This window comes from Peptoniphilus koenoeneniae (assembly GCF_030812875.1).
Lineage (GTDB): Bacteria > Bacillota > Clostridia > Tissierellales > Peptoniphilaceae > Peptoniphilus_B > Peptoniphilus_B koenoeneniae.
The window spans coordinates 115344-173014 of record NZ_JAUSTN010000004.1; the positions used below are offsets into that span (position 1 = coordinate 115344).

The window sequence follows — 57671 nt, forward strand, 5'->3', positions numbered from 1 at the left end:
CCTTGTAATAGGAGAATCAGGGCGAAAATCTTGTCCGGATTTTTCAACTAAAATACCCTTTTCAAAAGCAGCATTGATATACTTGTTGTACCAAGAACCTTCCTTAAGATCCGAGAAAATTCTTGAACTTGAATCACTTAAATCATAGCCTTCAAGACGACTTATAAGAGCCACTGCTTCTGCCCTTGTCATTTTGCCTTCTGGTAATACTCTTTGATCTAAATAGCCTGCTAAATATGCCTTATGACTTTCAATTTTCTTTTTAAATTCATCAGGGCTTTTTATAGTGAAAGTTCCCAAATAACCCTCATCTTTTACTTTCCTTTCAATCTTTTCCCATTGAGCGGCAAAAATGTAGTTGCCGTCAAGCTTAAATTTATTGCCTGGATTAAGAGTAACTTTATTTACACTTGCAGCATCTGAAGTTACTTTTGTACCCCTCCATCCAGTAAATTTAAAGCCTTCTCTCACAGGCCCTGCTGGAATAGTGATTTCATCATTTACCTTATGGGCTTCCTGCTTTTCTGTTTTTCCGTCTTCAAATTTTCCGCCGTTGGCATCATAAATTATTAAAAAGTCTCCCTTGTAATTTATGTCATAATTATTTAAAAGGCTTTTGCTCATGCCCTTCATATGAGGAATATCAGATGTATCACTAAATTTTAGTTTATCAAATCTATCATAATTTATTGGAGGTGCAAATAGACCTAATCTAGCCTCATTACCCTTAAACAATGTAGTTTTATCGATGCTTAAATTTTGATACTTAGTTTCATCTGCAGGATTTTTATAATCGCTTGATACATTATAGATAGCTCCTCCAAATCCAGCTTTGTTATCTATAAACTTGCTTGAATCGCTAATATTGACAGTAACACCCTCATCAATATAAATACCTCCGCCTGCAAGAGTTTTTTGATCTTGTTTAGAACCAGTATCGTTGCCATTAAATTCAGTTCCTTTTATATTGACAGTTCCTTTACTTTGTGAGCCACCTGTTCCAACAAAGATGCCAGCAGCTCCATTAGCTGTATTGTTTTTAATTATACACTTATTTAAATTAACGATAGTTTGAGCTACAGATACAATTCCGCCACCTAATAAATCTGAATTATTAGCTTCTATACTAGAGTTTTCAACAGTTAAAGTGCCAAGAATAGCTGTTATACCTCCACCTATATTTTTAGACTTGTTATTTTTTATTGTGCTATTTTTAATTGTATAATTTACTGTGGGATTGTTTTGTACACCTAATAACAAAGCTCCACCACGAGCTTTACTATCGTTCTTTTCAAAAGTACAGTTGTCAATGTCAATGTCTGCGTCAACACTATAAACAGCTCCACCGTCTGACACTGAACTATTTTCTGTAAAAGTAGAGTTTTTTATTTCAGCTCCGCCTTGTAAATACAAAGCACCACCAGCTGATGCAACTTTATTGTTTTTAAATGTAACATCATTTAGTGTTAATTTCTTTGATGAAAAAATTGCTCCAGCCCAATTAGCTGTATTATTTTCAAAAGTGGTATTTGAAACACTAAATTCTTTTGAGCTATATATTGCACCACCTGTGCTTGCTTTATTGCCTTTAAATGTAGCATTAGAAATACTTGCTGAATTATTTTTACCAATAAAAATAGCTCCACTAGTTTTCTTGGCTTCATTATTTTCAAAAGTTCCTCCAGTGATGTTTAGAACTCCAGAAGCCGCTATAGCTCCACCATCACTTGTGTTGGATTTGTTGTTTTTAAAAGTTCCGCCACTAATATTTACTGTAGAGTCTTTACGAGCTTGAATAACTCCACCTTGTGTATCTGAATTGTTATTTTGTATTATTGCTCCATCTTCAATATTAAGGACACAATTAGAAGAAACTAATATAGCTGGACCATCATACGAAGGAACGTCAATAAAGTTTTGTACAACCGTTCCTTTCCCTAATGTAAGTTGGCCATTTTCTGATAAAAATGTTAGTTCTCCGTCCTTATTACCATCTAAAATTATATTTTCAACTCGCATCTTGCAATTATGGGCAACATAAAAAATTAGTCGTGTTCCAAGCCTTTTTAAAGTGCAAGTTTTCCCATCAGCTGATTTTAGTAAAATGTTAACATCCTGCCTTGACCATACGTCCTCATTTGCAGGAATATCATAATCTTTATTAACTGTAATTACATATTCGTTTGACTGATCATTCTGTTCGCATGCACCGAAAGCATCAAAAAGAGTGTCAAACTCTCCAACAAGTGCCCCGTTTCCTGTACTTCCAAGAGATCTTTTTGTTACTGTGAAAGTCTTTTCCGTTCCTCCCACAGGATTTTGCATTAAAAGTTTTTTGCTTTTATCTTCTTTAAAATTTAAAACTTTTTCTTTATTTTCCACATCTTTAGAATCTTTATTCATAAGTTCCTCTTGAGGTAAATCATTTTTTACATGATTTAGAGGATCTGTGGAAGCTAAAGTCCTTGTAGGAAAGATAAAACTTCCTAAAAGAAGGGCTAAAATAAAAATTAAATTAAATTTTTTCATAAAATATTACCTCCAGTCTCTATTTATATTCATTATACATATTTTACCATAGATTTTATATATAAAATATAGAATTTAATTTAATTTAATTAAAATTTTAAAAAAGTTTTTATTTATATTCTGTATTGTAACCTGTATTTTCCTTTGGTCTATAGGCATTTGGAAAGGCTTGATCGGTGGTAACATCAAGGCTTACCTTTTTAAGAAGTTTATAAACGCCGTAGGGATCTTCGATTGAAATAAATCTATTGGCATCAGATGAAACTCTGTAATTAAAAGCTCCATTTACATTTGCATTATAAAACAAATTAAGGGTGCCTACTTTTCTTATATTTTCCAAAAAGTTTACATCAACTGAAAGGTTTGTGATTTCTCTATGTTCAAGAGTATTTATATCTCTTCCAAATATACCTCGACTAACGTAAACTCTCTTATCCGTAATGGCATATTCGACGGTTCTGTAATTTATAAGCCTGAATATTGGGCCTATTATGGCAAACCAAACGGGAAATAGATGAAAAAGAAAAAAAATAAAAATAAATCCATTTAGAAATTGAGCATCTTTTAAAAAATCGGAAATTAAAAATAAATCAAAAAGTCCCCAAAAAATTGCAACTAAATAAATTGCAGGATTTCCCACAATGTACAATACAATATCAGGCTTTCCTCTCCACAATATGCGTTCATTATCATCAACTATACTTTCAATCATTTCGCACCTCCATAATGAAATAATTATAGGTAAATTTTTTTGATAAGGTATTTTATCATTGTTAAACAAAGAAATTTTGAATTTTTCGTTATAAATTTGTAAAGTTTTCCATAATTTTATATTTAATTAGAATTGTTTTATTGTAAATAAAAAATAGCGATTTTAAGTCGCTATTTTTTTGCCATGTATAAAATTTTAAAACTATAAATGAAAAAGTTTAGCTTTAGTCCTTTTCTATATTTTTTAGTATAATTTACACATTATAATCAAAATCATCTATGGATTTTTTTTGGTCTAAATTTTCCTCCCTTAAAAAATCCATTTCCACCATACCCTTTAGCTTTGCCACCTGGGAGGTTGGAAAAGAAACTATTTCTTGATTAAAAATGCTTATATTATTATTCACTATTCTTTTTGCAGCTGCCAATTGTTCATTTTCATCATCTATCTCATCTTCCAATCTCAAAAATTCTTCAGAAGATTTAAGCTCCGGATAAGCCTCTGCCAAAACGTGAATCTTTTCTATTGCCTGGTCCTGATTTTTTATAACATTTTCAAAACCCCTAATTCCAGATTCCTGTCTTAGCTTTACCAAATCGGTAAAAGTGGATTTTTCATACTTAGCAAAAGACTTAGCCACCTTTATCATCTGACAAATGGTATCATACCTCTTAGCAAGAGCTATATCTAAATTTTTTTCCGATTCCTTTATTATTATCTTATATCTATTTAATTTATTTGAAGCCCTTATAAACCAAATTATAAGACAAAATAAAAACAAAAATGGAATGACCAAGAAAGAAGTCACTAAACTAATAAACTTTTCCATAATTTCTCCTTTAAAATTTCTCACCAATTATATCAATTAATTCATAAAAGTAAGATAATTTACCTCTGATTTTTTCATATTCCCCCGAAAGGGATAAATTTTCCACAGACTTTCCCCCACCTGGTACCGGGAATAAAAATTTATGAGACTCAAAAGAAATAGCAATATATTTTTCGTCCATATATAGGCAAACCCTCATTTTATCTGACCAATCATTTAAAACTTCAATAATCTTAGGATCTAAAATCAATCTTGTATAAAAATCATCCGTAGAAAATATTGAATAAGAATCATTAAACTTAATAGATTCAACCCTTACCTCTTTTTCATCTTTTCTCTTACTTCCATAGGCCCTATAAATTTTATCACCAAGGAAATTTTCTTTTACAACAGGCACAATCCTAATATGCCCCTTAATCTTTGTATCCATCTTAGCTGCCAAAACCTGGCCCTCAAAATCAACAACCTCTTCCTCGGTCTTATCCTTGTCCTTTATGTAGTGATATGCCCTCAAATTACAAAACTCAGTCTTATAATCATCACCAAAAATTATATGGCAATTGGAATAATATTTTTTAGAATTATAAATTAAATTTCCTAAAATTTCCAAATCTATACCCTCAAGATAATTTATCCTTGTATCCGGCAAGATTTCTTTTAAAACAGGTAATAAAAAATTATTTACATAGTCATCAGTCATATTATGTCTATTTTTTTCTAAATAATTAGACGCAATAATAATCATAATAAAAATAACTATTGCCCCATAAGCCTTAAAATATATAGCAGCATTACCTGCAATTATAAGACCAAGACAACCTAAAAATAAAGGCTTTGTTGCCCTATCTTTCATCTTAGCCTTAATAACTTTTAACTTCTCCATATTTTGAGGAGAATTTTCAAGCTCTTGAATTTTTTTAATAATATCAGGATCAGTAAATTTATCTCTAAATTTTTCCTTCATGATAAATCCTTTCATTTATGCTTTACTGTTAAATTTTATCATATTCCATTTAAGATATGAATAAAAAATTTTTTCTAAAAGCCAATAAAATTTCCATTAAAAAAAGGCCATTAAGCCTTTTTTATGTGTTTTATTTAAAAGTTATAATAAAATTTAATTTTTATTTTCAAAGATAAAAGATACTTCTAATCCGGGATGCTTATTTTTTATAATGAATTTTCCTTCATGCAATTCAGCTATTTGTTTAGAGATAAAAATACCCAGTCCATGTTTTGTAATATTGGTTAAATCTTCTTCATTGACTTTTTTTATAATGCTTTCAGATAATCCCATTCCTTCATCTAAAATGGTAATAGTTAAGCTATTTTTAGATTCTGAAATTATTAGTCTTATTTTCCCTTTTGTATAGATTATTGAATTTTTTAAAATATTTTCAAGCATTCTATAAAATAAATTGGGATCCATTTTAAGTTTTATATTTTGCTTTTTTATATTATTTTCAAAAATAATTTCCCTTTCTGGATTTTCATTTAGTTTATCTACTAGGAGTTTTCTAATTACTTTTAGGAGATTTTCTTCTTTAAAGTTTTCTTTTTCTATGTTTGAAAGGGATAGGGTCAGATTTAAGCTTTCTAAGATATTTGAAATTTTTAAGACCTGGTCTTTAATATTTTCTACATCAAGGTCTTTTTTATTTTCCTTACTTAGTTCCCATGAAATTTTTGCAAGGGGGGTTCTCACGTCATGGCTCACTCCTCTAATCCACTTGCCTTGAGCTTCTTTTAAGTTTTTATATTTTTCATTTGCCTTATTTATGGAAAATGAAAGGTCTTTTAATTCTCCATATTCATCTAATTTTTCATAGTCTTCTTCATAGAGATTGTCTATTGCTTTTTGAAAGGGTAAGATATTTTTAAAAATATTTTTAATATCAATTCTATAAATTATATAGACAAAGACTAAAAATAAAATTAAAAATATTATAACTAATTCCAAATTAAAAATAAGGTTTTTGTAATTATAATAATTAAATGGTAATTTATCTAAAGAATGTTTAGGATAGGCAAATATAAGCAAGCCATCACCTGTTTTATATGTGAATACTGGATAGTCTGCTAAATAAAATCTTGTAAAGCCTGCTACGTCAGTAAGATTAAATTTATCTTTTACTTCTTTAGGCTTATTAAAGCTTTCTATAACTTTTCCGTCTTTATCAAGTCTTATGGACCAAATATCTTTTTCTTTTAAAAATTCTTTATTTTTTTCGTTTAGATAAATCTTGCTTTTATTGTCTTCCACATAGGAAAAAATATCATTTGGCCTTGGATATTTATTATTTAATCTGTAGTTTAGGTAGAGAAATATCACAAGCAAAAACATTAGAAAAAACATTAAAGAGAGTATTCTTATAACAATTTTTTTAAATCTTTTTAAAATATAATTAAACATATTATTCTTCTTTAATTAATTTATAACCAAGACCTTTTATGGTAATTAAGATCTTAGGGTCTCTGGGATTATCTTCTAATTTTTCCCGCAGCCTATATATGTGGGTTATTAAGGTATTTTCATAGCCATAAGAATCTTCCCAAATGTTGTCTAAAATTCTGTCAATTGAAACTATTTTATTTATATTTTCAGATAAGTAAGCTAAGATTTTAAATTGTGTGGCTGTTAGGGCAATTTCTTCACCGTTTTTTATAAGTATTCCCTTAGATTTATGAAAAATTACATTTCCTAATTTTATTTTTTCTTGGCTATTAATTTTTTTACTTCTTCTTAAAATTGCATCAATTCTCCAAAGAAGTTCGTCTGGAAAAAAGGGCTTGACTAAATAGTCGTCTGCCCTGTTTTCAAAGCCTTCTCTCCTGTCATCTATTCCATCAAGGGCAGATAAAATTATTACAGCTATATCGGAAGTCTTTCTAACTTCTTTTAATAGGTCAAAGCCACTTCCATCGGGAAGCATTAAGTCTAAAACTATTAAATCAATTTTAAAATTTTTTAGCTTAAATCTCGACTCTTTTAAGTTTTTAGCAGTGTAAACTTTTTTAAAACCCTTATTTTTTAAAAAATTATATAAATTTTCCAATAAGTTTTTTTCGTCATCAACTATTAATATAGAAAAATTTCTTCTAAAATCCATCTAAGCCCCCTCGTTAATCTTATTATACAACACTTTTTCAATCTATTTATTTTTGTGATGTAAAAGTGATCTTGTTTAAACTTTATCTTTATCTGTGAGCTTTATTATATTTTTAGGAGGAATGATTATGAACAAAATCTTAGAAATAAAAAATTTAAAAAAATCATATAATAATAAAAAAGTTTTAGATATTGATTTTTTAGAAATAGAGGAAAAATCTATTTTTGGTTTAATAGGAAAAAATGGAGCTGGTAAATCTACCCTAATGAAACTTATTCTTGGTCTTGTGAAAAAAGACCAGGGTATGATTAAAGTTTTTGGGCAGGAATTAAATTCAAAAAATCAAAAAGATTTCAACAAATTTTTTGGGGCTTTAATTGAAAATCCTTCTTTTTATGACCACTTAACAGGCTATGAAAATTTAGAAATAATTTGTCAGCTAAAGGGAATAAAAAAAGATGAAATTTTAAAAACCCTGGACCTTGTAGGTCTTAACAATTTAGGCAAAAAGAAGGCAAGAGAATTTTCTCTTGGTATGAAACAAAGACTTGGTATAGCTATGGCCTTAATAGGAAATCCAAAGCTTTTAATTTTAGATGAACCTATAAATGGTTTAGACCCTCAGGGAATTGAGGAAATGAGAAATTTATTTAAAAATATTGTAAAAAATACTTCTACAAGTATCTTAATTTCTTCCCACATCCTTGATGAGATAGAAAAAATTTCCACCCATATAGGTATCCTTAAAGCTGGAAAGTTAACCTATAATGGAAGCTTGGAAGAATATAGGAGGCTCCATCCCCCATTTATATCTTTAGTTACATCTGACAATAAAAAAACTCTGAGCCTTTTAAATCTTGATGAAGATAGGCTAAGGGAGAAAAAAATAATCTTAGGTAAAAAGTCCAACCAAGATATTGCAGATATAGTGAACTTTTTACATGGCAAGGTAGATATTTATAGGTTAGAAGAAGAAAAAGAAAGCCTGGAAAAACTATTTATTGAAGAAAGCAGGTCTTAATATGAAAAACTTAGAAAGAAAAAAATATAAAAGACTGGGAATAAATTTTTTAATAATAATAGTTTTTTTTGTTCAGATGCTAATTGTCGCAGGAATTAGTCATTCAAGGTCTTTTTCAGAGGGCAAATATCCCCTTGCTTACATCTTGGATACTTATTTATTTATATCTCTACTGTCAAACCCTATATTAATATCATCTCTTATAAAAAAAGTAATGGAAATTGAAGAAAAAAATAAGATGTGGCAGATGGAAATAATCCTTGGAGAAAAGGTTAATTCTATTCTTCTTAATAAATTTAAAAATTTATCTTTTAAGTTAATTTTATTGCAAATAATTGAAGCCCTAGCTTTTCTTGCCCTAGCAATGAAGTCAGATCATTTCAATATTAATAGTGGAATAATTTTAAGATTTTCACTGGTAAATCTATCGGCTTTAATAATAAATTTATTCTTTTTGGCCTTATTTATGATAATAGAAATGAAAACAAAAAAAGTTTACACACTTTCATTTATTTCTATAATAGGGGGCCTTACAGGAGTGATTACCATGCTCACATCAGAGATTTTATCTTTTATAAATCCCTTTGCTTGGATGGCAAGTCTTTTAAATATTTCTTATGTAAAAGAGTCAGATAAATTTATCCAGGCCTTAAATCCCTTAAATTTTTATACACTAATTATTGCCCTTGGTCTTTTAATAATCAGCCTTATTTATTTAAAGACAATGAAATCTTATAACTTATACAAGGATTAGGAGGAAAAATGTTAAAATTAGAATTTAAAAAAATAAAATTTATAAATATTTTACTAATAAGTCTTATAATACCCCTTCTTGCCAATGCCTTTGGACTTATAAATTATATGGGAAATAAGGAAATTCTAACCCATGAATGGCAAAGTCTATGGACCCAAGTAAGTTTATTTTACTTTTCCTTTTTCTATATTCCCCTAATTGCTATTATAATAGCAAGTCTTTGGTCCCCCGAACACAAGGCAGGGCTTAAATTTATTAGGCTTAGTCCAAAGAAAAATATCTCATTTATAATGGCCAAGTTATTTCTATCTTTTATAATAATAGGCCTTTGTCAAATATATTTTTTGGCCCTATTTTATGCAGGCGGAAAATTTATAGGAAATTTTCAAAGGATAAATTTTAATATTTATGCTTATTATATATTTCTTAGCATATTTCTATCACTTCCTATTATAGGAATTTTTGGAGCTCTTGCTATAAAGATAAGGTCCTTTGGAATTATAGTTCTCCTTTCCAGTATGTTTACAATATTTGGATTTGCTACAGCCTATAAATCCTTAAAAATAATAGGTTTAAGCTTTCTTTCAATTGAAGCTAACAACTTTAGATTTATAAATGCACATGATTTAGGATTATTAACTATTTTTGCACTAGGAGAATTAATAATATCCTTATATTTTTCTAACAAATTTTTAAAATACGAAAATAAGTAAGTTTAAAAGGGGCTTTTAAAGAATTAAATCTTAAAAAGCCTCTTAAATTTTTTAAAAATATACTATAATCTAATATATAAGGAGAGGCTTATGGAAGAAAAAAGAAAACTCAAATTTATTTTTTTAGCTTTTGCACTTTTACTTATTACTGGTGTTATAGGTTATATGATTTTATTAAAGGTAGATTTTATCGATGCCTTATATATGACTGTTATAACCATATCTACTGTAGGTTTTGGTGAAGTTGGCACCACCAGCAATCTGTCTGAAATCTTTTCAATCTTTATGATTTTTTTAGGCGTTGGTATAGTTGGATATGCTTTTACAACGGTGGTTGCTATGTTTGTTGAAGGCAAGGTTTCAGATTTGTGGAAGGGAAGTAAAATGGATAAAAAAATTGCTGCTTTAAATAATCATTACATAATATGCGGATCTGGTGAGTTGGCAGAGGTAATTATAAAAAAATTTATTAATGAAAAACTCGATTTTGTTGTTATAAGTGATAGGCGTGAAGACCTTGAAGATTTTAGCCATCACGATATTTTAGTAGTTGAGGGTCAATCTACTGAGGAAAGTGTCTTGAAACATGCGGGAATTGAAAGGGCTAAGGGTCTTATTGCAACTTTAGATTCTGAAGTGGACAACATAGTAACTGTGCTTACTGCAAGAAATCTTAATAAAAATATTTATATTATTTCAAATGCCCTTACTAAATCAGGTAGCGAAAAGTTATTAAAGGTGGGAGCTGATAAAACTCTATCTGCTGTGGAAATAAGTGGCAAGAGAATGGCTTCTCTTATGATAAAGCCTAATATTATTTCATTTTTAGATGTGGTTACAAAAATCGGAGATGTTGAGCTTGATTTGGAAGAGGTTCTTGTCAAAAGGGGATCTTATTTAGAAAATAAAAATTTAATTGAAGCACAGATTCCTAAAAAAACTGGGCTTATTGTCCTTGCTATAAAGAAAATTGAAGATGGAAAAATGATTTTCAATCCCCCAATTGATTATACTTTTAAAATTGGTGATGTTCTTATTGCTTTAGGAAGAGATGACCAAGTTGATAGTTTGAAAAATTTAGGTGATGAAATAAAATAAGGCTATTTTAAAAATAGCCTTTTTTAGCCTTTATAGTTTTTATTTAATAAACCACAAAGATTTATAGTATTCCATTTTTATATGACTTATTCCGGTGCATTTAATTTGATATTTTCTTCAAAACCTGATGGATCACCATTTTTTGCCTTATCTAAAATTTTATCAAAATACTCTCTTGTAGCATCGTCACACTTTTCTTCTGACATGTAGGGCATCTTCTTTGCTTTCTCCAACTCTTCTAAAGCTTTCTCAGCTCTTCTAGGATCATTTTTATAGGTGTTTAACCACTCCTTTTCCCAAGCTGCTTCCCAATAAATGCTTGCTCTTGTGTTTCCAAAACCCTTTTGATAAACTGAACCATTTTCTTCTTCGTCTATCTCCTTTGGCACATTATAACCTTTTGGCCAATTAAGATTTTTACAAGTTTCAACAAATTCATTTTGAACACCTTTACGAGAAATCATTTCACTTGAATGATCACCTGCATTTGCCTTAACATAAGCGCCTATTCCTAAAGCTAAACAGCCTGCTAATAATATTGACCCTATTTTTCTTTTAATATTTCCTTTCATTTTTCTCTCCTTAATTTTTATTGGATTTATTATGTCATAATAATAGCAAATATTAATTACAAAACCTCTTAATAAAAATTACAAAATTATAAAATAATTTATACAAAGCTAACAGATTTTATAAATTTTTAGGGTCTATAATATGTGGAAATAAGTGGCAAGAGAATGGCTTCTCTTATGATAAAGCCTAATATTATTTCATTTTTAGATGTGGTTACAAAAATCGGAGATGTTGAGCTTGATTTGGAAGAGGTTCTTGTCAAAAGGGGATCCTATTTAGAAAATAAAAATTTAATTGAAGCACAGATTCCTAAAAAAACTGAGCTTATTGTTCTTGCTATAAAGAAAATTGAAGATGGAAAAATGATTTTCAATCCCCCAATTGATTATACTTTTAAAATTGGTGATGTTCTAATTGTTTTAGGAAGAGATGACCAAGTTGATAGTTTGAAAAATTTAGGTGATGAAATAAAATAAGGCTATTTTAAAAATAGCCTTTTTTATATTTTCATTGTAAAAGAAAAAAAGGATATTAATATCAATATCCTTTTTTTTCTTATATAATTTAGGGCTATTTATTTTCTTTAAATGTTTTTAAATTCATCAATACTCCCGTGTGAGGAAGATACTGAACATAAGCTGATACAAACTCATCGTCTGTCCACTTTTCTTTTTCCAGGTCATAAGTTTCAGAGTTTATGCGAAATATTTCAGTGTCACCCTTTTCCGTGTAGCCTATAAGGCTATAAACTATAGAATACTCATAAATATTATCTCGTTCGAATGTTATATAGTTAAGCTTCACGACTTTAGGTGCATTTATATAAGAAAAATCAAAAATCCAAGCTCTTATTAAATAAAAAACTCCAAAAAAAGCGACGATGGCACATATCCACCAAATAATTATAGATCTTGGTTTTTCCTTAATAAAATAGTTAATAGCTAAAACTATAAAAATTACAAGGCTTATAAAAATACGAAACACAATCTCGCAAAAATATCCACTTATGCCTTCTTGATTTTCTCCCATAGAATGGCTGAATATTGCATAAAGAAAACTTATTGCAAATAAAATAAATAAAATAAATAAAAAAATTAAAAAAATAAAGACTATTTTTCTTTTGACCGGTATATTTCTTATATTTTTCATTTTATCTTCCCTTAGATATATTTTTCATTTTTATTTTAAATACAATCCCTATTTTTATATGATTCAAAGTCTTTTTTATCTTTAAGTTTTAACAAATAAGTACAATAAAAAACAGCAACAAATATTGTAGCAATTATATAGATCCCCTCAAAAGTTTGATTGTTCTTAGAAAATTTAGAAAAAGCATCTATCATTCCATGGGCAAAAATACATGGTAAAAGACTTTTACTTTTATAGAAAATAATTGTAAACATAAAACCCCAAGCCAGGGCAAAAAATATTTGAGAGATTGTTTCTAAATCCCTTTGTCCGGCAAATAAGTTTATAATGTGGCCCATACCAAATGTAATTGCCACGATTGTAATAGATTTTGCTGGTCCATCCTTTTTTAAAATTGCCTTAAAAAGAAAACCTCTGAAAATTACTTCCTCAATGTATCCAATCAAAAACATGGATAAAACTGAAAAAACCTGATAAATCCCACTGTAAGATAAATGTAAACCTCCCCAGAGGTTACCTGTGGTAAGAACCCATACAGGGATAAAATATAAATATCTTGCTCTATTTTTAGGATATTTATTAAGGCCGTATTTTTCTTCCAAATGATGTTTTTTTATAAAGATCCCAATTGCTCCAGCAATCAAAGCGAGACTTATGAGCATAATAATACTTTGGTCCCCAAACTTATCTCGAATGAAAACAGATACAGTGCAATATATTATTACCCAAACAAGTCCAAAATAAATTTCATTTTTTTTATATAAACTATACATTTTTTCCTCTTTATGTAAATTTTAAAAATTTTAATTTCATGCCTTTATCTTATCTTTTTTACAATTTTATCTTTAAATTATATAAGTAGTGTAAAATTAAAATTAAATTTCTGTAGATTTTTAAAAAATCCCCTACTTAAAATAGGCAGGCATGATAAAAATACTTTTATCATGCCCGCCTGTTTTCTTTTATTGTTTCTATTATTTATTATATTCTTTAATAATTAAATTTTTACTTGTCGTAAACAAAGCTTGTTTCATTAACTTCAAACCATGTTTCATCTCTTTCATTTTCTTTACGTTCATAAGTGTGACCATTAGTCGCTTCTACTACAGGATAGTATGCCCAGTGGGCCTTATCCATGTCCCTATAGTTTATAATTTTGTTTAAGTTGTGATCTACAAAATCTTCATCTGCAAAGCGATTTAACATACGATTTGTAATTGACACTATTTCTGCACGGGTAATCGGTTGGTCAGGTTTAAAACTTCCGTCAGGATAACCGGAAATCCATCCTGCTTCTGCTGCCTTTTGAATTACATCATAAGCCCAGTGATCTTTAGAAACATCTGTAAAATTTTTGTTTCCTCCACTGAGATTTGCAAATCTTGTAGCCATTGCTGCAAATTCTCCACGAGTAATGTTTGCATATGGTCTGAAATTCCCATCTGGATATCCCTTAATCATGTTTAATTTGCTCATATAACTTATAGCTGTAACAGACCAAAGGTCATCTGAAACATCCTTGTAGTTTCTACTATATATTATTCCCTTTTGAGGTCTTTCATTTAAAAGTCTCGAAAACATAACCGCCACTTCTTGACGGGACATTTGCCTATCCGGTCTAAAGGTTTGATCTTTGTAGCCTATCATATATTGTGCATGATCTTTTTTATTCAATAAGGGTGTATCTACTGACTTTATAAGGAAATAACCATTTCCCGATTTGTCGTGTTTTTTTGGTTCGTCAGGTTTTTTAATTTGTTCTTCCCATTGAGCATAAAGAGTTATATCACTTTCTATGACAGTGTCGAGTGTAAATGATGATGTTCCTTTACCGTCTTTTTGAGTATTCCAGCCCTTAAAAGTATATCCTTTTCTTACAGGATCAGCAGGAAAATCTTTCCCTAATTTACTTTTTTCAAGTACTAGGAATGCAGCATGAATCGGTTCTTCAGTTTCATAGTTCTTATCAAAAATAACCTTGCGAAATATTATTAAGTTAACATCATCATTGTTCAATGGGTGATTGTATTTTGTACCCGGATGAGAAGTAGACATATACAAAAGTTTTACAAATTCATCCTTCGTACTCGGTGGAGTAAAGGTTTGAAATGCCTTGTTATTTCTAAAGACCGTCGTGGCATCGGTGTTGATGTTATAGTAGTAATCTTTAGCTGTCGGAGGTTGTACAAGTGGCCCTGTAGATCCATCATCGTATTCTGGCATATAAGCATGAAGATTACTGTAAATGGCTCCGCCATGGCCCAATTCACCTGTAGCTTCATTGCCGTCAAAAACAGTGCCCTTGATTACTTTTAAAAGGCCGTGGGTTTCATCAACGGAAATGGCACCGCCAGATTTGTCTGCCTTATTTCTTGTAAATGTACAACCGTCTAGTGTAACAACTCCCTTTTCATCTAAAGCGGTATTAATATAAATGGCTCCGCCGTGACCGTTGTTTTCGTGTGTGCCGTCTGGCAAGATGGATGGTTCTGACTTTATAGCTTCATTTCCTTCAAAGGTGGATTTTTCTATAGTCATGGTATTACTTGTCCAGATGCCGCCGCCGTAGTAGGCTTTGTTTTCTTTAAACTCAGCATTTTTAAAGTTTAGGCTGCCGTTTTCTTTAATTAAGCATACTCCTCCACCAGATAGGGCTTCGTTTTTATATAGCTTCACGCCGTCAATGGTAAGGGTTTCGCCAACAGGTAAGTTGGAGTAGATACCGCCACCGTATTGTGCGATATTTTCTCTAATTACTATGCCGCCTATCTTTGCCTTAGGCGATCTAAGACGGATGCCGCCACCGTAGTTGGCTTTGTTCTTCTCAATGGTTCCTGAAATTAAATCACAGGAAGGAGTTGTACCCCACGGATAAAAACCGCCACCAGTATAAGCTTCGTTTTCTGAAATAATTCCGTTCCCTTCCATAATGAAATTGCTGTTAAATACTGCTGTTATTCCTCCACCGTATCTTCCTTGATTTTTAGATACTTGTCCTCCGGTAAGCTTGACAACTGAATTACCTGCACAATAAATTCCTCCGCCTGCATAAGACGCGGAGTTTCCATTGATTTCTCCGCCGGTGATTTCCAGGTTCGTATTTTTTCCTGTGAAAATACCGCCACCACTATTAGCCATATTATTGTGGATTTTGCCACCATTAATTATGCCTTTACCTTGTAAAACAATTGCTCCTCCGAAGCCTGAGTCAGAAGAAACCTTGTTACCAGTAATCTCTCCGCCCTTGATGGTCAATGTTCTGGTCCCAATATAAGAAATGGCACCGCCAGCTTGTATGGCCTCGTTATTTCTTATAATGCCGCCATTAATTGTGACATCCCCTGCTTCTTGACAATAAATAGCACCGCCTGTTTTGGCCCCATCGTTCGGATCAACTTTCCCATTTTGTAAGATGGCACCGTCATTGATCGTTAGACTTACAGGAAGTGGTTCCGTTGATTCCATCCAAAATATACGTTTTTGATTGTTTCCGTCGATAATAATATCTTCTACGGTTAGATGAGCCCCGTTGACAACGCCGAGCATCATAGTGTGATTTGTATTATTTGCTTTGATTGTTCTTTTGCTTGCCTTGTCCTTACTCCTAAGGGTCACCTCGCCATAGGGCCAGCCAAACTGACTGTACTCAGTTAATTCAATATCCTTATTCACTTGAAGGACAAAATTGTATTTCCTTCCCTCCTTTGTAAGGTCGTACATTTTGTCGATTGCTTGTTTTATGGTGTCGTAGTCATCGACCTTTACCCCATCTTTAAAAAGAGTGATTGCCTTTTCCTCTTGAGGATTGCCGCCCATTAAATACATTTCTTTTTTTATTTCTTTTGAATTTAGTAACAAAGCCTTATCTTCATTTAACTCCCTATTACTCACTTCAATATTATCACTTGTCGTATTTGCATATTTATCAGCTTCCTTATTCTTTATGCTGTCATCAATTGCAAAAACACTATTAAAACTGCATGATAAAAATATTAACAAAGCAACAATGGTTAATCTTATAATTTTAAAACTTCTTTTCTTAATTATATTCATGTCTCTACCTCCCTTGCTCTTATTATACCATGTAATATAAGTTTTATTTAAATATATGCCTTTTAACTCCATTGATATAGAATTGTTTTCTAAACCCTTATATATTTATAGCGTAAAATTTAAGGCAATTTTTGTATATCAGTCGGACCTATAGATTTCTGAAAAAACCTTGATTAATATTTGTGACATGAAACTTCATAAATCATGCAATAATATCCAGCATCTCTTATAATTAATTGGCGTTCTTTCTTAAGCTCTTATAAATCTCAGACATAAATATTCCAAGGACTTCCTTTTGTGCGTCTGGATGGTCTAATAGGTAACCAAAGAAGCCTTGATTTTGTCCCAAACCTTCAATTAAAGCATTCTCTACATTGGAAAAATAAGAAAACTTAAAGTCATTTTCAGAGTTGTTCTTTGCAGATGTTTTAAGTTCATCAGACTTCATCATAATATCTCTAATTTGCATAGCAGCTTTTGTTGCCACATCCACATCATACTTAGAACCAGTTTTTGCATTAATTTCAGCAATAATTTCTGAAAGGCGTTCTTTTTTTTCATCTCCTATATCAATAGGATCAGCTATAGGAAGTTTCACTATAGGGTTTGATGCCTGTTTTTCATCCTTATGGGTTTGGCCTTTAAGCTGTACAAAGTTATCAGCCTTTACCTTGTCTTTAATGTCCATCCCCATACTCTCTCCTGGCGTTAAAAGGTTTAGTAGATAAGAAATATAAATATAGTATTTATGAACATCCACATCTTCAAAACAAGACACCTGGATTAAATATTCATAAAATCTTTTGAAATTTTTTAACTTAGCAATAAATTCTTTTTGATCCTTTTCAGGATATCTATCAAGCTCAAGCTTTGCCTTTTTTATTTTAAGTTGTAGAGACGAAGCTTCCTTAGATGTTATATTTCCCTTCCTCTTCTTAAATACAATTTCGTTAACCTCGTCCACATAGATCGGATCTATAATATCGTAAGCTTCAATACTCGTAAGGAGATCTTTTATCTTATTTGCCGTTAAGTCGCTTGCTAAAAGAGTTGTTGTGTAATATGGAGCAAAAGCATTTTTAATATCCTCATAATCATTGGTAAAGTCTAAAACAAATACAGTTTTATTAAATGGTGGACACACCCTGTTAAGTCTTGATAGGGTCTGTACCGCATTTACACCCCTTAATCTCTTAATAATATACATGGCTGAAAGTTTCTTTTGGTCAAAACCTGTTTGGTATTTATTAGCCACAATCATAACATTATAGGCTTCCGAATCAAAAGCATCTGGCACCCTATCCTCGCTCATTTGATTCATTCCAACCTCTGTGTAGATCTTTTCATCACCATCTAAGCTTACCTTGCCTGAAAAGGCTACAAGGGCATGAATATTATCATAACCTTGACTATTAACATATTTTTCAAAAGCCTTGGCGTATTTTACTGCTGCAGCCCTTGAGGAAGTTACCACCATGGCTTTAGCTTGATTCTTTAAGTTATGCATAACATTGTTTTTAAAATGTTCAATAATAATTTGAACCCTTTGGCTAATGTTAGTGTCATGAAGTTCTACAAATCTTGCAATTTGTCTTTTCGCCTCAGAGGTTTTAAGTTCTGGGTCGTCCTTAATTTCTTTATTTATCCTATACATAGTCTTGTAGGTTGTGTAGTTTTGAAGGACATCTAATATAAAACCTTCTTCAATAGCTTGTTTCATTGAATATAGGTGAAAAGCTTCGTAATTTCCATTTTTATTAAGCCTACCAAACATTCTAAGGGTAGTTGCCTTTGGAGTTGCTGTGAAGGCAAACATAGAAACATTAGCTTGCTTACCAGACCTTTTAATTTGGTCTATGATAAAATCATCTTCATCTTCAAATTCATCGTCCTCAGAGCCTAAAGCTTGCGTTACCGCCTGCATATTTTTGCCAGCTGTAGAAGAGTGAGCTTCATCAATAATTACTGCAAAATTCTTATTTTTTAAATTTTTAAGTTCATCCACAATATATGGGAACTTTTGAATCGTTGTTGCAATAATCTTTGTGTTACCTTCAAGAGCCGCCTTTAAATCTTGGGAAGAACAAGAATTGTCCATAACCTTAATAAGACCCACAGCATGGTCTAAAGTCATTACAGCCTTTTGAAGTTGCCTATCCACTACCAGTCTATCCGTTACAATGATGGTAGTGTCATAAATAACCCTATTGTCTGAATCATGTAGGGATACAAGTCTATGAGCAAGCCAGGCAATAGAATTTGTCTTTCCAGATCCAGCTGAATGTTGAATCAAATAATTTTGGCTTGTCTTATTTACCTTAACATCTGCTAATAATTTTCTTATTAAATCCAATTGATGAAATCTTGGAAAGATGACCGTTTCTTTTATCTTGGTCTTGCCATCCTCATCCTCTTCCTCTTTTCTTTCAATGAAAATGAATTTATTGATTAAATCCAGAATAGAATCTTTCTTTAAAACCTCTTCCCACATATAGGAAACAGGAAGCCCATCTTTGTTTTCAGGGTTTCCCTTGCCTGTATAGATTCCCTCTCCTCTACCCTTATTAAAAGGCAAGAAAAAAGTCTTTGCCCAATCAAGTTTTGTAGTCATCATAACCACACTTGTATCCATGGCAAAACATACAAAACAACCTGCCTTCCATAGGAAGAGTCTGGACTTTGGATCTCTTTCTTCTGTGTATTGTTTAATAGCGTCCTCAATATTCTGACCGCTAAATTCACTTTTTAATTCAAAAGCAATAATAGCAAGGCCATTTAAGAAAATAATTAGGTCAACCCTCTCTTTTTCCTTGGGATAAACCTCCTGCATAACAGAAAAAATATTATTTTCATATTTTTCCACCAAGTCTTTGTTGTAGTCTGTGGCAGGCTTTGTATACATGAGAGTAATTTTCTTATTAGATATTTCAACCCCATTTTTAAGGACATCAATTAAGGAAGAACCCTTTTTAGTAATTTCTCCATTGATAAAATTGACTAAGGTTTCTCTTAAGTCGTTTTTATAGATGGCTTTTAGTTCCAGCATAGTGTCCTCTTGAGTCTTGTATAGAAATTCAAAAAGAAGGTCAATGTCCATGGCATAAGCCCTATTAAAGGAGGTGTTTTTTCTCTCTATAAATCCATTTTCTTTCACTAAGTGATTTACAAAATCTCTTTGATATTCAAACTTTTCATCATATACAGACTTGAGCATTATAGGACCTCCTTTTTACCAGTTACATACTCATAAATAAGTGACTTTTTATATTCTTCCAAGACTTCTAATTGTTTTTGTTTAGCTGTTATAGCTTCATCAATTGATTTTGTTTTTTTGTCTAAGTAATCTACAATTTTATTTTGTTCATTTATACTGGCACATGGAATTGGCAAACCCATCAGACTTGATGTTGATAATTCCATGAAAGTAGTTCCATTACCCAAAAAATTTAAAACTTCATTCTTGGTAAGTAAATAATAAAACAGTAGTTTATAATTAAGTTTTTCCCTGTTACAAACTATACTTTTAATACCTTGATTTGTGCACAATTCAGTTTTAGCAATCGCAACCGTTCCTATAGGTGCTCTTGTTGATAAAAGAATGGTGTTTATTGGCACCATGTTTGTTCCACATGAGTGATATCCTTCTTTAGTTATTTTCTTTAGTGAATCTGTAATAATTTTATTGTCAAACAAATCTTTAGGGGTTATCCACTTAATGTCTCCATCCCAATAATTTATTTTCCCTGTATTAGGGGTAGAACCGTTTAATATTGTAGCTAGATACTTAACTTTAAAAATCTCCCAATGCTTCGGTATCTCTCCAATCCACTCAATCCCAGAATCCTTCATTTTTACATTTTTATCCAAACCTTTTGTTACAGCCTCGGTGATAAGGGATTTTTTGTAGTCTTCTAAGGTTTGAATTTCCTTCACTATTGTAGATTTTATATTTTCAATTTGTTCAGTTTTTTTGTTTAAATAGTTGGAGATTTTCACTTGTTCGCTTAAGCTAGGTTGTAATATTTTGAAATTTGACACGTTTATAGCAGAAAGATTTGCCGCACAAGATCCTGTTGTTAGATTTAAAACCTCCATAACCTTAATATCTGACTGCATTATATAATTTAAAAAATCCGCATCTATATTTATAGGCCTAATAAGCATGAGAGATGACGCAATGGTACCTTTTTCTAAACTTTTATTTATTGAGCAATTTCCCACACTTCCTCTAAGACAAAATACAATATCATTAATTTGTATCTTAGCTCCATTTAAAACATTTAACCTTTCATTAGTGATGAATTTGCTGATGCTTTTATCAATATCTAAATAATATCCGTGAATATTATTTGATGTTAGAAAATAAACACCTTCATCCACCAAATCGTTTCCACTAGGATAATTCTTTCCTCTATCTCCATTATGGAAACTTGCTAATTGTTTTAACTTTGTAACTTCCCACTCCTCAGGTATCTCACCAATCCACTCAATGCCAGAGTCTTTCATTTTTCTTGTCATACTAGTCCTCCTCAAAAAGTTCTTTTACTTTTTGATTTACTAAGTCTTCTAATTCTAAAAACTCTTTGGCAAGTTCTTCTGATGGTCTTGGAGCTTGGTACTTATAAAAATACCTTGTAAATGGTATTTCAGCTCCTGTTTTAATCTTTGGTGTTTTAAGATTTAGGTCTTCTTCAAAGAGGGCTTTAGCATCAGGTATATGGGGTAGCACTTCTCTTTTCATATACTCATCAATATCTTCTCTTATGTTTACAATTTCTGTGTCTTTGGTAGATGTGTCATAAACAACATTACCTTTTTTATCTCTTTCAATTTCTGCTTCTTTATCCATAAGAGATAGACCGTCAAGGACTTTGTTAAATAGGGCCTTTGTAAGGGGAATATCTTTTAAGAGCTTTTCAACAAGGGGTTCAAAGTCATCTTTTGACATATATTTTTTGTCTGAAATGTTATTTTTTAAGATTTCAAAGATTTTTTCATAGTATGCTTTATTTTCTTGGTATTTTTTTAAGTTTGTTTTTTCTGGTTTTTTAAGTTTTTCTCCAATCTCTTCTTTATCTAATAATTCAGCATGTTTTGCTGGGTCATAGAAAGTGTTAAGAGCTCCTGATCCTTCAAGCTTTTCAATTCTTTCTTCGTTAATGGCATAGGACCTTTGCATTGGCTGCATTACAGTATATTCTTTATAGATAAATTCTTCATTTGGATAAATTTGACAAAGGTCATTTTCTTTAAAGTTTGCATAAAGCTCTGTTATTTTTTTTCGGTCCTCTCCTGTAAATTCTCTTCTCTTATTACCTAAAGATTTTCTTAAGGGATGATAAATTTCACTTGCGTCAATTAATTGGATCTTGCCTTTTCTTTCTTCTCTCTTGTTTTTAGATAGAATCCAGATGTAACTAGCAATGCCAGTGTTGTAGAAGAGGTCTGTTGGCATAGCGATTATTGCTTCTATTAAATCATTTTCTAAAAGCCATCTTCTTATTTGGCTTTCTCCTGAAGCTGTTCCTCCATTAAAAAGTGGCGAACCATTTGTAATAATAGCAGCTCTTCCTAATTTATCTTCCATTTTGTTAACTGCTGATTGCATAAAGAGAAGTTGTGAATCTCCTCCTGCTGGAAGTCCCGCTGGCCATCTTGACCTTTCACCTTTAGCATATTCTTCCATTACAGCCGCCTCTTGCCCTGCTTTAGCATCAGCACCTTTCCAAGGTGTTCCAAAGGGTGGGTTTTCTAATAAGAACCTCATCTTTGTATCTCTAAAGCAATCTTCTTTTAAGGTGTCAGCATGTCTAAAGTTGGTTGCATCTTGGTCTTTAATTAGCATTTCTGCAAGGCCTACGGCGTAAGATTGGCCCATAAATTCTTGACCGAATAGTCTTATATCAGCAGTTTCATTTAGGCCCTTAATGTGGCTGTATACCGTTGTTAACATACCCCCTGTTCCGCAAGCTTGATCCAAAATAGTTATGACCTTGCCTTCGTCATAAACATCATCGCAGCCTTCTGCTGTTAAGATGGAAACCATAACACGAATAATATCTCTACCGGTGTAAAATTGTCCAGCGTCTACATTTTGGTAAAATCTGCCAATTAAGTTTTCAAAGATATAGCCCATTTTTATGGAATCGAAGCTATGTTCATATAGATCTAATTCAGAAAAAGCTTTAACTACATTAAAAAGACAATTTTCTTTATTCATCTTATCAATGTGACTATCTATATTTAGTTCGTTTAGGATGTCTCTTACATTTGAAGAGAAACCTTCTAAGTAAGCTTTGAAATTAAAAGCAAGGTTATCTGGTTCGTTACAAAGTTCTTTAAGATTGTAATACGAAGTGTTATAAAATTGTTTCCCAGAAACTCTATACATGGCTCTTACAGGATAGTTTTTATCTTTTTCATATGTAGCAACTACCTTATTTTTTGTAGGCTCAAGGACGCATTCAAACCTTCTTATAATAGTCATTGGAATGATAACATCCCCATACTTATCAGGCATATATGCACCTCTAAGTTTATTAGCAATGCCCCATATAAAGTTGGCTTCGTTTGTAATATCTACTGAAGCATCTTCCAATATTTCCTTAGAGAGTAAATTTTCCTTCACTATTTGTCCTCCTCAATTATTTTCTTTCTATCATTGTTTTTTAATTCATTCCAAATCCAATCTTCTATTGCTCCAGAAACTGATGTATGTTTTTCTTTTGCATATTCTTTTATTTTTTCATGAGATTTTTGGGTGAGGGAAATTGTCACTTTCTTTTTGTTTTCTTTTTCCATGTTTGCACCTCTAAATAATATTTATTTTATACATACTTGTTATGTATAATTATACACCTAGTCTTTTAAATAATGTTAGCTTTCATATCCTAAGCTTTTCTTATTTTTTAAGAGGACTTTTGGAAATAAAAACCCCAGAGCTTAATCTGAGGTTTTTTGTTACAATTTACTTTTTATTTTCTTTTCTTAACTAGTGTTTTAGTAGTTCAATAATTTCATCTTGTGCAACTCTTCCTTCTCTAAAAAATCTCAATAAGGGATAGCAGTGGCACATTCCTTTGCCCACAATAATTTCATATGGGACCTGATATTTTTCCATTGCTTTTTTAAATTCGTCCGCAAAGGCATAGAGGCATTCATTTTCGCCGTAATAAAAATATGTTTTCGGGAAGTCGGTAAAATCTCCTACTGTTCCGTCAAGCATATACTCAGGCAGGTCTTTATCACCTTTTGCAATTTCTCTTGCCGTTTTAAAATATGTAGGTTCAATCATTATGTCTTTGTGGTTAAGGGCATTCATTTTTTCCCAAATCTCTTTATTTTCTTTGAGAGTTACATCGGGAATCCCTCCTGGTGAAACTGAAATAATTTTGCCGGCCATTGGAAGTGGTCTAGCTAAGGCATTATTATGTAGAAAAATTCCAAGAGCCAGGCAGGCTCCTGATGAAAATCCGAGGACACTTATGTTTTTTGCCTTATAAGTTTCAGTCATAAACCTATAGGTTTCAAATGATACTTCATAGGTCTTATCTATCTTTACATCTTCCGAGCAAAGGGGATAGAATAAAAACCAGACGTCTTTACCTGTTTGTTCCATTATTCTCTCTGATAGAGAAAAGTCTAACCTATCGGGTCCTGTTATCATTCCTCCGCCGAAGAAATAGAGGACCGCTCCCTCTGCAGGACTCTTATTTTTTTGATAAGAGATAAGCCTGTAACCCATAAGATCTCTGTCAATAAGAAGGAAAAATACCATTTGACAGAATAAAGAGATTGGCGCATCATTTCCTGAATGGTTTCTGGTGGAATTTTTTTCTCACTTGCTATATAAGGAGCAATAAAAGCAAGGGCGAACATCTCATTGTATGCCATAGGATTGTCCTTGCCTATATCATCTGCTTCTTCTATTAATTTTCGATAAATTATTTTGCTCTTTTTAATAATTTCTGATGCATATGCTTTATCATACTTCTCTATAAGAACTTTTTTCATTGAACCTTTAAATAATAAGAAATAAAAACCTTTATATTTCATCTTGCATACCCCCATCAATTTTCTAAAATTTTTTATTTTAATTTAAATATAAAAAAGACGATAGTTTTCTATCGCCTTTGTAAATATTTTGATTAAATTTTTTTCCGCAAGATAAAATATGTTAAGATACTTTTTTCGCAATCAGAACACCAATCGGCGCAAGTCCTCCATGCACCAACTTCATTTCAACTACTGAAAATCCATATTCATGGGTAAAATCCTTAAATTGCTTTTTATCCCATTCTTGGTACATCTTAAATCCAAAAATAGATATAAGAGTCTTTATAATATTTCTTTGTTTTCCCTCTTTCCATAGAAAGGTAGGCGCAAACAAAGTCCCATTAGGTTTTAAGACCCTATGTATTTCTTTCATTGCACGGTCTGGATTTGGCATAATATGAAGTGCATTAGCGATCAGCACACAATCAAATTCTTCATCCGCAAAAGATAGTGACCTTGCATCGGCTACTTCAAACGTGAGGTTTTCATATTTTCCATGCTTTTTCGCTTCCATAATCATTTGCTCGGAAAAATCTGTGCCAATCCAACTTTTAGTGTACTTTGAAAGACTAAAGGAAAATTGCCCTGAACCACAAGCGAGTTCGAGAACATCCATGTCTTTATTTAAATGAGGACGAATATATTCGCAAACTTTATCATAAGCTCCTTTATCTTTTTTCATAAAAGGAGCATACAGCTTCGCAAATCTATCCCAAAATTTTTTATTGCTTTTATCATTCACTTTCACCACTCCCTCTAAATAAACTACTTTACCGATATTTATATAACCTTTATTATTCATCTGCTCTTGATAATATTATACCAAATATATTGTTGATATTAGTTATTATAATTTTATATCCTTTCCATTTTTTGTACTAAAAAAGACGATAGATTATTATTTCTACCGTCTTTAAATATCCAAGTAATTTTCTATTTATGATTTTCTTTTAAAAAAGCATCAATAGTTTTTCTTGATTCATTTCTTGCTTCTTCATTGCCTTCACTTGATCCACCTGTTGCAATTCTAGCTTTTCCTAAATTTATAATACCATTGCCAGCAAATATATGGCCTGCTCCTTTATAAGAATAAATCCTTGCCTTAGGGTTTTGTGCTTTTATTTTATTGGCCATGGCCAGGCTATCCCACATCAAATCATCCTCACCCACAATCATTAATATATTTGCCTTAACATCTTTGACTGGTATTAGTTTTTCTTGCCTATCTGAGTCTTTTTCTATTGCACTGTTATAAGTTTCTTTAAAGCTAATAGGACTTTTAATAAGGGCTGGTCCAATAATATTTTTTAAAAATGACTTAAATGATGATTTTTTAATATCTATATATGGAAGCTCCTTTCCTTTATATGTCCATGATGAACCATAATCTTTAAAATCTAAACCAGCAAAATTATAAGATGAAGGTGCTATTAAAATCAAATTATCTATTTCATGATATTTACTAGCTAAATTAAGGGCATATTCTGCACCTTTTGACGCTCCCAAAATACTTATTGGTTTCTTGTCTTTTATATTTTTATTTATATAACTTATAAGGTCTTCAAATTGTTCTAAGGGAATTTTTCTCAAAGTCTGTTCTTGATTCTTCATGCCAAACATAAATAAGGCAAAAGTTTCATAACCCTCTTCTGCCAATCTTTTAGCAGTTTCAAAATTTGGACCTCCATCAGAACCTCCAAAACAAATTACAAGGCCCTTATGTGATTTTCCCTTAGGCACAAATCTAAATCCTTGCATCCTACCCTCATCTACATAAGTTACATCAACTCCATCAATGTCTGTAGGATATAGACTTATGTCAGTAACATCCTTATAATATTCAGGAAATTTCAAAGCATTGTTATCTTTATACTTATGGTCATTATATATTCTAAGAATAAAAACTAAAACTACTAAAATAATAGCAATTGAAAAAATTCTAAAAAATATTTTCTTCATTTTATCTCCTTCCTTTAAAATAAAAAAGACTACAGAATTATTATTTTCTATCGTCTGAAGTTTTTAGCTTAGTCGTTTGTTTTCCGTAAGCATATCTATTTAACACTTTTCCAGTAAAACATTTCTTGCCTTCTCTTCTGTATCGTCTTTTTCATCATAGGCATCATAGGGTGCTTTGGAGTCATGGACTTTGGGTTTCCTTTTTAACCCATCGCAGATCTCATCTGTATGTGCAAAAGCAAAATCTATATCATCAGTCCAACCTGTATGACCTGTTATAATTTTTAACTTTAAATTTCTCTTTCTAAGTGTTTCCTCTAACTTTTTAAGAGATTTAATTTGTAATTTTTTATCTTCTGCAAGAATGTTCAAAAATGCGTAGCCACCATCTGCTCCAAACCAAATCGTGTCTCCTGTAAACAAATATGCATCATCAATCAGATAGACAAGATGTCCCCAAGTATGCCCTGGTACAAGAAATGCTTCTATCTTAATATTCCCTATATAAAAAACCTGCCCATCATCAACTAACACTTTTTTATTTTCTATGTGAACTTGTGGCAGTTTAACTAATCCACCAAATACTTTACGCTTTTTACGACCTTCTAAATATTCATTTTCGATCTTCCCAATATATATAGTGGACTCGCTAAACAGTCCATCACTGCCTTTTTCAATAGCTCCCACATGGTCTGTGTCTTGGTGGGTAATTAAAATTTCCTCAATATCTTTCGGATCTATATCAAGCCACTTCATTTTTTCTGCTAATCTATCATAATTATAACCTGCGTCTATCATAATCGTGTAATCGTCTTTTTTATAAAAATAAATATTGGCAACATATTCTCTAATACAACTTACTCTCTCATCAATATGCCCTGTATTTAATGGCTTAAATATTTCTTTCCCGCGAAACAGTAAAGACATGACTTTTTCTTGCATTTTAGATTCTATTTTTGACATAAATCCTTGCCCCATGCTTCTTTCCTAAAATTGCATTTTTATTGATACTCATCCTTGTATTCTTCATTTTCCTTATCTCTTTTTATTTCACATTCACATTATTAAATTGGATACTCTAAGCAGTACACCAACTATTTGTTTTTTGAGTTTTAAACTTTAGTAAAAGTCTTGAACTCCTTATATTTACATAACTATTTGCCTCTATCACTATTGTGACGCGAAATCCATAAGTTGGCACCTATTTTTAAAATAGGTGAATTAATATTTTTAGAATTTATGGTAGAAACAAGCGGAATCTTCCAAATCCCAAGCACCTTCTTTTACATAAAAATTATAGGCTCGCGAATTTTTTAAAGTAGTAAAAAATGCACCACTTATACCTCTTTGCTTCAATTGTTTTATACTCGTTTGGTAAAGTTCTTTTGCTAAACCAGTCCCTCTATATTTTTCAGAAACAAAAAACTCATCAATGTAAAATGTTGATTCAGTAGAATATCTTCTTATGTGACCAATTATTGCACCAATTATTTTATTTCTATCAACAATCACATTGCCAAAAAATTTAGTGAAACCTAAAATATCGCTTAAGGATTCCAAGGCTGTTTCTTCTGTCCACTTATTATTCCAAGGTGGAGCATTATAGACAGCTACCATTAACTTTGCTAATTCTTCTAAATCTGATCTTAAAATTTTTCGAATTTCTATATTAATCACTTCCATATCAATCACTTCCTTATTTTTTTCTAATCCATGGTATTACTCTATTTACTTCTTTTAAATATATTTCATATTCTTTGCCAAATTCATTTTTTAACCATTTTTCTTCTGTGTTTTTCATTAATATTGTTAAGAAAGCCCAAAAGACAAAGGGAAGTATTAATAAAATATAGTTTGCTGTAAATAAAAGTAGGCCTGTGAATATAAATATAAATGCTGAATAAACAGGATTTCTTACTAGGGCGTACACTCCCTTTGTTATCAATTTATTTTCTTTAACTTTTTTATTTATCTTCTGAACCATAACTGCTTGTATCCATAAATATATGCCTAAAAGGATTAAGACTATGCCCCCTATAATAAAAACTATTTTTCCCTCTCTTAGTTCTCCTTGATATAAATATCCTTTAAGATGAAAGCATATCCCCCCTATTGTAAGAATTAAACAAGTAATGACATATATAGGTCCAACTCCAAAAACTGGCATTTTAAATTCTTTGTATTTCATTTTGTACCCGACTAGTGTTTTAGTAGTTCAATAATTTCATCTTGTGCAACTCTACCTTCTCTAAAAAATCTCAATAAGGGATAGCAGTGGCACATTCCTTTGCCCACAATGATTTCATATGGGACGTGATATTTTTCCATTGCTTTTTTAAATTCGTCCGCAAAGGCATAGAGGCATTCATTTTCGCCGTAATAAAAATATGTTTTCGGGAAGTCGGTAAAATCTCCTACTGTTCCGTCTAACATATACTCAGGCAGGTCTTTATCCCCTTTTGTAATTTCTCTTGCCGTTTTAAAATATGTAGGTTCAATCATTATGTCTTTGTGGTTAAGGGCATTCATTTTTTCCCAAATCTCTTTATTTTCTTTGAGAGTTACATCGGGAATCCCTCCTGGTGAAACTGAAATAATTTTGCCGGCCATTGGAAGTGGTCTAGCTAAGGCATTATTATGTAGAAAAATTCCAAGTGATAGGCAGGCTCCTGATGAAAATCCGAGGACACTTATGTTTTTTGCCTTATAAGTTTCAGTCATCAGCCTATAGGTTTCAAAACAAACTTCATAGGTCTTATCCACCTTTACATCTTCCGAACAAAGGGGATAGAATAAAAACCAGACGTCTTTACCTGTTTGTTCCATTATTCTTTCCGACAATTTAAAATCCCATTTGTCGGGCTGGGTAATCATTCCTCCGCCGAAGAAATAGAGGACCGCTCCCTCTGCAGGACTCTTATTTTTTTGATAAGAGATAAGCCTGTAACCCATAAGATCTCTATCTATGAGATGATATTTTTTTCTCTCGGCTCTCTTTCTTGCCTTATCTAAATCAAATACATGCTTTGCATTTTGTCCCTTTGCATACTCGAGAATCTCTTCCTTGTTCTTTAAAAACATTTTTTTGACGCCTGCAAGTCTTACTATTGTCGATGCAATTTTATATGTAACGCTCATTTCACACCTCCATTAATAATCATTTATAAGTTTTTACCAATACTTATTCTATAACTGGGCTTCATTCTCTATCGCCTGTAATAAAATAATCACAACAATCTGCTCCATTTGCTATAGTATTTTTTCTGTGAAGTATACCATGCTCAAGACTTATCATAAGCTCATCAAGTTCGCAGAGTAGTGGCATTAATTCATCTACCCCCAGCTTCTTTGTGTAAGCACAAATAGGGCAACGAGTAATTCTATAATAACAAGCACCCTCATAGGGTTGTCCCTCAAAATCAATTTTAAAGGACGTGGGATAGAGCTTTTCTTTTTCCTCTGTATACCACTTGTAATACTTAAGAATAATTTTCTTATTGGCCTCTTTCCCCCTCTTAGTATTGAGATTAACCAAGGAAAAATACCATTTGACAGAATAAAGAGATTGGCGCATCATTTCCTGAATGGTTTCTGGCGGAATCTTTTTCTCACTTGCTATATATGGAGCAATAAAGGCAAGGGCGAACATCTCATTGTATGCCATGGGATTGTCCTTGCCTATATCATCTGCTTCTTCTATTAATTTTCGATAAATTATTTTGCTCTTTTTAATAATTTCTGAAGCATATGCTTTATCATACTTCTCTATAAGAACTTTTTTCATTGAACCTTTAAATAATAAGAAATAAAAACCTTTGTATTTCATCTTACATACCCCATCAATTTTCTAAAATTTTTTATTTTAATTTAAATACAAGTTTATTTTCTTCCAATTAAAAGAGTTGAGCCATGAAGCCCTAACAATAGAGATTCTTTGTGATCCATAAAAAGACCCCCTGTTGTATCAATTAATTGCACATCTTCGTAGCCGTCTTTTTTCAGCTTTTCAATGAATTTATTCATATCTCCATATCTTGACTTGCTCATCAAATCATGAATAACAAAAACTCCACCTTTTTTAAGTACACGAAATGTTTCCAGTAAAAGTTTTTGTTTGTTTTGCCCTGAAATATTGTGATAAACATAGTTGCTTGTCACCGCATCAAAACTTTGGTCTTCAAAGGGAAGATTCACTGCATTCCCTTCTTCAAATCTCACATTTTCTATTTCCTCTAATTTTGCATTATTTTCACAGAGCGCTTTAGAGAATTCTCTTTTATATGAACCTTTCCATATGTCACAGCCCACCATGGTTGCTTTTGGATTTTTCTTTGCACAAGCTATGGTAAGTGCCCCGCTACCACATCCTACATCTAAGCCCAGACCACCATCTGGAATCTTTACATAGTCGGCAGTCCCCTCTATTATAACTTTGGCAAGCTTTCTTTTTCCATTGAAATCAAAAGCCCTATGTAGTACTCTCATCCAGATTGCAAAGAAAGTAAGTTTCAGCGTAGCATATCCGAAAATAATGCCACAGATGAGACGAGCTCTTCCGGTAAATACAAGATCACTGATACCAAAGGCTATAAATAGAATAAAAGCTGCAAGACTTGCAAATATTAATTTCTTTAGCAAGCTTTCAGGAACCCAGTTTTTGTAGTCAGCTTTTATTTTCTTGTCATCAATAAAATCTAATTGTTTCATAAAATTTCTCCTGTAAATAATTCATTTTATTAATTCATATTAGTATAGTGCATTAATAAGGTTAGGTAGTAAATAAAATATATTATGTTAAACCAGCCTCCGCGAATGATCATATGGACTCCCTTTGGCAATCTTTCAGCAAGAGGAGTAAAAATTATAAGAAATATAGGTGTAAATAAGGCTTGCCATCTTGGAAATACTGTGAGTCCAAATAAAATTATCAATGCTATTGCTATGTTTGCTAAAGCCATAATAGAAAAAACTATTTTTGCTTGGAGTTTTAAAAATTTTAAAAATTCATCAAAAGCTCCTTTGTTTTCGTGCCTTGATAAAAGACCTAAGTAGGCACATTGAATGTGATAAGTGCCCCCTAATATCATGCCAAAAATATTTATTAAAAATACAAACCAAGCAAGATTTAAATACTCTTCTTGTATGCTCAAAACAATATGATAAAATCCAATACAATATATAAAGGCACATATTGGACCTAAAAGACCACCAATATATAATCTTTTTATGCTGACATTTTTCATTATGCCAATAATACTATTTATAGTATCCTTGCCATCGTAATCCTTTGAATCATAATATAGGGTCATATCTCCCAAAAACATCAAAAATGAACCAAAAAGACCTATCAATATACTCTTGTATAAAGTCACAATTAAACACCTTCTTTCCCTTAGATGATATTAGTTCTCGCTTTAATTATAACATCAATTTTTGATAAATGTTTTTGCTTTTTTTTTATTATTTATCTAACATAGTTCTGTCCATATTGTTACAGCAAAACTTTTTTCATAGGATGCTTAAATAGATTGAAATAAAAGCTGTGATATTTCATATTTTATCCATTACCTTTCTCTTATCTATTTTCTTGCAATGAATACGACTTGTTTTTTTCTATCTAAATAATACTCAAATTTAAAGCCTAATTTTTCAAGCATCTTTGATAAGTCGTCTGGTGTGTATACTTCCATATCTATAATATTAGATATTTTTCTTACATCTCTTCTTTCCTTAGACGATGCTTCATTACATATTAAAAACTGTCCGCCTTTTTTCAGCACACGATAAATTTCTTTAAAGCATTCTTCTATGTCATTCCAAAAATAAATAGTTTCAAAAGCTGTGACAATATCCATAGATTCATCTTTAAAAGGAAGGCTCTTCACATCTCCCACTGAGATTTGGCATCTTCCAGCCTTTATTGCTTCTTTATTTATCTCACTTGCCATTTTTATACTTGCTTCTGAGTGATCAAGGCCGTAAACTTTTTTTGCTTTAGTTAAAAAATATTCTATGTTGGCTCCACCGCCGCATCCTAAATCTAAAACAGTATATTCTTTTTCAATTTTTATGTAAGACCTTCCCCACTTTGCTAATTTTTCATGGCCTTTATTCATGCTCTTTAAAATAAATCTGCCTCCAAAATTGTCTTTTGGATTTTTAAAATTTTCTAAAAAACTCTTAAACATTTACTCCTCCAACTGAAACTAATTCTCATCTACATTATATCATTTTTCATTTTTTAATTTATCGTTTTTAGGACAAAAAAACATTTTTTAAAAATTATAAGCCACCTATCATAAATAAATTAACTTGTATCATTTTCACATATTATTGCCTATCAAGTGCCATGATTGTAGCAATAACCCATCAATCTTTTCTTTGGATTTCTAATATGAATCTTCCCACAAATTATTTTTAACATAAAAATATGGATTTTAATACTTCTTGATCTTATTTTAACATCTATGTTTTACTACAACTTTTTGATCTGGTGCTTTTTCTAAATGTAGTGGTGTATTTTTACCTACTATTTTCTAAACAAAAAAACCCTCCTTACTTTTACCAAGTAAAGAGGGTATTTTTAATCTTAAAGAGTTTTAATTAGTTTTTGTTTTATTTATAGGTTGAATTTATTTAACAAGGAAGCTGCGAAAGATCTTTATTAAATCCGGTTCTTATTATGTTAGAAAGTGTCTTTTGTGAAATTTTTACTTTTGGATCAAGGTGCCTTTATCCACGTCTTCTGTCAAATCCAATAGGATCCATGCACTTGTTCCAGCTTGAACCTTGTGCTTGCCCATATTGGCTTCAAGCATTGTTTCAAATGTTGAACTGCTACTGCATTCAATAACATCTAAAATTGTCGTTGTGACATTCTTGCCCTTTGTAGTAACTGTAACCGTATCGCCTTTTTCAAATTCACCGGTTATGATTTGAGAGGTAGCCACGAGTCTGTTCTTTAATGCTTTTGCTCGTTTCAACCCCACTTTTGTCGCCTTGGGTGCAATGGAAAAGTAATTATCTGCTTTAGCTACATTGGCATAATCTCTCCTTAGTAATGAAAGACTGTGTCGGCTTTATATATTTCTGTCCAACTTGGTTGTTTCAATGGATTTTTAGCATCAGGAGCGTAAAGTGAGTCGTATATTTTATTTTGGAAATCTTCGTCAGTCATTCTTTCGTCGGATAAAAATTCGTAGTAGGCATACACTGGACCTGTTCCCATTATGAGCTTGTCTCCTATTTGATATACGACAAATATCTCTTGCGCCATTCCTGAGCCGACTTCCAAATATTTACTTGGTTCGATGCCCACAGTATTTTCTACGGTCACCATAAGATCTGCGACAGTTGCCATATTTCTATCAGACTGTTCTTCTATTTCTGCAAAATATTTTGCCTTTTCATCGACGAATTTTATAAATATATTTTCCATTTCTCCGCCAATATAGAATAGTCTTTCTTGGTCTTTTGCGTCCACGATTTCATTCTTAAGTTCAGATACGCTGACCTTTCTTAAAAATTCCACCATTTCTATAAAATTATTCATATTCTTTTCGTTGGCTTCTGTGAGAAGTTCTCTATCTTTTAAATTTTCCTTCATGTAGTTCATCGCCCAGATCATTCTATCATAGAGATGTACTCGCGGTTCCACATATGACTGAGGAATTTCCTTTTCCTCTCCGCCGCCACCCATCTCTGCTGCAGCTTGTTTACCGTAGAGAATGGTATCGTGCTTTAGTTGTGCCCAGGAGCCAAGTTGTGTATTTAGATCTTTAAATGCCCAGGCTTTTGACTTCATAAATTCTGGGAAACTTTCTGGTATTTCTTCTTCGTAGGATTTTAACATCCAAAGCCATGAACGGTAGATGTTCTTTCTTCCTTCAGTTTCGTCATCGAGCACCTTTGCCATTTCCTTAGTTTCTTTGTACCTGTTTTCAAATTCATCCCATTTTTTATTCTGTTCATTAGATAGTACCATTTCTTCTGCAACTTTACTTTCCATGACACCCATGATATCTAAACCAGAATATATCGGTCTTTTAGAAGGTCTGATGGTATCTAACAAGTTTTGTGCCCACACATTGTCAAGCACAGCCCTTTGTGGCATAAATCTAAATGAAGTATCTTCGTAGTACTGTATCTTTGGTTTTGGAAGCTCTTCCAAAGTCTTGTGCACTTTTTTTAGATTCTTTTCGTTTGCAAGTTCATCTAGATCTGTATCTTTATCGAAGTGGTTGAAGTAGACTTGACCCATTAGGTATGGATCCACATCTTCAGAATTTTCTACAAGGAAGTTCACAGAATCATTGACATCTTCCCACTTTCTGAAAGATTCTTCATCACCTATTAGATTCTTCGCCATCATAAGTCCTTGGATAATATTTTCGTCGATTGGTTTTCCCTCATCGTCGTAGAAGATCATCGCTTCTTGTGAGAATAGCATGGCACCTCGGAAATATTTTTTAAGTTCTTCTGAACGGGTGTAGTGTCCACGAGGTTTAAATTGTGAATAGTCCACCGCTTTTGCCACCAAGTTGGAGTCCGCCTTTGACATGGCTTCGATATTTTTATATTCTTTTTCTACCAAGTCCATAACTTCCTCCGGAAGTGGTTCGCTGTATTCACCGCCAAAAAGTTTCAAAGCTAGTAGGAAGTAGGCAGTGTTCTTCTTTGCAAGTTCCTTAATCGCAGGATCCCTTGCATCATTATAGTCTTCTAGGGATCTCTTCGCCATGGCATCACTTACTTCTATAAGTCTTGGTAGGAATTTTTCTACTTCAAGTTCACGAAGAAGTCCGTCGTAGGAAACGTGGAAGAGATGAAGCAAGCTGTCAGCAGTTACAAAGTTAGGTAAAAATCCATATTCATTTCCTTCGTAAGCTTCAAAAGGTTGCTCATAGGCTCTGCTACCATCTACAAAAAACTTATTTTCAACTAGGGCTTTTGTTTGCTCGTCGTTGAATTTGAAATACTCATTTATGTAGTCGTTAACATTAGAGATATTTGAAAGATCTTCAGCTACACTATATTTCGGCACAGCCGCCTCGACACTCGTCTCTTCAAACTTAGGGAATATTACTTCCCTCTTTAAATCTGCAATTGGATTTGTAAATGGAACTTTTTCTTTTGCATCATTTCCATCTGCACCCTTTGGACCACATGATATCAGCATAATCGCTGCAAGCCCAATGACAAAACATTTCTTCAAATTGTTTTTCATTTTAAAATTATCTCCTCTCCATTAATTTTTAAATCGAAAATTCTATCTTTGTAAATAATCTTTCCATCATCTGAAAACTTAGGTTTTTCTTCAAGAGTTTCACTGACATAGTCCCTATCCAAATGAAAATTCTTGTAGTGGTACGCCGCTATGAAGTAGGTGTTATCCTTTATTTCTATGGAAACTACTTCATCTCTCCCATCCTCGTCAATGTCATAGAGAATAAAATCATCCATGGGAAGTGCAAGCCGCGATGCACGAAACTTCGGCTTTAGCTTTCCATCTACAATATTGTAGAGAAATACTCTCTTCGCCATGACCTTATGATGTGGAGATTTCTTATAAACACCGAGGGCAAGCTCCTTTTCTCCATCGCCTTCCACATCTCCTGCTTCAAATTTCCAAATATTTAGAGGGTTCTTGCCTTTAAAATCCTTTAGATACAATTCTCCATTCCTTTCAATTTCAATGCGATTTGAATAGGAAGAAAATATCTTTCTATATAGGACTACCTTCACCTCACCAGACTTGGTCTTTATATCTTTCTCTTCAGTTTTAATGTGTATATTAGAAATTCCAAATACAATTAGCAAAATAAATAAAGCTATAAGGATAAGTTTCTTTTTCAAATCCATCTCCCCTCATTATTATTTTACTATATTATTAAATAAAAGTGACATATGATTTTAAATAAACGAATAAATTGCAAACAAAAACATAGATTGCTCTGTGCCTTTATAAATTTTTATTTAGTTTTCTTTTGTGAAAATAACTTAGCCGTAAATGTTTCCTTGTCAAACTCCACCTTATACCCTAGTGCCTCAGCAATATTTCTAAGTGGGATATACGTAGTAGAAGTCTCTCCATGAATCTTAGCGGCAATATTCATATCCACAACCTTTCCATTGACCCACATCGCCTTTTTATCTACCGGCACCAATATGTGGGACTTACCATGTTCAATTCCAATCATTCTCAAATGGTCATACCAGATCACCTTGGCGCCGATTCTCTCGGTGAAATCGTCTAAGGCAACCGAAGTGCTATCATCGATAGTATTCTATTTCTTTTCATTAATACCTCCGTTTAGAATAGATTACCAATTCATCCTCCATATGCCAAATTTTTGCGATTTTTCTTTATATTTGAAGCTTTTATTAATACAATTATCATATACAGAAAGGAGCAGGCATGAACGTAAATTTAAATGAACTAAAAAATATATTAAACGAAGTTGAAGTTTACCTATCTGAAAAAGAACGAAGATTATATGATAGGTTAAAAGCTGATATGGTTTTGAAACTGGAAGATGAAAAATGAAAAATAGGAATTGATAAAAGTAGCTGTAAAAATGAAAAATAATGTGTAAGATGTTGATGTTTAAGCTGTTCTCGAGGAGAAAAATTGCTTTAAATTGTTGTTCCCGGAGATATTCTTTTCCTGACTAGCATTAAAAAACTTACTTAGCTTATTTGTTTAAACTAAGTAAGTTTTTTTCGTTTCAATCTCAAAACTCAAAGAGTTCGGATTTATAACCAATCCGTTGTGGATTCGAAGGCTGGTTCCTTTTTCTGACCGGTGAGCAGCTCCACTACTTTGTTTCCAACATTGACCATTTTGTCGAATTGCTCTATGTTAAAATCAGTCATTGTAGTCGAGCCCTTTGGACCATATCCGCCTGGTGAACTTGACAGGGCGAAATTGGAACGATGGAGAAAGTCATTGCCATTTAGTTGTTTCTCTCTCCAAACGTAAAATCCGGTTGCCTTTTCTAAAATTGACGGTGTCTTATAGCCGTCCGCATCATCCCCGCCATCTATGGCAAGCTGATGCAGTCTGAATTCAATCTCATTTATATAGGGATTATTCAATCTCACAGAGAGCAGAAAATGATATTTGTATGAGTAATGTGGCGGATTGTATGGCTTTTTCTCTCCGTCTATATTCTTTTTAATTTCCTTCTTGTTCTCCTCAACGGTTAGCGTAGCGTCTACTATCTCATCAAGTGAAAAGACATCTGCATCTTCTTTCTTCGTTCCGCTTTCGATTAAAACGAATTTTCCTTGGTCGTGATTGATTAAAAGCAGGTCCTTTCCATCTAGTTGAACGCTATCGTCCGCTTGGAATATAGCGACTTCTTCCCTCGTCGATTCGCGCCATGCGATGTGGTCGCGTATCTCTTTTTCAGTATGAACCTTGTTTTCGTGATCAAAGAATGGGGAAAGCTTCTTTTGGCAGTTACCACAGACGAAGTCATCGTTCTCAAGCTTTAGCCTCGAGAGAAGCCCTGCCTTTTCACCGCATATTACACATATTTTTTTACTGAAAAGTCCCATGTCTGCTACCTCCTTAAAACATTTCTATTTTTGACGATTCATCTTAGACAAAATAAAGGCGACTAAGATAATTGTTGACTGTCTATTTATTGATTTTGTACTCTATAGAGTTCAGCATGTCGCTTACGCCATCTTTGTCGATAAGCCCGACAACAGTAATGTATACAGGAGTCCCGTCCACAACGCCGTAATATTCGTTTGCATCAGCTCCATTTCTTGTTAAATCGAATTTGACATAATCCACCTCTCCAAGTTTCACGCTCGTCTTGTTGTCAAATGTGCCTAGAACACCTGCTGCCTTTTCCTCACTTGCCTTTGCGTCAAGATCGGCATTAAGTTTGTCCATGGTGTAATTCGCTGTTCCTTCCTTATATCCCTTGAGAGTAAAGCCCACCAAAGAATTGATCGCCCCGTCCGGATCAACTGCGTCAATTTGTATATACTCGGTGTTGTTATCATCCTGCTTGTCCTTTGGGAAAATCATGATCTGTTCATAACCTTCCTGTGGCTTTGCCACATAGCCATCTGTAGGGGTTACGCTGATTACCTTGTTCGTGGATTGAACAGCAGTGCTCTTTTCCTTGCTTCCACAGGCTGTCATACCCATGGATAATATCAAGCACATAGCAATGGTCAATAATATCTTCTTTTTCATTTTAATCGTTCTACCTCCTTAAATTTTTATATCTGTATTAACTTTTCCGCAGGATCTATGTTTTTACTTTGTTGTGGCTACTGAGACTAACCACTGAAATTCGGCTGATAGGCATCGTCGACTGCCTTTGTAAGCTCTTGAGCAAAGCCGAACTGATCGCCCTGTATTAATCAACCCTTGCCCATTATGGACATGATTCTCTCAAACATCATTGGTGAATAGGTTTCTTTGTTAAATAAACTATTCCAATCGAGGATCTCTTCTCCATCTTTTACTTCATCTGGTAGAATCAAACTGCCGTCCTTTAGACTGATTGAAGGGGAGAACTCGAAAGAATCATCTCTATACCTGATGGTGATCTTGCCATTTGGAGCGATGTCACTTATATTTTGCATGACAAATGTGATGCCACTACTAGAAATGTCGTCTAGGTATAGATTTTCAACCTCTTTTAATTTTCCATCCTTAGAAAGTTCCAATTCCTTTAGAGAGACTGAAGCATTTTTGTACTTAGGAATTACTAGGTAACATTCCTCTCCATTTAGGTATTGTCTGTCGCCGACTTCGCCATCTTTCATTGAAATGACCATGTTTGGATCTTCGTAATTAGAAAAAATACTTGTCCAAGCACATAGCTTTGCAAGAGGTTCTTTCAAGGTATTCTCATCGTAACAAGAGCCGAGATAGATTACAAATGCCTTGCACTTTTCGTTATTTAGATCTATGCCGAGCCTTCTCGCCATTCTTAGATATTCATCTGAAATCTCACTTTTATCGAATCTATCTATCTTTAGTTTTAGAAGTGCTGGCAGCTGTCCCGTGTCCACGTTTAAAGATTGAGTAAAGGCAAGTGTAGGTGTGCCCACTTCGTCTATAAAAATTTGGCGATTTTTGTAATCGTAATTATCCCATAGATCGTTTAGAATCTTTCCGGTGAAATTGGAAGGATTATAGACGTAGGAAGAATCAGTTACATCTCTATAGTAGAGTTTCGTATCCATGGATTGTTCCTCACTCACACTATTTTCAATCACCCCGAGGATCTCTTCCTTCTCTATGCCTATGCTCTTCATAATCTCTTCGTCATTTATAAATTTTCCATCTGGAAGAGAGAAGTTAAACACTTTGTAACTTGGAAACTCGCTCTCCCAAATATTTGAAACTTCGACCATGACACTTAGCACATGCTCATCTTGATAAACGGAAAAAGAGGAGTAAATTCCAATATCGCAACCTACCATATCCTTTTTATAAGTAGTATATAGATCCTTTATATCTTTTACCAAGCCATCAATCTCATCGTTTGCCGCTTTGGCGTCCTTTGAATCCAAAAGAATCCTAGGCACATGGATGCCAAAATCATCCCTCTTTGCAAAATCTATGTATTTTTCATCTACAAAGTCCTTCCAAACTTCTCTGTCCTCAACGTAGGAAGACATTGAACCGATCACCGCTCCGTCAACAGGCTTTAAATTTTCCTTAACTTTAGAAGTCTCCTTAGAATTTTCCACCGCAGAATTTGCATTTGTATTTGTATTTTTATTTTCTAGCTTCGGCGAACTGTTACCATTTTTGCAACCAGCAAGGAGAGCCATCGCCACCATAAAAATAATTAAAAATTTAAAATTTCTTTTCATAATATCCCTCACATTTCCGCTTAACTATGTTATAGTATAGACTTAAAATCTACGCTTAAACTTTGTCCAAGCTTATGTAAATAAAAACGGTCTATATGACTAAACCGTTTTTACTTTTCTTATTTAGTCTTAAAGGGTGAATCTTTTATTTTACTATGATTGATCTGTAGATTGTTACCATCTTAGATTTGCTATTCCAGATTATATCCTTGCCGTCACGAAGTCCAAGTGCTCTTGCAATATTTGCAATTGTAAGCATGGTTCTGTTATTTTTGATTTCTGGTTTTACATCGCTTGTGTAGACTGTGCCATTTAAGATTATCTTATTTGTGTCTACTGGGATTTCTACTCTTGTGCTGCTATTTCTTAGCACTACTGTTTTAGTGCTTCTATTCCATTCTACGTCAAATCCTAAGGCTTCTGCTACAGATCTTAATGGTAACATGGTTCTGCCATCTCTTATATATGGTGCCACGTCCATCTTAATCTTTGAATCTACTCCGTTTATTTCTCTATCGATTGTACTTATTCCAATTGTAAGTTCTATTTTCCAGTCCATTTCCATTTTGGTTACTTTATTTTCTTCTTTTGGTTTAGGTGCTTCATAGTTGTAGTACCATCCTGGATATACTATCCATGGATAAGGTGTATATGGAGTAGGTGGAACAGGTGGAGTCGGAGGAACACTTCCTATATCTTTCCATACTGCTTTGATAATTTTATCTCCATTTAATACTATGTTATCGCCAACATTCTTTTCTGTTCCATCTACTTGCCATGCTTTGAATTCTTTGCCTGCTGGTGGTGTAAACGTGCAGGCTGGTAGGGTGAATGATTCGCCTTTATTCTTAGTTACATCTGCCATTGTTCCATTTCCACCGTTTTTGTCGAAAGTTATTGTAACTGGTGTGCCTATTGGTGGAGTTCCTACTGCTTTAAATTTAACAACGACTGTTTTATCTCCGTCCATTGTAACGTTTAAAACATTGCTCATAACTCCTGTCTCTGTGTCGTTAACTGTTACTTCGTCTAATTCATAGCCAGGATCTGGGGCAAATGTTAAAGTAACTGTTTCACCTGCATTTTTTGTTTCATTTGTTGGGCTTACACTTCCGTGTCCGCCATTTACACTTGCTGTTAATGTATATTGTGTTGGTGGTGGTGTTTTCTTTGTCCACTTAGCATAAAGCCTTATATTTGCATTTACTGCTTGTGAGAAATCAAATTTAGTTGTGCATTCAGCTTCTTTATACCAACCAACAAAATCGTAGTTAGCATCTGTTGGATCAGCTGGTGCTGTTGCTACTGTTCCTTTGTTTACAGTTATTGGGCTTGGTGCTGTGCCATGACCGTTTGCATCAAATGTTATTGTAACTGTTTCTACTGCTGGTGGTGTTTTCTTTGTCCACTTAGCGTAAAGCCTTATATTTTCATTTACTGCTTGAGGGAAATCAAATTTGTTTGTGCATCCAGCTTCTTTATACCAACCACCGAAATCATTTTCTGTATCTGTTGGGTCTGCTGGTGCTGTTGCTACTGTTCCTTTGTTTACAGTTATTGGTGATGGTGCTGTGCCGTGACCGTTTGCATCAAATGTTATTGTAACTGTTTCTACTACTGGTGGTGTTTTTGCTGTCCACTTAGCAAATAGTGTTATATCTCCATTAACAGGTTTTGTAAAATCAAATTTGTTTGTGCATCCAGCTTCTGTGTACCAACCACCGAAGTCATTTTCTGTATCTGTTGGGTCAGTTGGTGCTGTTGCTACTGTTCCTTTGTTTACAGTTATTGGGCTTGGTGCTGTGCCGTGACCATTTTCGTTAAATGTTATTGTTACTGTTTCTGTTGGTGGTGTTTTTGCTGTCCACTTAGCATAAAGTGTTATACTAGCATTTACTGCTTGTGTAAAATCAAATTTGTTTGTGCATCCAGCTTCTTTATACCAACCACCGAAATCGTGATTAGCATCTGTTGGGTCAGCTGGTGCTGTTGCTACTGTTCCTTTGTTTACAGTTATTGGGCTTGGTGCTGTGCCGTGACCATTTTCGTTAAATGTTATTGTTACTGTTTCTGGTGCTGGTGGTGTTTTTGCTGTCCACTTAGCAAATAGTGTTATATCTCCATTAACAGGTTTAGTGAAATCAAATTTGTTTGTGCATCCAGCTTCTTTATACCAACCGCCGAAATCATAGTCAGTATCTGTTGGAGCTGCTGGTGCTGTTGCTTGCTCGCCTTTGTTTACAGTTAATGGACTTGGTGCTGTGCCGTGTCCATTTGCATTAAAGGTTATTGTTACTGTTTCTGGTGCTGGTGGTGTTTTCTTTGTCCACTTTGCATAAAGTGTTATATTATCATTTACTGCTTTAGTGAAATCAAATTTGTTTGTGCATGCCTCTTCTGTGTACCAACCATCGAAATCGTATTCAGTATCTGTTGGATCACTAGGTTTTTCTACTTTACTACCCTTATCTATTGTTTTTACAATTGTAGCTGGGTCTCCGCCGTGACCGTTTTTATTAAATGTTACTGTAACAACATCTCCATATTTAACATTTAATGTAACACGTAGTGTAGATAAGCTAGGCTTTACATTGTATTCATAAGTCACAGTTGTTGGCTTATCATCGTTTAATTTCAAAGTATTGTCTGTTACAGCTCCCCCTACCCATTTCCTTGAATTACTTGGGTCAAAGTTACCAGGTAGTGAATTAAGATCAAATAATAAAGTACTTTTATCTACTACTATACCGTATACTTGATCATAGCCTTCAAGTTTTGTGACAGCTGCGTTATTCGTCAAGTCTAAGGATGTTAATTGGTTATCGTTACAATTAATTCTATCTAATTTTGTATTCTGACTTAAGTCTAAAGTAGTCAATTGGTTATTGTTACAGTAAAGAGTTTCTAAGTTTTTGTTCTCACTTAAGTCTAAAGTGGTCAATTCGTTATAGGAACAATAAAGTCTTTCTAATTCTGTGTTATTCTTCAAGTCTAATGCTGCCAATTGGTTTCGGCCACAGACAAGAGTTTTTAAGTTTTTGTTATTTTTCAAGTCTAAAGCAGTCAATTCGTTATCCACACAAGAAAGATATTCTAATTTTGTTTTATTCGTCAAGTCTAAAGTAGTCAATTTGTTATGGTCACAGTTAATGTCTGTTAATTCTGTGTTTTTACTTAGGTCTAAAGCAGTCAATTTGTTTATGTCACAGGCAAGAGTTTTTAATTGTGTATTATTACCTAAGTCTAAGGCTGCTAATTGGTTGTCTTTACAATTAATTTTTGTTAATTGTGTATTATTACTTAAGTCTAAAGCAGTCAATTTGTTTTCTTCACAGTTAAGAGTTTTTAAGTTTGTGTTCTGACTTAAGTTTAAAGTCTTCAATTGGTTATTCCAACAAGAAAGATCTTCTAAGTTTGTGGTATTCGTCAAGACTAAATTAGTCAATTGGTTTTGGCTACAGTAAAAAGTTTTTAAATTTGTTTTATTCGTCAAGTCTAAAGTAGTCAATTGGTTTCGGAAACAGTAAAAAGTTTCTAAGTTTGTGTTATTCTTCAAGTCTAAATTAGTCAATTGGTTATCGTGACAGTCAAAAAATTTTAAGTTTGTGTTCTTACTTAAGTCTAATGCAGTCAATTGGTTTTCTGAACAGTTAATGTATGTTAATTCTGTGTTTTTACTTAGGTCTAAAGTCTTCAATTTGTTTTTGTTACATTCAAGATTTGTCAGTTTTGTATTACTTTTGACATATAGTTCTTTCAATTTGTTTTCAATGCAATAAAGCTCTTTCAATTTAGTAAAGTGTTCAATCCCTTTAAGATTTGTCATTGGTTCACGATCTAAATTAATTATAGTCACTGCATCAAGCTCTGATTTTGACAAGATGCCGTTATTGTCCTTATCTTTTGTCTTTACATATTTCCTAAAATTTTCATCTGGGAAGTTTGCTTCATTAATCGCAACATCTCCCGGCGCTGCCTTAACAGGCGTTATGATGAAGTTCATAAAGATCATCATAATTGCTAGTAGCATTGCCATGGGTCTTTCTCGTTTCTTTTTCATAATTCTCCTCCTTATCTTGTATGGAAATGGATTCTTATCTTTCTACCTTTATCTTATAAAATTATTTTCTTTTCCACATCACCCGAAAGGATGATATTTTGTAAAAATTTATAAATTTTTTATGTTTTTTTGCAAACTTTTAAAATTTTTTGCGTTTTTTAAATTATTCTATTCTTCTACTTTTTTCTTTTCCACATCACCCGAAAGTATGAGATTTGAAAAATAAATACAAAAGCACCCCAAATTTGGAGTGCCTTTGTCCTTCCCAGCTTTTCTAGGAGTATTAATTATGAAAGTGATCAGTTATTTCTATTTTTTCTTTTTTACCGAATAGTCCCACAATTATCTCCTTTCACTTCCTAATCAGTTTACTTTACCTTCTTATTTTCAAAAGTCTCCTTTAGCCTCTTTTTATTTTCTTCGACTTGGTCTAAGATTCCCTTTTCTTTTGCTTTTTTAAGGTATTTGTCCTTGGTTAGATCTAACCTATTGCCCTTTAATTCACTTGAGTTTTCGCCTTTGATATAAGATTCTTCAAGTCCTTTTAGATTTTTTACAAGTTTATCTTCACAAACTAGGTTACTTATTTCGTGCTTGGTTTCTACTTCGTAGTGGTGTCTTTCGTCTGAGTTTCTATACCTTGCGTAGATTGTGAAGAAGAAGACGAATCCTGATACTAGTAGTATCCAGAAGAACTGTCTTGAGTCTTGGAATTGTGTATCGTCAAACATACTCATTTCAGCCACTAGATTCAAGACAAATGCTGCTAGTCCGCCTAAGATTTCCACCAACACTGATACGAAGAATAGTTTCGTAAAGTTTATAGGCACGCTGCCCATGGTTTCCTTGGTCCTTGCGTTTACTGCCACGTAATGAAGGAGGTTCTTGCCATTTTTCTTTTCCATGTAGCTGTAGAGCCACACTGGTAGGTAGGCTGCCTTCCAGGAATCTCCTTTTACTTTGTAGTCTTCGTCCTCCCATCTTACGCCTCTGTCGTATTTTTCCACAGTATCCTTTGCCGCAAGTCTTGCTACATCGGAGCTTTGTGCAAAGACTGCTTCTCTTAGAAAATCGATATTGCTATCTCTCTTCTCTGATGTGTAGCCCTTCATGTAGTTGGCGTTGAACTTCACAGAGTTTTCTGTATCAAAGGGCATGATGGCGTTTATGATGTTTGTAGTTTTGTCCTTGGCTGTGTAATCCAATTTGTCGCTGGATGATTCTATGGATAGATCATCTATAAATATATCGAAATCCCTTTCGATTTTGTAGCTATCTGCATCGTACTCTGTATGTTTGTCGTCCCCTGTGCCGACTTCGTAACTGTCTGTTTCTATTTGACCTTCGCCCCACAGGTGCATGTGGGCGTTAACATCTACAAGCATGTATGGAAGGTAGACTCCACAGATATTCTCTGTGGTAAACTCCCTTGTAAATTTAGGATGGGCGAAAAATTTTCTCTCTTTGACGAATTTTTCTATCTCTTCCCTTGCGTCGCTCCTTGTAACGCTAAATGGAAGTATGACATCTGGCACTGCTCCATTCGGTATGATATTGTTGATAGATAGTGTATTGCGGCACCAGTGACATCTTGCTTGGGTGGTGGTGTTGGTGTCTATGACTACTTCTGCGCCACAGCTTTCGCATTTAACTGTCACCATACTTTCCGCTGCTTCGTCTATGTCTGCTGCTCCACTTCCCATGGTAGTTCCTTCCAATGTACTTATGTCTTGATCTTCTGGTGCGAGCTCTGGTTCGAATTCAGTTCTACAGAAATTACATCTGAGCTTACCGGTCTTGGTGTTGGTCTCTATGTCTGTTGAGCCACACTTAGGACATTTGATCTGACCATCCTTTAAGCCGCTTGTCATATCTATTATTTTTACATCGTCCTTCATAAGATCACCTATAGTCCTAGTAATTCTCTCTTCATCTTGTCAAATTCTTCTTGGGTTATCACTTCTGCGTCGAGAAGTTTCTTCATCTTTATTAGTTTTTCTGTTGGATCTTCTGGTGGTTGGTTTTGTTCTTGGTTTTGGTATCCTTGGTTTTGGTTTATCTGACCGCCGCCAAAATTAGGTTGGTAGGAGTTTCCTACATTTGGTTGTTGAACTCCACCCATCATATTTCCTGCTGCATTCATTCCCATTCCCATAAAGGCCATGTTTGCACCACCGCCATTTTCACCAGCAGACTGCATTCCTCTTGCTACCGCTTGTTGGAAGAATGAATTTCCACGAGATCCAGAAAGTGCATCTGCCTTTTTAACATCTGACATAAGAGCTTTAGTGTCTTCGTCATATTCTATTGCAAGAATTGCAGTTTTTTCTATTTCAAGACCCCTAGTAGATCTCCATTGGTATCCTTCTTCTACAGCACTTGATAAAGACTTAGCAAAACCTATTTGATCTGCCTGAATCTTATTCATACGATTACCCTTGCTTGGATCGTTTGTATAGTTTGAGAAGGCGCAAGAAAGTGATGAAACAACTTCGTTAAATAGTTCTTCTGCTGCCTCGTTATCCATATCTTGAAAGTCAAAGGCTGGAGCATTTGCGACCAAATATTTTTGTGGAACAAAGTTTTTTACAAATAGTAAAGGATCTACAATCTTTAAGGTATAGGTTCCTCTTGTGACTGCCCCAACTTGTGTACCAAAGAAAGCATCGTCCCAATATATTTCACTTTGTGTTCCAAACCTATTTTTTGGTATTTCCTTGAGGTTAACATAAAAGGCCAATTGCTCTGATCCAGCTTGGCCGCCAAATTTAAACTTTTCCCAAGTTGACTTGATTAGTGATGCATTTGGACCATCACCAGCGAAAATACTTTGTGAATTTATATCATCTGATGAAAATATAAAGCCACCAGGTTCATTGATAATTCCTGTAATCAAACCATCTTCTATAGTGATTAGAGCTGTTCCTTCAGGAACAATTATCTTGCTACCATTTGTGATTATGTTGTTGTTGCCCTTGGAATTTTCTCCACGACCATTGTTTTGCCCCTGGGCTTTTGCCGAAAATATTCCTAAAGTTCCTGATTCAAGTGAGCCTGGTCCATAAAAATCTAACCATTGGTCTGCAAAAGTGCCACTTAAACTCCCTGCAAATGCTTTAATAAATCCCATAATATCCTCCGTTAAATTATTAATATTGAAAAAATGTTTTATATGTAATGTTCTTCTAATTTTATTTTTAGAAGCTTAGCTATCTTGAAAGAATAACTATTTTTTTAATTTCAAACACAATATAAAAGTTTGCACTACTTTTCTTTTAAGAAAATGGTTTGACCTTTGATATTGTCAAATGAACAGCTATTACTTTCTATTTTTATTATATTAATTTTTAAAAATTTCCACATCACCCAAAAGTATGATATTTGATAAAAATTTTAAAATTTATCTTACATTAATCTTTTCTATATTTTTGGTTTTTTTAATAAAAATGGCTTTTAAGATTTCTTTTAAAATCCTAAGAGCCTGTTAATTTGATTTTACTTAATTTTATTTTCTTGACAACAATGCTATGCTCTCCACGTGGCTTGAGTGATCAGTAGGAATAACTTTTAATATTTTAGGGAAGCCTTGTATGTGGGAATATGTCCATTCATTACTTTATTATAAACCACTCTAAATATCTTTATAGTTTCCATGCTTACAAATTTTATTTCTGCAGAACCTTAAATGAATAGATCGTTCTGTTATAACATATGAAGAAGAAATTGGAATACGATCAACTAGAGGTTTGGGCATCAGTCATCCAGAAGATATTAAGATTATTTTATCACAAGTTAATTATTTAACCTCACCCAATGGCTATAAAACTTTATTTTTTAGATAATACATCTTCTAATGAGGAAGCAGATGTATATAAAGCTGGGTGTCGTTTTGAAGAAATTTATGCCTTCATGAAATGGATCGTGAATTAAAAGAAGTTGTCTTTCTTCTCTACTCCCTTTTGAGAAACTTCTAAAAACATTCTATGCTTTTCATTTTAACGAAAATTCAAATGGGTCTTAAGAAAAAATGGCTTACCAAAGCAAACAGACTTTAAAATTGTGCGTAAAGAAGATATTATTGAACAATAAAACATCCTTGGAAGACTTTATAAGTTTAGCCTATTTTGCCTAAATTAATTTAATAATTTAAAATATATAAAAAATCTATATCTTACTACCGGCATTCGAATATAAATCTCTAGCAGATAGGAATTATAGCTTTTAAGAAATAATTATAGGTTTATTCTAAATTCAACTTCTATTTTTCATTCAAATTAATTTCTTTTTTCTTAATTCTAAGGCTTAAATCCTTAATATTTTTTTCTATTTTAGATATAATTTTCCTAAAAAACTCATCATCTTGACCTGTTGGATCTTCTAAGTTCCAGTCCTCTGTATATTGATTATCTACAATTGGGCAAACTACATCACATCCCATAGTAATTGATATATCAATATCTGGCAGGTCAGAAATAAGCTTTGAATATTGAGTCTTCTCCATATCAATATTGTATATATCTTTCATTAATCTGACAGCATCTTGATTTATCTGGTTTTTTATTTGCCTTCCAGCTGAATAGGAGTCAAAGACATCTGAAGCATATTTTTTCCCTAGGGCTTCTGCAATTTGGCTCCTACAGCTATTATGCACACATATAAATGCAACTTTTGCTTTTCTCATTTTAATTTATACCATTCTGTTTTAATAATTCTTTCACTTCATCCTTGTTTAAAACTTTGCCATAGGATACAACTTTGCCCTTTACAACTAATGCCGGAGTAGACATAACTCCATAACTTGCGATTTGAGAAAAATCTGTAATATGGTCTATATTTTCTTCAACATTAAGTTCAGCGAGGGCTTCCCTGGCTGATTTTTCTAAAGCAAGGCATTTCGAGCAACCAGAACCTAGTATCTTTATCCCCTTCTCTTTTTTCTTTTCTTCTGCTTTTTCTATATTCTCTGACGAGTAATTTACATCACAACAACTTGTTTCTTTAACTTCCTTATTATTAACAGGTTGGCAATTGCCTCCACAAGTACAATCGTTCTCTCTTTTTTCTTTCTTACCAAATAATCTCATTTTTTCCTCCTTAATCCATACCTATTGTTTTCACAAGAGCATATATTTTTTGTTTTCTACTTAATAATTTCATTTTAAGTTCCCCATTAAATTAAAATAGGGCTAAAAATGTTAAATAAGTATCCTACAGCAATTATCCCAAAAGTACAAATTCCTATGAATAGAAATAAAAGCTTAGGTTTAACTGCTTTTTTTAACATAATCAATGATGGTAGGCTTAGTGTTGTTACTGCCATCATAAAAGATAGGATAGTTCCAAGTTGAGCTCCTTTTGACAATAGGGCTTCTGCTATTGGTATAGTTCCAAAAATATCAGCATACATTGGTACTCCGACGATAGTTGCCAAAACAACTCCAAATGGATTCTTGCTGCCTAAGATACTTTCTACCCAAGTTTGAGGAATCCAATTGTGTATCAATGACCCTATGCCCACGCCTACTAAAATATATGGGAAAACTTTTTTGAAAGTATCACTAACTTGGGTTTTAGAAAAATCAATCCTGTCTTTTACTGTTAAGCTTGGAGAACTAATATCAACTTGACTTGCATTTTTTATAAAATCTTCTACATACCTTTCCATATGCATTCTTTCAATGAAGCTACCACCAGTTACAGCAATAATTAGCCCGAAGACTACATATGCTAGAGCTATTTTGGCTCCAAAGATACTCATAAGTAAAATAAGGCTACCCAAATCAACCATTGGAGAAGATATTAAAAATGAAAAACTCACTCCAATAGGCAAGCCGGCACTTGTAAAGCCCATGAATATTGGGATTGAAGAGCATGAACAAAAAGGTGTTACAGTCCCTAGTAAAGCAGATATGATATTTGCCCCTAATCCATCAAAACGTCCCAGAATTTTTTTACTTCTTTCAGGTGGGAAATAGCTTTGTATATAAGAAATTATAAAAATCAACACGCAAAGTAATATTGTAATTTTTATAACATCATAGATGAAAAATTGCAAGCTTCCTCCAAGTTTTGAAGTCATATCAAGGCCAAGATTTGTTAATACTCCCCCTATCAATTCATTAAGCCATTTCATACCTAGAATTTGATCTTGAATAAAACTCCACATCTCTAACCTCCGTAAACTTTAGATTATTTATTTTCTAAAAACCAGCCTTTTGTATTATTAGCAATATTTACTAAGAATAACATAACTGGTACTTCAGTAAGAACACCTACAGTGCAAGCTAATGCAACTGGTGAACCTATCCCAAATATTGCTATTGCAACAGCTACAGCTAATTCAAAGAAGTTTGAAGCTCCAATCATGCCTGCTGGTGCTGCTATTTCAAAAGGTAAACCTGCTTTTTTGCTTAAGCCATAGGCTATGGCAAAAATTAGAAATGTTTGAAGGATAAGAGGAATAGCTATCAATAAAATATGAAATGGGTTTTCTAAAATTACATTTGCTTGTGAAGAAAATATAATTATTAGAGTCAACAGCAGTCCAAGTGTTGTAAGCCCATCAAATTTACTTAAAAATTGTTTTTCAAAATAATCCTTTCCTCTTTTATCAACTACTATTTTCCTTGTGATGGCACCCCCTAATAATGGAATAGCAACAAATAGAAACACACTAACAAATAATGTGCTATATGGTACTACAACATTAGATACACCTAATAAAAACTTCACTATAGGAACAAAAGCAAGTAAAATGATTAAATCATTTGTGGCTACTTGAACCACAGTGTAAGCAGGGTCACCCTTTGTGAGAGTCGACCACACAAAAACCATAGCAGTGCATGGCGCAGCTCCGAGCAAAACAGCCCCTGCTAAATAATCATTGGCCAAATCATTAGGAATGATATTTTTAAATATAATAAAGAAAAACAAATAAGATATTCCAAACATAGTAAATGGTTTTATTAGCCAATTAACAGCCCATGTTACAAATAAGCCCTTTGGATTCTCTCTAACCCTTTTAATACTTTGAAAATCTACTTTCATCATCATTAGATAAATCATAATCCAAATTAATATTGCTATCGGCACAGATATACCTGCAATTTGCACCTTACCTAAAGCAGATGGGATTATAGGTATATATTTTCCTATAAGTACCCCTACAATCATGCAAAATAATACCCATAAAGTTAGATATTTTTGAAATACATTAATCCCTTTATTCTTATTTTTTTCCATAGTTCTTCTACCTCTATTCTTATTTTTTCCATAGTTCTTCTAACTCTTTTAGCATAGATACATTCAAATGTTTCTATGTATAGCGAAAAAAATTTACTTATTCCAAATGTGACAAATACATTCCTCTCCGCTATCAAATATTTCCTTTAAGTCGGATTGCATCTCCTTCAGAATCTTCTTATTGGCAATGTAATATATGTTTTTTCCTTCTCTTCTGCTGATAACTAGATTTGCATCCTCTAATCTTTTCATATCATTAGACAGTGTTGGTTGTGTTATATCGAATTTCTCTAATATCTCACAAGCACAAAGTTCATTGCAAGATAACATATCTATAATTTCTAATCGTTTTGGATCACTTAAAACTTTTAATTTTTTTGATGTCTCTATATATTTATTCTTCATGTAAACCTCCTTGGTCTTTTCATATAAAATTATACAAATCATATAGAAAGTTGTCAATGTGTTTTTCCTTTATCTCTTAAAATAATTTTTATTGTTTCCTTTTCACCATCTCAACTTATTTATATCTATAAAAATGTATTATCGCTGTGCATTATCCCTAACTTTATTTTGTAAACTATATTCTCTACTCTTTCTAAGATTATCATCATAAAGATTTCTCCTAGCTGATTTTCCTTCTTGAATTTTTTTAATACCTTCTTCCTCTCGATATTTGCTCCACACTTGTCATTTGCAAGCTAATAATTTTCTTTTTCAAGTTCTTTGACAATGCTTATGATGCTTTTACCATCTAAGTACCAATTAAATATTTTTCTAATGCAATAGTAATATGAGTATATATAAGCTTCCAATTGAAATATTAAGATGCAAGTCTATTTAAAGCAGATATTTGTGCAGTTAAACTGTTTAACTGTTTTTTATCTATCAAGATCTGTCGATCTTAATCCTACATAGATTCCTACTCATTAGATTTGAAATTATTCTATAGATTATTTCAGATTTATTTTGTATTCATATAAAATTCCTTATCTCAATTTAATTATAATATGATTTTCATAATATCCTGATAATTAGTCTGATCCATTCTGTTCATTCCACCTAAAATATTCACAGTGTCTACAGACTCTGTTATAATCTACGCTCAAACTGTTCCAACAAGGTATCTTTTAAATGGAAAAATGGTCTTTAAGATTTCTTCTAAAGATACTAAAAGCCTGTTAATTTGATTTTACTTAATTTTATTTTCTTGACAACAATGCTATGCTCTCCACATGCATTGTCTTTTGCTTGGAAACATATTTCTTTATCCTCGTCATTCTTGTAGGAGCACAATTTATTAATGTCATTGTCTTTGGCATTTTTTCTTTTATCTTTGAAATTATTAGAATTTTGACTATCTTTAACTCCTGTTTTGAAGTAGAATGTCAGGTCATATGGATGGACTGTTCCGTCTTTGTCAATTCTACCCACCACGACTTTATCAACTATGCTTTCAAATACTGTTCTATTAAATTCCTCTATAATTTCTCTGTTTTCTATCACCTTTTTAAATCTTTGACTAAAGATTCATCATTTATTTCTTCTTCAACAATTTTTAAAAAGTCATCTATTATTGTTGAATCTGCATGGCATAATTGCCTATAGATTTCAACAAATGCTTTTTCTATTGCCGCTTCTTGTATTCCCTCCTTTCTTTTGTTTTATAATCCAAGTAGAATCACTAGCCACGCTTCTACTATGGATACGATTGGAATTAGTAAAAATGGCATCAAGATAAAATGTTCCTTAATGGCCAAATGTTTCATCCAATTTCCAAATTCGTAGTCCTCATGTCCTTCTGTGCCTGGTATGACTATCTTGTCCTTGTACTTTCCTTGGAACAAAAGTAGGTCCAATAGAAGGAAATCTCCAAAATTTAATATTATCCACTGAATATAGCTCATCCAGAAAAGATCTCTAAGTCCTCTTATTCCCGTATGTAAAAGAGAGGTCACTCCATATATAAATACGATTCCTGAAATTATAATCGTAAGTATTAAATTTATTCTTTTCTCTTCTTTTGTCATCTTTTCTGGAGCCGAATTTTGTATTTCTTTTGGATAGGAATCGAAGAAAAATCTCGGGTTAATCAGTACAAAAGCTGCCACTGCACCGTTAAAGATTGCAGCCATTGCAATTCCATCTAATATTGCTCTTGTTATATCCATAATATTCTCCTTATTTATTTTCCAAAAATAACTTTAATTTCTCAGCATATTCTTTGGGATGTTCGTGGAGAAATTGTCCGTGGCCCATTCCTTCAAATACTTCTGTTTCCATTTGTGGAAGATACTCTCTTAATATTTTTTCACTTTTCGAAGGGATTGGCTCTTCGCTCCCCCTCCAAAATAGTACTGGATTTGAAAACTTAGTTAAATTTTTTGGAGGCTTATAATGATAGATAAACTTGCAGGCATTTTTAATAGTGGTTTTTGAAATTTGCGGATAGGCCATTTCTATTACGCTTAGATTATCCTTGCCCATAATCTTATCTAATAAAAATTTAGGTATTGGCTTTTTGTTTTTGATCCTACTTGTACCAATGATAAAAGCACAGGTAAAAGGTCTTGCCATCAAGCCCAACTCGGCAGTAATCGCCCCATCTAAGAGGACTCTCGATGTAGAAATGTTTCCTCTTCCAATTAATTCAACAGCTATAGTTGCTCCCATAGAAAAACCGCATATGCCATAGACACTCCCGCCCATTTCATTTAATATGTAACTTTCTATGGAATCTATGGTTTCCTCCATTGAAGTTAAATCTTTTGGGTTAGTACCATAATGTCCGTCCAATTGGCAGAAAATTACAAAATAATCTTGCAAATAAGGCAGAAGGGGTTTGAAACATTGGTCTGCAGTAGAGGCAAGTCCATGAATAAATAATATTGACTTCTTATTTCTATTTCCGTAGCTAATAAATTTCATTTAATTCCCCATTATTTAATTTTTTTCGAAAGCAAGTAAAAATATCCTCTCTAATAAAAAATTTATCTATTACTCTTTATCTCCCACAATGAAGTAATCACAGTAATCTCCTCCCTTGGCCTAGGATAAAAGCTGCAAGACTTGCAAATATTAATTTCTTTAGCAAGCTTTCAGGAACCCAGTTTTTGTAGTCAGCTTTTATTTTCTTGTCATCAATAAAATTTTCTTGTTTCATAAATTTTCTCCTGTAAATAATTCATTTTATTAATTCATATTAGTACATTGCATTAATAAGGTTAGGTAGTAAATAAAATATATTAAGTTAAACCAGCCTCCGCGAATGATCATATGTAGTCCCTTTGGCAATCTCTCAGCAAGAGGAGTGAGAATCAAAAGAAATATAGGTGTAAAATGTGATAAGCTCCACCAAGTATGATTCCAAAAGTTTTTATTAAAAATACAAACCATCCAAGATTTAAATACTTTTACTGTATGGCTAAAACAATATGGAAAAATCCAATACAATATATAAAGGCAGATATTGGCCCTAAAAGACCACCAAGGTATAATCTTTTTGTGCTAACATTTTTCATTATTCCAATATTATATTTATAGTGTCCTTGCCATCATAATCCTTTGGATCATAATATAGGGTCATGTCTCCCAAAAACATCAAAAATGAACCAAAAAGACCTATTAAGATACATTTGTATAAAGTCACAATTAAACACCTTCTTTCCATTAGATGATATTAGTTCTCGCTTTAATTATAACATGTAGCACTGATTCCTTTCAATTATATGATTTGCTGCGTTAAACTAAGAAAAAAGTTAAAGGCAGTCCGAAGACTGCCGTATTTTTATCATATTGGAATAATCCATACCACTTGTAGGTTCGTCGAAATAGACAAATGGAGAATCCTTGCATATAACAGATGCTATTGCAAGTCTTTGCTTCTGTCCTCCTAATAAATAAACTCTTCTGCCATTTTTGTCTTTTCTATTAAATTCCTATAAACTTTTGATTTTTGTAAAAGCTCTCCATGTTTGCCTTGGCTTTCTACTTTTCCGTTTTCAAGAACTACTATCTTGTCTGCATTTTCTATGGATTTCATCCTATGTGAAATGATTACAACAGTTTTATCTTTAATTAAATTATTTAAAGACTCTTGAATTTTTTTCTCGTTGTCAACATCAAGGCTTGCTGCTATCTCATCTAAAATCAATATCGGTGCATCTTTTAAGAAGGCTCTGGCTATTGATAACCTTTGTCTTTCCCCGCCTGATAACTCTGCACCATTTTCACCAATAAGTGTATCGAAACCCTTATCCATTCTTTCTATAAAATCTGTGCAGTTTGCAAGTTTTGCTGCTCTTTTAACTTCTTCGTCACTTGCATCTTGCTTTCCGATTCTAATATTTTCCATAACGCTTTGATTAAAGAGAACCACATCTTGGAAAACTATTGAGACCTTGTCAAAAAGTGATTCTGTTGATATTTCTTTTATATCTTTGCCATCGATTAAGATTTGTCCCTCATCATAATCATAAAGTCTTGATATAAGTTTCAAGATAGTTGTTTTGCCGCAGCCACTTGCTCCAACTAAAGCAGTGACCTCTCCCTGCTTAGCTTTAAAGTTTACGCCATTTAAAACTTTTGTGTCTTTATTGTAGGCAAATTCAACGTCTTTTAGATCAATATCAAATTTTTTCAAATTATAGTCCTCGCCTTCTTGTAAATCTTGATTTTGAATTTCTTTTAGTCTTTCAATTTTAGGCGATAAATAAAATATCTCCATCATTCCCTCTTTAGATGCATCAAGAGCGTCTTTTATCTTCATAGCCGCTAGTAAATATCCTACAAGGTAGAGGGCGCTTATCTCTTTATTAATAATTAGATTTACGCCAACAAATATCACAACAGCAAGGGAAATAAAGCTAAAAATTGATGAAAGTGACATAATTAAAATAAGTCCTATCTCTGTCTTTAAGTGCACTTTTTCACTTTTATCCATTTTTTCATACAGCTTTTCTTTCATTTCTTCTGATAAGCCATAGGCTTTGATCTCCATTTGCATCTCGATATTTTCTTGAAAGCTTTCTGAGTTTTCTCTTAAGACGTCATAATATCTTTTTTGTCCCTTAACCTGATGTTTTTTAGATAGTGGTATAAATATAAAGCTTAATATAGTTGGAATAATTACAGCTAAACCCATCTTCACATTGCTCACTATCATCATGATAGATATTAGTGGGAAGAAGAGTGCCATACCGCCCACTTTTGGTATTGCGTGGCTCATTGCATGCTCTATTCCTTCAATGTCAGCCATGATTGTTTGGGCTAGGTCTGAAATATCATGTTTAGAAAAGTATGATAGAGGTAGTTTTGATAAATTCTCCGCTGTTCTTATTCTTAAGTCTGCACTTTCTTGATAGGTTGTGCTATATAATTTATCGTATTCGACTGAAAGCAAAATATACATTGCTATCAAGGTCAAGGCTGAGAATACTATATAAAATCCCTTGCTTCTACCAATATTTTCCAAAACTTCCTGAGCAAAAATCATTAGTAATATGGCAGGAAGCATGTTTATACAATAAACGAAAAATGAAGCCAGTGTTGCTTTACTTAGATTTCCTGCTCCTTTATCTGTAAGAGCAAATCTTTTTTTATAAAACTCCTTCATTTGAAACCCTCCATTCATTCGCACTGTTAAAGAGTTCTTGCAATCTCTTATACTTTGTATCACTTGACATTAATTCTTTGTCAGAGCCTCTTTCTATAATTTTTCCACTATCCATTACAATAACTTCATCAAGGTCTTTAATTGTAGATAGCCTGTGTGCAATCATGATAACTGTTTTATCCTTCATCAGATTTTTAAAAGCTTTTTGTAGTTCATACTCGTTATCTGGGTCAATAGATGCTGAAGCTTCATCCATAATAATAATTTTAGAATCCTTTAAAATTGCTCTAGCAATTGCAATCCTTTGTTTTTCTCCACCGGATAAATAAACTCCTTTTGAACCTAT

At 32.9% G+C, this 57671-nt stretch carries 52 protein-coding genes and 4 pseudogenes (2 of these 56 cut by a window edge); 6 read left to right on the top strand and 50 right to left on the bottom strand.

All coding sequences use genetic code 11. From position 1 onward, the window contains the following. From J2S72_RS04545 to J2S72_RS04570, 6 genes are all read right to left on the bottom strand, one after another. Positions 1-2529 carry the 5' portion of an S-layer homology domain-containing protein gene (locus J2S72_RS04545; RefSeq protein WP_307495060.1) on the bottom strand. The gene continues 399 nt to the left of window position 1, outside the view, so 2529 of the gene's 2928 nt are visible here — the first part of the coding sequence; the start codon lies at positions 2527-2529; its stop codon lies beyond the left edge, outside the window. Positions 2530-2638: 109 nt separating this feature from the next. Beyond that, a complete protein-coding gene (locus J2S72_RS04550) occupies positions 2639-3241 on the bottom strand; it encodes a PH domain-containing protein (protein ID WP_307495061.1) in 603 nt (200 codons plus the stop codon). A gap of 253 nt (positions 3242-3494) precedes the next feature. After that, positions 3495-4070: a LemA family protein gene (locus tag J2S72_RS04555; RefSeq protein ID WP_023056169.1), complete on the bottom strand. Its 576-nt coding sequence runs from the start codon at positions 4068-4070 to the stop codon at positions 3495-3497. A 10-nt stretch (positions 4071-4080) separates the two neighbouring features. Beyond that, positions 4081-5034 carry a DUF3137 domain-containing protein gene (locus tag J2S72_RS04560; protein WP_307495062.1) on the bottom strand — a complete coding sequence of 318 codons (954 nt, stop codon included), beginning with the start codon at positions 5032-5034 and terminating at the stop codon, positions 4081-4083. 153 nt (positions 5035-5187) lie between these two features. Then, the gene (locus J2S72_RS04565; RefSeq protein WP_307495063.1) at positions 5188-6483 is read right to left on the bottom strand and encodes a sensor histidine kinase; all 1296 of its coding nucleotides are present in this window, start codon (positions 6481-6483) and stop codon (positions 5188-5190) included. 1 nt (position 6484) lies between these two features. Next, positions 6485-7180, bottom strand: coding sequence for a response regulator transcription factor (locus J2S72_RS04570; RefSeq protein WP_307495065.1), 696 nt, complete (start codon positions 7178-7180; stop codon positions 6485-6487). Between the two features lie 127 nt (positions 7181-7307). Here J2S72_RS04570 and J2S72_RS04575 point away from each other — a divergent pair, with 127 nt between their 5' ends. From J2S72_RS04575 to J2S72_RS04590, 4 genes are all read left to right on the top strand, one after another. Further along, positions 7308-8201, top strand: coding sequence for an ABC transporter ATP-binding protein (locus tag J2S72_RS04575; protein WP_023056207.1), 894 nt, complete (start codon positions 7308-7310; stop codon positions 8199-8201). A gap of 1 nt (position 8202) precedes the next feature. Then, a complete protein-coding gene (locus J2S72_RS04580; protein ID WP_307495067.1) occupies positions 8203-8955 on the top strand; it encodes an ABC-2 transporter permease family protein in 753 nt (250 codons plus the stop codon). Between the two features lie 8 nt (positions 8956-8963). After that, on the top strand, positions 8964-9668 hold the full coding sequence (locus tag J2S72_RS04585) for an ABC transporter permease (RefSeq protein ID WP_307495068.1): 705 nt from the start codon (positions 8964-8966) through the stop codon (positions 9666-9668). Positions 9669-9758: 90 nt separating this feature from the next. After that, positions 9759-10766 carry a potassium channel family protein gene (locus J2S72_RS04590; RefSeq protein WP_307495070.1) on the top strand — a complete coding sequence of 336 codons (1008 nt, stop codon included), beginning with the start codon at positions 9759-9761 and terminating at the stop codon, positions 10764-10766. An 86-nt stretch (positions 10767-10852) separates the two neighbouring features. Here the strand turns inward: J2S72_RS04590 and J2S72_RS04595 are convergent, their stop codons facing one another. Continuing rightward, positions 10853-11338 carry a hypothetical protein gene (locus J2S72_RS04595; RefSeq protein ID WP_023056209.1) on the bottom strand — a complete coding sequence of 162 codons (486 nt, stop codon included), beginning with the start codon at positions 11336-11338 and terminating at the stop codon, positions 10853-10855. Positions 11339-11482: 144 nt separating this feature from the next. On the opposite strand from J2S72_RS04595, the pseudogene J2S72_RS04600 reads away from it, so the two are divergent. Continuing rightward, a pseudogene (locus J2S72_RS04600) lies at positions 11483-11815 on the top strand (cation:proton antiporter regulatory subunit); the annotation flags it as partial. A 94-nt stretch (positions 11816-11909) separates the two neighbouring features. Here J2S72_RS04600 and J2S72_RS04605 read toward each other — a convergent pair. From J2S72_RS04605 to J2S72_RS04715, 23 genes and pseudogenes are all read right to left on the bottom strand, one after another. After that, positions 11910-12488 (bottom strand): hypothetical protein, encoded by a 579-nt coding sequence (locus J2S72_RS04605; protein ID WP_023056156.1) that lies wholly within the window; start codon positions 12486-12488, stop codon positions 11910-11912. Positions 12489-12523: 35 nt separating this feature from the next. Next, on the bottom strand, positions 12524-13261 hold the full coding sequence (locus J2S72_RS04610) for a CPBP family intramembrane glutamic endopeptidase (RefSeq protein WP_023056147.1): 738 nt from the start codon (positions 13259-13261) through the stop codon (positions 12524-12526). Between the two features lie 232 nt (positions 13262-13493). Next, complete coding sequence (locus J2S72_RS04615; RefSeq protein WP_023056168.1) at positions 13494-16541, bottom strand: S-layer homology domain-containing protein; 3048 nt, start codon at positions 16539-16541, stop codon at positions 13494-13496. Between the two features lie 232 nt (positions 16542-16773). Further along, positions 16774-19755: a type I restriction endonuclease subunit R gene (locus J2S72_RS04620; protein WP_023056134.1), complete on the bottom strand. Its 2982-nt coding sequence runs from the start codon at positions 19753-19755 to the stop codon at positions 16774-16776. After that, entirely contained in the window at positions 19755-21059 is a 1305-nt protein-coding gene (locus J2S72_RS04625) for a restriction endonuclease subunit S (protein WP_023056164.1), read from the bottom strand. Before J2S72_RS04625 ends, J2S72_RS04620 begins: the two co-directional genes overlap by 1 nt. Position 21060: 1 nt before the next feature. Continuing rightward, positions 21061-23169: a type I restriction-modification system subunit M gene (locus J2S72_RS04630; protein ID WP_307495071.1), complete on the bottom strand. Its 2109-nt coding sequence runs from the start codon at positions 23167-23169 to the stop codon at positions 21061-21063. Continuing rightward, positions 23169-23342 (bottom strand): DUF6364 family protein, encoded by a 174-nt coding sequence (locus J2S72_RS04635; protein ID WP_023056192.1) that lies wholly within the window; start codon positions 23340-23342, stop codon positions 23169-23171. Before J2S72_RS04635 ends, J2S72_RS04630 begins: the two co-directional genes overlap by 1 nt. A gap of 190 nt (positions 23343-23532) precedes the next feature. Further along, the gene (locus J2S72_RS04640; RefSeq protein WP_307495072.1) at positions 23533-24285 is read right to left on the bottom strand and encodes an alpha/beta hydrolase; all 753 of its coding nucleotides are present in this window, start codon (positions 24283-24285) and stop codon (positions 23533-23535) included. Positions 24286-24305: 20 nt separating this feature from the next. Further along, positions 24306-24596 (bottom strand): annotated as a pseudogene (locus tag J2S72_RS04645) (L-2-amino-thiazoline-4-carboxylic acid hydrolase); the annotation flags it as partial. Between the two features lie 121 nt (positions 24597-24717). Then, the gene (locus tag J2S72_RS04650) at positions 24718-25398 is read right to left on the bottom strand and encodes a class I SAM-dependent methyltransferase (RefSeq protein ID WP_442417714.1); all 681 of its coding nucleotides are present in this window, start codon (positions 25396-25398) and stop codon (positions 24718-24720) included. 131 nt (positions 25399-25529) lie between these two features. Beyond that, the gene (locus tag J2S72_RS04655) at positions 25530-26555 is read right to left on the bottom strand and encodes an acyl-CoA thioester hydrolase/BAAT C-terminal domain-containing protein (protein WP_307495073.1); all 1026 of its coding nucleotides are present in this window, start codon (positions 26553-26555) and stop codon (positions 25530-25532) included. A 99-nt stretch (positions 26556-26654) separates the two neighbouring features. After that, positions 26655-27518, bottom strand: a complete 864-nt coding sequence (locus tag J2S72_RS04660; RefSeq protein WP_307495074.1) for an MBL fold metallo-hydrolase — start codon at positions 27516-27518, stop codon at positions 26655-26657. A 267-nt stretch (positions 27519-27785) separates the two neighbouring features. After that, the gene (locus J2S72_RS04665; RefSeq protein WP_307495075.1) at positions 27786-28238 is read right to left on the bottom strand and encodes a GNAT family N-acetyltransferase; all 453 of its coding nucleotides are present in this window, start codon (positions 28236-28238) and stop codon (positions 27786-27788) included. 13 nt (positions 28239-28251) lie between these two features. Continuing rightward, entirely contained in the window at positions 28252-28743 is a 492-nt protein-coding gene (locus tag J2S72_RS04670; protein ID WP_307495076.1) for a methyltransferase family protein, read from the bottom strand. A gap of 11 nt (positions 28744-28754) precedes the next feature. Next, entirely contained in the window at positions 28755-29693 is a 939-nt protein-coding gene (locus tag J2S72_RS04675; protein WP_307495077.1) for an alpha/beta hydrolase, read from the bottom strand. Between the two features lie 61 nt (positions 29694-29754). After that, positions 29755-30381: an L-2-amino-thiazoline-4-carboxylic acid hydrolase gene (locus tag J2S72_RS04680; protein WP_307495078.1), complete on the bottom strand. Its 627-nt coding sequence runs from the start codon at positions 30379-30381 to the stop codon at positions 29755-29757. 53 nt (positions 30382-30434) lie between these two features. Further along, the gene (locus J2S72_RS04685) at positions 30435-31262 is read right to left on the bottom strand and encodes a class I SAM-dependent methyltransferase (protein ID WP_307495079.1); all 828 of its coding nucleotides are present in this window, start codon (positions 31260-31262) and stop codon (positions 30435-30437) included. A 29-nt stretch (positions 31263-31291) separates the two neighbouring features. Next, positions 31292-31927, bottom strand: coding sequence for a DUF6796 family protein (locus J2S72_RS04690; protein WP_307495080.1), 636 nt, complete (start codon positions 31925-31927; stop codon positions 31292-31294). A 207-nt stretch (positions 31928-32134) separates the two neighbouring features. Beyond that, a complete protein-coding gene (locus J2S72_RS04695; protein WP_023056166.1) occupies positions 32135-32743 on the bottom strand; it encodes a class I SAM-dependent methyltransferase in 609 nt (202 codons plus the stop codon). Positions 32744-33265: 522 nt separating this feature from the next. Beyond that, positions 33266-33544: a hypothetical protein gene (locus tag J2S72_RS04700; protein ID WP_238318893.1), complete on the bottom strand. Its 279-nt coding sequence runs from the start codon at positions 33542-33544 to the stop codon at positions 33266-33268. A gap of 65 nt (positions 33545-33609) precedes the next feature. After that, entirely contained in the window at positions 33610-35733 is a 2124-nt protein-coding gene (locus J2S72_RS04705; RefSeq protein WP_162146347.1) for a DUF3160 domain-containing protein, read from the bottom strand. Positions 35734-35777: 44 nt separating this feature from the next. Beyond that, complete coding sequence (locus tag J2S72_RS04710) at positions 35778-36410, bottom strand: hypothetical protein (protein ID WP_155803757.1); 633 nt, start codon at positions 36408-36410, stop codon at positions 35778-35780. Between the two features lie 116 nt (positions 36411-36526). After that, positions 36527-36835 (bottom strand): copper amine oxidase N-terminal domain-containing protein, encoded by a 309-nt coding sequence (locus J2S72_RS04715; RefSeq protein WP_081696614.1) that lies wholly within the window; start codon positions 36833-36835, stop codon positions 36527-36529. A gap of 137 nt (positions 36836-36972) precedes the next feature. Here J2S72_RS04715 and J2S72_RS04720 point away from each other — a divergent pair, with 137 nt between their 5' ends. Next, a complete protein-coding gene (locus J2S72_RS04720) occupies positions 36973-37101 on the top strand; it encodes a hypothetical protein (protein WP_023056208.1) in 129 nt (42 codons plus the stop codon). Between the two features lie 209 nt (positions 37102-37310). On the opposite strand, the gene J2S72_RS04725 is transcribed toward J2S72_RS04720, so the two are convergent. The 20 genes and pseudogenes from J2S72_RS04725 to J2S72_RS04810 form a co-directional block, all read right to left on the bottom strand. Further along, positions 37311-38117 (bottom strand): DUF4428 domain-containing protein, encoded by an 807-nt coding sequence (locus tag J2S72_RS04725; RefSeq protein WP_023056146.1) that lies wholly within the window; start codon positions 38115-38117, stop codon positions 37311-37313. Between the two features lie 82 nt (positions 38118-38199). After that, complete coding sequence (locus J2S72_RS04730) at positions 38200-38772, bottom strand: hypothetical protein (RefSeq protein ID WP_023056161.1); 573 nt, start codon at positions 38770-38772, stop codon at positions 38200-38202. Between the two features lie 170 nt (positions 38773-38942). Then, the gene (locus J2S72_RS04735) at positions 38943-40409 is read right to left on the bottom strand and encodes a hypothetical protein (protein WP_023056172.1); all 1467 of its coding nucleotides are present in this window, start codon (positions 40407-40409) and stop codon (positions 38943-38945) included. A 145-nt stretch (positions 40410-40554) separates the two neighbouring features. Beyond that, positions 40555-44469, bottom strand: a complete 3915-nt coding sequence (locus J2S72_RS04740; RefSeq protein WP_307495082.1) for an InlB B-repeat-containing protein — start codon at positions 44467-44469, stop codon at positions 40555-40557. Between the two features lie 368 nt (positions 44470-44837). Beyond that, positions 44838-46367: a TFIIB-type zinc ribbon-containing protein gene (locus J2S72_RS04745; RefSeq protein WP_023055111.1), complete on the bottom strand. Its 1530-nt coding sequence runs from the start codon at positions 46365-46367 to the stop codon at positions 44838-44840. Positions 46368-46375: 8 nt separating this feature from the next. After that, positions 46376-47599 carry an SPFH domain-containing protein gene (locus J2S72_RS04750; RefSeq protein WP_023055119.1) on the bottom strand — a complete coding sequence of 408 codons (1224 nt, stop codon included), beginning with the start codon at positions 47597-47599 and terminating at the stop codon, positions 46376-46378. A gap of 1128 nt (positions 47600-48727) precedes the next feature. Beyond that, a complete protein-coding gene (locus J2S72_RS04755; protein WP_023055094.1) occupies positions 48728-49150 on the bottom strand; it encodes an arsenate reductase ArsC in 423 nt (140 codons plus the stop codon). 1 nt (position 49151) lies between these two features. Beyond that, positions 49152-49553, bottom strand: coding sequence for a thioredoxin family protein (locus tag J2S72_RS04760; protein ID WP_023055096.1), 402 nt, complete (start codon positions 49551-49553; stop codon positions 49152-49154). Between the two features lie 86 nt (positions 49554-49639). Next, a complete protein-coding gene (locus tag J2S72_RS04765) occupies positions 49640-50635 on the bottom strand; it encodes a permease (RefSeq protein ID WP_023055146.1) in 996 nt (331 codons plus the stop codon). A 23-nt stretch (positions 50636-50658) separates the two neighbouring features. Further along, on the bottom strand, positions 50659-51711 hold the full coding sequence (arsB, locus tag J2S72_RS04770; RefSeq protein ID WP_307495083.1) for an ACR3 family arsenite efflux transporter: 1053 nt from the start codon (positions 51709-51711) through the stop codon (positions 50659-50661). A 93-nt stretch (positions 51712-51804) separates the two neighbouring features. Continuing rightward, on the bottom strand, positions 51805-52116 hold the full coding sequence (locus J2S72_RS04775; RefSeq protein WP_023055127.1) for an ArsR/SmtB family transcription factor: 312 nt from the start codon (positions 52114-52116) through the stop codon (positions 51805-51807). A gap of 296 nt (positions 52117-52412) precedes the next feature. Beyond that, positions 52413-52526: a recombinase family protein gene (locus tag J2S72_RS08735; RefSeq protein ID WP_162146340.1), complete on the bottom strand. Its 114-nt coding sequence runs from the start codon at positions 52524-52526 to the stop codon at positions 52413-52415. A 355-nt stretch (positions 52527-52881) separates the two neighbouring features. Beyond that, complete coding sequence (locus tag J2S72_RS04780) at positions 52882-53217, bottom strand: hypothetical protein (RefSeq protein ID WP_023055117.1); 336 nt, start codon at positions 53215-53217, stop codon at positions 52882-52884. Positions 53218-53375: 158 nt separating this feature from the next. Further along, positions 53376-53882 carry a hypothetical protein gene (locus J2S72_RS04785; protein WP_023055129.1) on the bottom strand — a complete coding sequence of 169 codons (507 nt, stop codon included), beginning with the start codon at positions 53880-53882 and terminating at the stop codon, positions 53376-53378. Positions 53883-53892: 10 nt separating this feature from the next. Then, a complete protein-coding gene (locus J2S72_RS04790) occupies positions 53893-54639 on the bottom strand; it encodes an alpha/beta hydrolase (RefSeq protein WP_023055134.1) in 747 nt (248 codons plus the stop codon). Between the two features lie 121 nt (positions 54640-54760). Beyond that, a pseudogene (locus J2S72_RS04795) lies at positions 54761-54874 on the bottom strand (class I SAM-dependent methyltransferase); the annotation flags it as partial. Between the two features lie 357 nt (positions 54875-55231). Next, positions 55232-55360, bottom strand: a complete 129-nt coding sequence (locus J2S72_RS08740) for a hypothetical protein (protein ID WP_023055092.1) — start codon at positions 55358-55360, stop codon at positions 55232-55234. 127 nt (positions 55361-55487) lie between these two features. Next, a pseudogene (locus J2S72_RS08745) lies at positions 55488-55610 on the bottom strand (ATP-binding cassette domain-containing protein); the annotation flags it as partial. Next, positions 55604-57325, bottom strand: a complete 1722-nt coding sequence (locus J2S72_RS04805; protein ID WP_023055148.1) for an ABC transporter ATP-binding protein — start codon at positions 57323-57325, stop codon at positions 55604-55606. The pseudogene J2S72_RS08745 and the gene J2S72_RS04805, both read right to left, overlap by 7 nt. Further along, a protein-coding gene (locus J2S72_RS04810) for an ABC transporter ATP-binding protein (RefSeq protein WP_307495084.1) crosses the window boundary here: on the bottom strand, positions 57309-57671 show its 3' portion. The gene runs 1392 nt beyond the window's last position; 363 of the gene's 1755 nt are visible here — the last part of the coding sequence; the start codon falls outside the window, past its right edge; the stop codon is at positions 57309-57311. Before J2S72_RS04810 ends, J2S72_RS04805 begins: the two co-directional genes overlap by 17 nt.

What these genes read in the sequence shown, in the direction of transcription:
- J2S72_RS04550 (WP_307495061.1), bottom strand. Translation starts at nt 3,241, where the DNA reads ATGATTGAAAGTATAGTTGATGATAATGAACGCATATTGTGGAGAGGA.
- J2S72_RS04555 (WP_023056169.1), bottom strand. Translation starts at nt 4,070, where the DNA reads ATGGAAAAGTTTATTAGTTTAGTGACTTCTTTCTTGGTCATTCCATTT.
- J2S72_RS04560 (WP_307495062.1), bottom strand. Translation starts at nt 5,034, where the DNA reads ATGAAGGAAAAATTTAGAGATAAATTTACTGATCCTGATATTATTAAA.
- J2S72_RS04565 (WP_307495063.1), bottom strand. Translation starts at nt 6,483, where the DNA reads ATGTTTAATTATATTTTAAAAAGATTTAAAAAAATTGTTATAAGAATA.
- J2S72_RS04570 (WP_307495065.1), bottom strand. Translation starts at nt 7,180, where the DNA reads ATGGATTTTAGAAGAAATTTTTCTATATTAATAGTTGATGACGAAAAA.
- J2S72_RS04575 (WP_023056207.1), top strand. Translation starts at nt 7,308, where the DNA reads ATGAACAAAATCTTAGAAATAAAAAATTTAAAAAAATCATATAATAAT.
- J2S72_RS04580 (WP_307495067.1), top strand. Translation starts at nt 8,203, where the DNA reads ATGAAAAACTTAGAAAGAAAAAAATATAAAAGACTGGGAATAAATTTT.
- J2S72_RS04585 (WP_307495068.1), top strand. Translation starts at nt 8,964, where the DNA reads ATGTTAAAATTAGAATTTAAAAAAATAAAATTTATAAATATTTTACTA.
- J2S72_RS04590 (WP_307495070.1), top strand. Translation starts at nt 9,759, where the DNA reads ATGGAAGAAAAAAGAAAACTCAAATTTATTTTTTTAGCTTTTGCACTT.
- J2S72_RS04595 (WP_023056209.1), bottom strand. Translation starts at nt 11,338, where the DNA reads ATGAAAGGAAATATTAAAAGAAAAATAGGGTCAATATTATTAGCAGGC.
- J2S72_RS04605 (WP_023056156.1), bottom strand. Translation starts at nt 12,488, where the DNA reads ATGAAAAATATAAGAAATATACCGGTCAAAAGAAAAATAGTCTTTATT.
- J2S72_RS04610 (WP_023056147.1), bottom strand. Translation starts at nt 13,261, where the DNA reads ATGTATAGTTTATATAAAAAAAATGAAATTTATTTTGGACTTGTTTGG.
- J2S72_RS04615 (WP_023056168.1), bottom strand. Translation starts at nt 16,541, where the DNA reads ATGAATATAATTAAGAAAAGAAGTTTTAAAATTATAAGATTAACCATT.
- J2S72_RS04620 (WP_023056134.1), bottom strand. Translation starts at nt 19,755, where the DNA reads ATGCTCAAGTCTGTATATGATGAAAAGTTTGAATATCAAAGAGATTTT.
- J2S72_RS04625 (WP_023056164.1), bottom strand. Translation starts at nt 21,059, where the DNA reads ATGACAAGAAAAATGAAAGACTCTGGCATTGAGTGGATTGGTGAGATA.
- J2S72_RS04635 (WP_023056192.1), bottom strand. Translation starts at nt 23,342, where the DNA reads ATGGAAAAAGAAAACAAAAAGAAAGTGACAATTTCCCTCACCCAAAAA.
- J2S72_RS04640 (WP_307495072.1), bottom strand. Translation starts at nt 24,285, where the DNA reads ATGGGTTACAGGCTTATCTCTTATCAAAAAAATAAGAGTCCTGCAGAG.
- J2S72_RS04650 (WP_442417714.1), bottom strand. Translation starts at nt 25,398, where the DNA reads ATGAATAATAAAGGTTATATAAATATCGGTAAAGTAGTTTATTTAGAG.
- J2S72_RS04655 (WP_307495073.1), bottom strand. Translation starts at nt 26,555, where the DNA reads ATGAAGAAAATATTTTTTAGAATTTTTTCAATTGCTATTATTTTAGTA.
- J2S72_RS04660 (WP_307495074.1), bottom strand. Translation starts at nt 27,518, where the DNA reads ATGTCAAAAATAGAATCTAAAATGCAAGAAAAAGTCATGTCTTTACTG.
- J2S72_RS04665 (WP_307495075.1), bottom strand. Translation starts at nt 28,238, where the DNA reads ATGGAAGTGATTAATATAGAAATTCGAAAAATTTTAAGATCAGATTTA.
- J2S72_RS04670 (WP_307495076.1), bottom strand. Translation starts at nt 28,743, where the DNA reads ATGAAATACAAAGAATTTAAAATGCCAGTTTTTGGAGTTGGACCTATA.
- J2S72_RS04675 (WP_307495077.1), bottom strand. Translation starts at nt 29,693, where the DNA reads ATGAGCGTTACATATAAAATTGCATCGACAATAGTAAGACTTGCAGGC.
- J2S72_RS04680 (WP_307495078.1), bottom strand. Translation starts at nt 30,381, where the DNA reads ATGAAATACAAAGGTTTTTATTTCTTATTATTTAAAGGTTCAATGAAA.
- J2S72_RS04685 (WP_307495079.1), bottom strand. Translation starts at nt 31,262, where the DNA reads ATGAAACAATTAGATTTTATTGATGACAAGAAAATAAAAGCTGACTAC.
- J2S72_RS04695 (WP_023056166.1), bottom strand. Translation starts at nt 32,743, where the DNA reads ATGTTTAAGAGTTTTTTAGAAAATTTTAAAAATCCAAAAGACAATTTT.
- J2S72_RS04705 (WP_162146347.1), bottom strand. Translation starts at nt 35,733, where the DNA reads ATGCTGATATCATGTGGTCCAAAGGGTGCAGATGGAAATGATGCAAAA.
- J2S72_RS04720 (WP_023056208.1), top strand. Translation starts at nt 36,973, where the DNA reads ATGAACGTAAATTTAAATGAACTAAAAAATATATTAAACGAAGTTGAA.
- J2S72_RS04725 (WP_023056146.1), bottom strand. Translation starts at nt 38,117, where the DNA reads ATGGGACTTTTCAGTAAAAAAATATGTGTAATATGCGGTGAAAAGGCA.
- J2S72_RS04730 (WP_023056161.1), bottom strand. Translation starts at nt 38,772, where the DNA reads ATGAAAAAGAAGATATTATTGACCATTGCTATGTGCTTGATATTATCC.
- J2S72_RS04735 (WP_023056172.1), bottom strand. Translation starts at nt 40,409, where the DNA reads ATGAAAAGAAATTTTAAATTTTTAATTATTTTTATGGTGGCGATGGCT.
- J2S72_RS04740 (WP_307495082.1), bottom strand. Translation starts at nt 44,469, where the DNA reads ATGAAAAAGAAACGAGAAAGACCCATGGCAATGCTACTAGCAATTATG.
- J2S72_RS04745 (WP_023055111.1), bottom strand. Translation starts at nt 46,367, where the DNA reads ATGAAGGACGATGTAAAAATAATAGATATGACAAGCGGCTTAAAGGAT.
- J2S72_RS04750 (WP_023055119.1), bottom strand. Translation starts at nt 47,599, where the DNA reads ATGGGATTTATTAAAGCATTTGCAGGGAGTTTAAGTGGCACTTTTGCA.
- J2S72_RS04755 (WP_023055094.1), bottom strand. Translation starts at nt 49,150, where the DNA reads ATGAGAAAAGCAAAAGTTGCATTTATATGTGTGCATAATAGCTGTAGG.
- J2S72_RS04760 (WP_023055096.1), bottom strand. Translation starts at nt 49,553, where the DNA reads ATGAGATTATTTGGTAAGAAAGAAAAAAGAGAGAACGATTGTACTTGT.
- J2S72_RS04765 (WP_023055146.1), bottom strand. Translation starts at nt 50,635, where the DNA reads ATGTGGAGTTTTATTCAAGATCAAATTCTAGGTATGAAATGGCTTAAT.
- arsB (WP_307495083.1), bottom strand. Translation starts at nt 51,711, where the DNA reads ATGGAAAAAAATAAGAATAAAGGGATTAATGTATTTCAAAAATATCTA.
- J2S72_RS04775 (WP_023055127.1), bottom strand. Translation starts at nt 52,116, where the DNA reads ATGAAGAATAAATATATAGAGACATCAAAAAAATTAAAAGTTTTAAGT.
- J2S72_RS04785 (WP_023055129.1), bottom strand. Translation starts at nt 53,882, where the DNA reads ATGGATATAACAAGAGCAATATTAGATGGAATTGCAATGGCTGCAATC.
- J2S72_RS04790 (WP_023055134.1), bottom strand. Translation starts at nt 54,639, where the DNA reads ATGAAATTTATTAGCTACGGAAATAGAAATAAGAAGTCAATATTATTT.
- J2S72_RS04805 (WP_023055148.1), bottom strand. Translation starts at nt 57,325, where the DNA reads ATGAAGGAGTTTTATAAAAAAAGATTTGCTCTTACAGATAAAGGAGCA.